Source organism: Saccharopolyspora sp. NPDC002376, from assembly GCF_053593195.1.
On the sequence record NZ_JBSFBZ010000037.1, the window covers coordinates 1 to 54,759 of the forward strand.

Here is a 54,759-nt window from a genome sequence, read left to right on the forward strand (position 1 = left end):
GAGCTGGAACGACAACGTCCGGTGCGCCCGCTGCACGGCCTTCGCGCGCTTGTCACCCACCGCATTGACGTGGGCATCAACAGTGCTGCGCTCCAACGAGGTCAACGAGAACTCGGCAGCCACCGCCAGACCCGTGCCAATGGTGAGCACACCCACGAATGCAAGGCCGAGAACGGCCATCAAGATTTCAATCACCGGCCACCCCGCGGGCAGCCGCGCGCAAGATCAGAAACGCCGGGACAACAACCCGGCTCGGTACTACCCCCGTCGGGGGAATGTGCCGCAGGCACTGAAGCCGTCACTCCTCGAACTGAAATGGAGAAAAGGGACACGCAGTATAGCCGGTGGAGATCGTCCCGCAGTCGGGGGAAGTTGGTCCCCATCACACGTTCGGTCGGTCAACGTCCGATTCCCCGCACTGCGTGCCGGACGACGCTTCGGACATCGGGTGCCATGCTCGTCGGCCCCGAGCCGCTAAGTTGATCAAGTCCTACGTCGATAACAAGCCTTACCAGGAGTTTCGGTGAACACGCGTGAACGCGTCCGCATGCTGGTCGACGCACCGGCGTTCCAGCGGGTGATCATCGCGATCATCCTCGTCAACGCCATCACCCTCGGATGCGAGACCTCACCAGCACTGGTGGACAGCTACGGCTGGCTGCTGCACGCGGTGGACCGGATCGCGCTCGCGGTGTTCACCGTCGAACTCGCCGCCCGGCTCTACGCCCGCGGCTCGCGGTTCTTCCGCGACCCGTGGAACTGCTTCGACTTCGCCATCGTCAGCATCTCGCTGCTGCCCAGCACCGGGAACTTCGGCGTCCTACGAGCCCTGCGCATCCTGCGCGCGCTGCGCCTGATCTCGGCGGTGCCGAACATGCGGCGCGTGGTCGGCGCGCTGCTGACCGCCGTGCCGGGCATGGCCTCGATCGCCGCGCTGCTCGCGCTGATCCTCTACGTGGGTTCGGTGATCGCCACCAAGCTGTTCAGCGGTATCTCCCCGGAGTACTTCGGCGACCTCGGCAGCTCGCTGTTCACCCTGTTCCAGGTGATGACCGGGGAAGCCTGGTCGGAGGTCGCGCGCAGCGTCATGGAGGCCGAACCGCTGGCCTGGATCTTCTTCGTCGCCTACATCGCGATTACCACGTTCACCGTGCTCAACCTGTTCATCGCGGTCGCCGTGTCGGCGATGGAAGCGCAGGTCAGCCACGAGCGCGCGGAGGAGCGGGAGGACAACGGCGACACCGTCCAGCAGCTGCTCGACGAGGTGCGCGGACTGCGGGACGAGCTCCGCGAACTCCGCGCTGATGTCGGGGAAGCATCGACGACGCCTCCCCGAAATCAGGACGCTACGGCACCGCGGTGATCCGGTCGGCCGACGGCGGGGCGATGTCTGGGTGCGCGCCCAGGTAGTCGACGAGCGCGTCGAGGTCGACCGGTCCGCCGGTCACCTCGGTTCCGCCGGTGAACTCCGTGAACCCGTCGCCGCCCGCGGCGAGGAAGTTGTTCACCGATACCCGGTAGTTGGCCTTCGGGTCGACCGGCTGCCCGGCGATGGTGATGTCGGAGACCTTCGACCCGACCGGTGCCGACGCCGAGTAGGTGTAGTGCAGCGCCGAAGACACCTGCAGGATGCGCGTGGCTTCCGGCTGCCACTGCTGTTCCAGGACGTTCTTCAGCTGCTCGCCGGTCAAGGTGATCGTCTGCATGACGTTGCCGAAGGGCTGGACCGCGTAAGCCTCGCCGTAGGTCACCACACCGTCACCCTCACCAGCCGGCGAGGAGACGTGCACGAGGTCGGTCCTGATGCCACCGGGGTTGGTCATCGCGATCTGCGCGCCGTTGGCCTCAGTCGCGGCCAGCTGCGCGTCGGTGAGCACGTCACCGAGCGGTGATTCACCGGACGGGGCGCCTTCGCGGAGCAGGTCGCCGGTGATCGTGCCGACCTTGCGGTTGGCGATCGGTGCTGCCTTCTCGGTGGACTCGTCGATCAGCTTCTGCGCGGCGGGGTCCGGCGGCACGTCGCGGGTGACAATCTGGTTGTGCGCCTTGGTCTCCGGGAGCACCACGTCCTTGGTGCTCCGGTCGATCTTCAAGTCGGCCACCGACAGCAGCCGTCCGAATGACACGCCCTGCAGCACAGTGCGCGGGTTGCCCGCTGGGTCGTTGATCACGCAGTTGTACTGCTGGTGACTGTGGCCGGTGAAGATGACGTCGACCTTCGGCGAGGCGTGCGCGGCGATCTCCGAGGCCGGGCCCGGTGCCACGCGGCAGTCGTCCGGTCCACCGCCCTCGGTGTTGTCGCCCTGGTGCAGCACCACGGCCTGCGTCTTGACGCCGAGCTGGTCCAGCAGGTCGGCGGTGCGGTCGATGGCCTCGACCTCGTCGCCGAACTTCAGGCCCTTGACCGCGTCCGGGGTGACCATCGCGGGCAGGTCTTCCAGCGTCACGCCGATGATGCCGATCGGCATGCCCTGGACGCGCTGGACGCTGAACGGCATCAGCGCGGGCCGGCCATCGTCGAAGGTGACGTTCGCGCCCAGGTACGGGAAGTCCGCGCCGTCGTAGGAGTCGCGGAACTGGCAGCCGTCCTCGGGATGGCAGCCGCCGTCCTGGATGCGCTGCAGCTCGGCGTAGCCCTCGTCGAACTCGTGGTTGCCGACGACGGCCGCGGAAACACCGATTTCGTTGAGGAAGTCGATGGTCGGCTCGTCGTGGAACAGCGCGGAGTTCACCGGCGAGGCGCCGATGTTGTCGCCGGCGGAGAGCACCACCGAGTTGCGCACTTCGCCGCGCAGCTTGGCCAGGTGCGTGGCCAGGTAGGCCGCGCCACCGGCGTCAACGGTGCTGCCGTCGGGCAAGGTCACCCGTCCCGACGAACCCGCGGGCGGGTCCAGGTTGCCGTGCAGATCGTTGAACGCGATCAGCCGGACGTCGACGGTGGCGGGTGCCGCGCTCACCGGTGTTCCCGACAGCGCGGCGGTGGCCAGCACCGCCGTCCCCAACGCCGCTGCGCAGCGGCCGAACCGACCAGGTCTCACTGCTGTCCTCCCCATGATCCCGACCAGCGAACGACAGCAGATCTTGCCCGCTGCGCGCGACCGAAGCGAGCGCTTTGCGTTAATACGTCCCACGAACTGGTTCTTCCGCCAGTACCGTGGGCCCCGCGGGCGAGGACAATTGGGCCGGATTGGCCGACCAGTTCGCCGATGGAGCTTACGGCACGGTGAAGGGGCGCGTGCGCACCTACGTGATGCACCAGCAGCTCCTGGAGCACTTGCCCGCTCCCCAGGCGACGGCCAAGGTCGAGCTCGAAGCCAGCCGACGCGACCCCTACCGCCGGATCAGCCGCGTCTTCCACCTCGTGGGGCGCAAGAACCCGAACTGATCATCCGCCGAAGTAGACCTCCAGCTCGCCGATCGAGGTGAAGAACGCTGAGCCACCCGGCACCCCGGTGATCCGCACCCCGTCGCCGACGATCGGATCGAAAGTCAGGGTGTAGGTCCCGTGCGGTCCCGCGGTGTTGTCGTAGGGGTATGCCGGGGCGGTCCGCAGCCCGCTGACGTCCACCCAGCTGCTCCCCTGGCGCACCTGCACGGCCAGGTCACGGGCGAACCAGCCGCCGTCGGAGAACATGCTGCCGGTGGTGTAGACGACGCGGTCGAGCCAGTACTGGTCGCGCCAGATGTAGCCCCAGAAGTCGAACTGCTTGCGGGTGCCGTCGAAGCTGTCCTCGCTCTCCTCCCGGATCCCGTTGTTGAAGAAGTCGCCGCGTCCGAAGTGGGCGGTCTTCTCGATCGGGAAGACGTCCGCGCCGCGAGCGAGGTTGCGGCGCGGATCGGGCGGGTTGACCGGCGGATCGCCCAGCTGGCGCGGGAAGACCTGGAACTGCCGCAGCGAGAAGGTGTAGTTCGGCAGACCGCACGCCACGCCCAGGAACCAGTTGGACTGCAACCACATCCGCGTTCCGTCGGACGAGACGAACTTGGCCGGGACGGTGCAGGCGTAGCCGCCGTTCTTCGGCCCGGAGCACGCGGGCTGCGGTTCCCCCGCTTCCGGCTTCGGGACGTCGTGACCACCCGGCACCGGGTCGAACCGGATCCGGCCGGGACGGCCGAACCATGGCTGGGCACCGAAGTCCTTGGACATGAACAGCTGCCACGGCCCCCACGGCGTCGGCGCCTCGTAGAACTCGAAGGTGTACTCGGTCCACGAGGTGTAGAGGAACCGCCGCAGCGGGGCGTTGTAGAGCACGCCGCCCTGCGACAGCACGCTGAGGTCGCGGCGGCCGGACACCAGCAGATCGGTGTAGAGCCGCCGTTCGTCGGTGAGCACCGGTACCTTGTCCTCGATCCGGTCCGTCCACTGCGGACCGTTCGCCCCGTTTCCCGCGTAGAACCGCCAGGTTTCGCGTTGCTGGATGCTGTTGCGCGGCACCCTCGCCAGGTAAAGGCTGGTCGGGGACGGCACCGCGCCGCTGTAGGAGTCGCGCCAGTTGTGGTCGAGGCCGTAGGCGTAGACGTACCCGGCGTCCTGCGGGCCGAGCTCGCGCGCGTGCTCCTGACTGCGGCCGAAGTCCAGGAACATGATCGTGGTGAACACGTGGTCGGTGAACATCGGTTCGGCCGGCTGCTGCCAGGTGCGCCCGTAGTCCTCGGACTTGACGATGCTGGCGTTCGGAGCGTCGTCGAACGCCGCCGCAGCCGGTGCGTAGCGCAGGTCCTGCACGGCCAGGTACAGCTCGTCGCGGCCGTCGCCGTTGCCGTCCACGGCGACGATCCCGGTGGGTTTCGGGTTGTACAGCTTGGAATCGGCGTGCGCCTTGGCGATCGCCTCCCCCGCGGCGAGCCGTTCGCCGCGCAGTCCGGTTTCCGGGGTCCCGGCGATCCGGTTCGCGACGATGGGGGCCATCGGCTGGTCGCCGAAACCCTGGCCGTCGCCGTTGGCCGTGTAGACGAAGTCGTCGTCGGCCCAGCACGTCGGCCACAGGTCGCCGGTGCTGTCGGTGCTGATCGTGGCCGCGTAGTCGGTGAACATGGTCACGAAGAAACCGCCGACCGGTTCGGCTGCCCGGACCTCGGCGGCACGCGGCCCATCCCCGAACAGGACCACTCCCGCACCGGCGAGGGCGAGCTTGCCGAACTGGCGCCGGTTCATCGCCCACATCAGCGGCCCCTCTCGCGGAACTGCTGCTCCAGCGATTCCAGGCTGCGCTGCTTGGTTTCCGGCACCGCCCACCAGACGATCGGGAAGATGAGCACCCCGGCCACGGCGTAGGCGAGGAACACCACGCCCGCCCCGACCAGCGCGGTGAACGTGGGGAAGGTCAGCGAGACGAAGAAGTCGGTCAGCCAGTTGAACAGCGTGGCCAGCGCCATCGCGGTGCCGCGGATGGCCAGCGGGAAGATCTCGGCCAGCATCACCCACAGCACCGGCCCCCAGGTGGCCGAGAAGGTGTTGGTGAACACCACGAAGGCCGCCACCGCGATCCCGAACAGCACCGGCGACTCGGGCGGCAGCAGCAGCGCGGCCAGCCCCACCGCGAACAGGCTTGACGACATGCCGACCAAACCGGCCAGCAGCACAGGCTTTCGACCTCGCCGGTCCACGACCTTGGCGCGCACCACGAGCGCGATCGTCACGATGTTCAGCAGCCCGTTCAGGAAGGTGAACAGCAGCGCGGTGACCTCGGAGACCCCGAACCCGGTGAGCACGCTGGGCGCGTAGTAGACGATCGTGTTGATCCCGGTGATCTGCTGGAACACCGCCAGCAGAGCGCCGAGCAGCAGCAACCGCCGCACCCAGCCCGCGGACATCCGGGCACCCAGCTCGGCGTCGCGCTGCTGGCGTTCAAGAGCGGTGATCTCGGCGAGCTCGCGGTCGGCGGCCACCGGGTCGCCGCGCAGCCCGACCAGCAGCGCACGCCCCTGCTCAGGACGTCCGCGCCGGACCAGGGAGCGCGGCGTGTCCGGAGCCGCGAGCAGCCCCAGGACCAGCACCACCGCGGGGACCACGCCGATGAGGATCATCCACCGCCAGGAGCCCGCGAAGGCCAAGGCGTATCCGGTGGCCGCGGCCAGCGCGGTCCCCACGATGATCATGTACTGGTTCAGCGAGGTGACCGCGCCGCGAGCCCCCGCGGGCGCCATCTCGGCCAGGTAGAGCGGGACGACCACCGACGCGATGCCGATCCCCAACCCGATGACGAACCGGAACAGCACCAGCGCGGTGACCGAGGTGGCCAGCCCTGCGCCGAGCGCTCCCACCGTGAACACGACCCCGGCCGCGAGCAGCACCCGTTGCCGGCCCTGCCGGTCGGCCGCGGGCCCGCTACCGACCGCGCCCACCATCGCGCCGACGACCGTCGCGCTGACCACGGTGCCCTTGAGCAGCGGCGTCAACGGCAGCTCGTGCGGGATGAACAGGATCGCGGCCGAGATGATCCCGTTGTCGTAGCCGAACAGGATCGCTGCCAACGAGCCCAGCGCGTAGACGCGCCGCGTGGTAGCCCCCGGCCGCGCAGCAGGCGTTCCCATCGAGCACCCCCGAACGAGCGCCTCCCCCAACGGCGCTCATCCCGCTGAACATACCCCGCCGACGGCCCGGCAATGCCTCCCGCTCACAGGCCGTGCCGACGGTTTCCGGCCACCAGCTCGCAGACCTGCGCTTCGGACTCCGCCGAGAACGGGCCGCGCCGAGCGGCGACCGCCTGGTCGACTTCCTCGGCGACGAGGTCGGCGTTGATCTGCCCTGCCGCGGCCGCACCCGCCGCAGCGGCGTTGCCGACCTGCGCGGTGAGGTCGGTGACGTTGCCCGCCACCCACACGCCGGGGACCTCAGTGCGCCCGGTGGCATTGGCCGGGATGTGCTCCCCTGTTCCGCTGGGGTGCTCTTCCGGCCGCAGCCCGAGTTCCGCCAGGAACCCGGCGCGCGCGACCATCCGGGTCGCCACCGCCAGCGCCTCGCGCGCGACCGCGGTTCCGTCGACTAGCCGCACTCCGGTGATGCGGTCCTCGGCGATCTCCAGTCTGGCGACCTCACCCCGCACCACCCGGATGCCGCGAGCGGCCAGCTTCTCGGCGTCCTCTTCGCTCAGCGGCGCGGCGGTGTGGGCGAAGAACACGACGTCGCTGCTCCACTGGCGGAACAGCAGCGCCTGGTGCACCGACATCGGTCCGCTGGCCAGTACACCGATGGCCCCGTCGCGTACCTCCCAGCCGTGGCAGTACGGGCAGTGCAGCACGTCCCGCCCCCACCTGTCGCGCAGGCCCGGCACGTCCGGCAGCTCGTCGACCAGCCCGGTGGTCACCAGCAGGCGCCGAGCACGTGTCGCGTGCCCGTCGGTCAGCGCCACCGAGAACCCGTCGCCGTCACGGTTCACCGAGCGGACTTCACCGGACACCACGTCGCCGCCGTATCCGCGCACTTCCGCCCGTCCTCGCTCGAGCAGCTCGGTCGGCCGGATCCCGTCGTGCCCCAGCAACCCATGCGCGCCTTCCGCGGGCGCGTTGCGCGGGGAGCCCGCGTCGATCACCGCCACTGAGCGCCGCGCTCGGGCCAGCATCAGCGCTCCGCTCAGCCCGGCGGCGCCACCGCCGACCACCACCACGTCGTAGCCGTTCGCCAACTGATCAGTCACCTTGACCACCTCCGCGACCACCATGCGGACTCGTCGGCAAAACCCGCAAACCTCTTTGCGAAAACCGCAAACTCTCGATCTCGGTCCGACGTCGAGGTCCCCAGTGGACGAACGCTGTGTGCGTAGCGCAACCAGTTGCTACGCAATGCATTCGGGGCAAAAGTCTCTCCTGTACAACCATCTCGTGGGACTATCGTGGTTAGTGCGCACGCAACTAGCGCATCCAGGTAGCTGGATAAGAGGAACACCGTTAACGCATTTCTCCACCAGTCACCACCGGGGAGGTCTGCTGGTGCTGCGAACTCCTACGCAGCGCATCGTTTTCGACGGAATCCGATGACACTGGACTCGTCCAGGATCGATGAGGGATGAAGATGAAAGTCAGCACAGTCTTCAGCAACCTGAGCGGCCACTGGGGTGGCGGCTGGGGTTGGGGTTGGGGCTGGGGCTGGGGCGGCTGGGGCCGCTGGGGCGGCTGGGGCCGCTGGGGCGGCTGGGGTGGCTGGGGCCACCGGGGCCGCTGGTAACCCACCAGATCCTCGAACCTCAACAACCTGTCTAAGGACAGACCATCAACCGGATCACTTCGCGCAGCCCAGATGAGGTGATCCGCAACCCGGATAGCTCTCGCGTTTCGCGCGGGAGCTACCCGCATGTTCGGCCCCGCTCCTGGCCCGCCCAGCCGGCATCGGCCAAGACTGCGGTGACGACTTCGACGTCGTCGAACGGGCGCCGACCGCCGTCGACCGCTTGGTAACGCTCGTGTCCGCGGCCCGCGACGAGCACGACGTCCCCCCGCCCAGCCCGGCCAACAGCAGTGGCGATCGCCGCCCGACGATCGTGCTCCACCACGAACTCCCCACCGCTGACCCCGATCGTCCCGGTCAACACCTGCGCGGTGATCTCCGCCGGGTCCTCCTCGCCCGGGTCGTCGGTGGTGAAGACCGCGGTGTCGGCGGCCAGCGCGGCGCGGCCCACGTCCGGGCGGCTAAACCGGTCGCGGTTCCCGGCGCAACCAACGACGAGGTGCACCCGTCCCCCGCTCGTCCGGCGCGCGGCCGCGATCAGATCGGCCACCGCGGTCGGCGTGTGCGCGAAGTCGACCACGGCCAGGAACGGCTGACCGACGTCTACGCGCTGGAAACGACCGGGCGGCAGCGCAGCGGTCAGCCCGTGCACCGCAGCCGACTTGGACACCCCCAGCGAACGGGCTGCTGCGTAGGCCGCGGCCAGGCCAGCGGCATGCCGCCCACCGATCGACGGGGGCACGGTCAACGCCACCTGATCATCGCCCTCGTGGAAGACCACGCGCAGTCCGTCGGACGTCGAACCGACCTCCTCGACCCGCACGTCCGCACGCGGACTGCGCCCGACGGTCACGGTCGGCACCTCGGTCTGGGCGGCCAGCCGCCGCCCCCACCAGTCGTCAACGTTGATCACGGCCCGGCGGCAGCGGCTCGGCGTGAACAACGCGGCTTTGGCCGCGAAGTACTGCTCGACCGTGCCGTGGTAGTCGAGGTGCTCCGGGCTCAGGTTGGTGAACACCGCGACCTCGGCCCGCACCGGGTCGATGCGGTGCTGGTCGATCGCGTGCGAGGACACCTCCACGACCGCCGCCCGCACCCCTGCCGAGCGCATGCGGCACAGCATCCGCTGCAGCTCCGCGGCATCCGGCGTGGTCAGCGCCGCCGGGCTCCGCCACCCCGGCCAGCGGGCCTCGACCGTGGAGCTCAAGCCGGCGCGCACGCCACCGGCCGCCAGAGCGGCTTCGACCAGGTGCACCGTGGTGGTCTTGCCGTTGGTCCCGGTCACGGCGGCAACCGCGAGCTCATCGGCGGGATGGCCGTGCACTTCCGCGGCGACCGGCCCCACCGCAGGCCGCACCGCGGGCACGCGCACCTGGGGCACCGGCAGGTCGACGAACCGCTCCACCAGCAACGCACCAGCCCCGGCGGCCACCGCATCAGCGGCGAAGCCATGCCCGTCCCGCTGCGTTCCCGGCACTGCGCAGAACAGCCCACCTGGTCGCACCTGCCTGCTATTGGTGCTGACGTCCAGGATCCGCGCTTCGCCTCGCAGCTCGGCATCCGGCAAGCCCCGCACTGCTGCGGACAGGCTGATTGCGCGCTGACAGTCGCATTCCACGATCACCGCGAACGTCCCCCCGGCGACGACGGCTGCCGACACCAATCGGACATACCCAGCGACGGGAACCACCACGCTTCCGCAGCCGGACCGAGAGGCCCAGCATGGCCCAACCCGCCGGATCACACCCGAGAGTCCGCGCGTTCTCCCTGGTCATAGCGTTGTGCGACCCCCGATTTCATAATCATGCAGTCCATCGCATAGTCTTAACCCATGTCCAAGGTTCTGACGAGTCTCCCGGTCGGCCAGCGGGTCGGCGTCGCCTTCTCCGGAGGTCTCGACACCTCCGTCGCGGTTGCGTGGATGCGCGATAAGGGCGCGATCCCCTACACCTACACCGCCGACATCGGGCAGTACGACGAGACCGACATCGCCTCCATCCCCGGTCGCGCCAAGTCCTACGGCGCCGAGCACTCCCGCCTGGTGGACTGCCGGGAGGCGCTGGTCGAGGAAGGCCTGGCCGCGCTGACCTGCGGCGCGTTCCACATCCGATCGGGCGGTCGCACCTACTTCAACACCACCCCGCTGGGCCGCGCCGTGACCGCCACCCTGCTGGTGCGCGCGATGCTCGAGGACGGCGTGGAGATCTGGGGCGACGGCTCCACCTTCAAGGGCAACGACATCGAGCGGTTCTACCGCTACGGCCTGCTGGCCAACCCGCGCCTGCGGATCTACAAGCCGTGGCTGGACACCGACTTCGTCAGCGAACTCGGCGGCCGCCAGGAGATGTCGGAGTGGCTGCAGGAACACGGCCTGCCCTACCGCGACAGCGCGGAGAAGGCCTACTCCACCGACGCCAACATCTGGGGCGCCACCCACGAGGCCAAGGAGCTCGAGCACCTCAACACCGGAGTCGAGATCGTCGACCCGATCATGGGCGTGCGGTTCTGGGACGAGTCGGTCGAGATCCCCACCGAGGACGTCACGATCGCCTTCGCGCAGGGCCGCCCGGTCGCGATCAACGGCAAGGAGTTCACCTCCCCCGTCGACCTGGTGCACGAGGCCAACGCGATCGGCGGCCGGCACGGCCTGGGCATGAGCGACCAGATCGAGAACCGCATCATCGAGGCCAAGAGCCGCGGCATCTACGAGGCGCCGGGCATGGCCCTGCTGTTCATCGCCTACGAGCGGCTGGTCAACGCCATCCACAACGAGGACACCGTCGCCAACTACCACAACGAGGGCCGCAAGCTGGGCCGCCTGATGTACGAGGGCCGCTGGCTGGACCCGCAGTCGCTGATGCTGCGGGAGTCGCTGCAGCGGTGGGTCGGCTCGGCGGTCACCGGTGAGGTCACCCTGCGGCTGCGCCGCGGCGAGGACTACTCGATCCTGGACACCACCGGCCCGGCGTTCTCCTACCACCCGGACAAGCTGTCCATGGAGCGCACCGAGAACGCCGCCTTCGGCCCGGTCGACCGCATCGGCCAGCTGACCATGCGGAACCTGGACATCGCCGACTCCCGCGCCAAGCTGGAGACCTACGCCCAGCTCGGCCTGGTCGGCCCGGCCCACACCGAACTGGTCGGCACCCTGCAGTCCGGCGGCGCCGAGGCGATCGCCTCGGTCGGCGCGGAGGTCGAAACCGAAGCCGGTTCCCTGGACCGCGCCGCGATGGAGTTCGGCACGGACTGACCCGAGCCCAGCTCGAAAGGCCGCCGCGAGGGCATCTCCCCCGCGGCGGCCTTTCGGCATTCCAGGAGGCGTGGTCCGAGCTCGCCGCCGTTGGCGGCTGATCCGGTTCGGCCGCATCCGGCGGTGCGCGGCAGGATGGACGCGTACCGCCGGATGCGCTCGAGGAAGGTTGCACGATGCCTCAGATCGCCACCAACACGAAGGTGGACCTCGCCGGGCTGCTGGACTTCGTCCGACCGCGCCACCGCGCGATCCTGCTGACCACCCGGGCCGACGGCCGCCCGCAGGGCTCACCCCTGACCTGCGGCGTGGACGACTCGGGTCGCCTGGTGATGTCCACCTACCCGGAACGCGCGAAGACCCGCAACGCCAAGCGCGACCCACGGGTGAGCGTGATCGTGCTGTCCGACGACTGGAACGGCGCGTGGGTCCAGATCGACGGCTCTGCCGAGGTGATCGACACACCTGACTCGGTGGAACCGCTGGTCGAGTACTTCCGCACCATCGCCGGTGAACACCCGGACTGGGACGAGTACCGCGAAGCGATGCGCAAGCAGGGCAAGTCCCTGATCCGAGTCACCCCCGAACGCTGGAGCCCGATCGCCACCGGAGGCTTCCCAGCCCATCTCGCCAACGAGGGCTGAGGTCAGCGGCGCGGCGGTGGACCGGCGAGCGCTGCCAGCTGGTCCACCACTTCGGCCAGCGGTTTCTCGGTGTTGATCTCCAGTGTGGCCGAGGACCGCAGCAGCGGCTCGACGTCAGTCGTGTCCGCGATGATCCGATCGCGTTCCTCAGCGCTCTTGCCGAAGGAGTCCGTGTCACGGTTGGCGATGCGTTCGAGCATGACCGGCAAAGACGCGCTGAGCAGGACGACCTGGTCGAACCGGGAATGGAACTCACCCTGGTTCCACACCGCGCCCGCGATGAAAATCGGCTCGCCGGACAGCTCGTGCTCGGCGATCAACGCGTCGATCCGATCCTCGCGCCACTGCCGGAGACGGGGAAGCGCACCCGTAAGGCGTTGCAGGGCCTCGCTTATTCCTGGTTGAAGAGCGATCCGCACCGAATCAGCGGTCGGGTCGAGCAGCTCGCAAACCTGGTTCAACTCGTCCGTCCGGTTGACGAACTCGCCCTTCAGCACCGGTACCGCGTGCGGCACCTTGTTCGGCACCCCACCGGGGTCCGATGGGGCGTTCACCGAACCGTCCCGGGAATCGCTGCGGCCTGGCGTTGGGTGGGTCAGGCCGGTTGGTAGGTCAGGCAGTCGACGATCTCCTGCGCGTGGCCCACCGAGATCCCGGGGGCTTGGCATTCGAGGTGGGAGTTGTAGCGGCAGTCCTGCATCTTGCAGGCGCCGACGTGCGCGACCGCGTTCGGATCTCCCCCAACGACCGAAGTCGTGACGTAGGTGTCGCACTGCGCGTGCCGCGGTTCGCCGATCGTGATCGCCAGTGCGTGGCAGTTCTCCTCGTCGTTGAACGCGCATTCGGTCGCGGTGCAGTTGTTCACCAGCGGCATCTCCATGGTTTCCCCTTCGAGTCGGACGGTGTGGCGCAACCACCGTCCCGCTCGCTGGCGCTGCTCACCAGGCAGCTCACCTGATGGGGTTCTCCGGCGGTATCGGGCGTAATAGCCGCGACTTCCGCACGTAGCAGGCGCGTCACTTCCGAAGGCGGCCGACCAGCAGCCCGATGACGACGCCGATGACCAGCAGCACGGCCAAAGCGGTCCACAGCGGCAGGGTCACCACCGGGACCAGAAGCCGGATCTCGACGAGCCCGCGGTTCTCCACCGCGAGCACCACCCCTAGCGCGACCAGCACAAGTGCGGTCGCAGCCGCCCCCCAGCGCTGGCCCGTCGGCTCCACCGTCGTTCCCTGTCGCTTCACCACGCACACTCCATCGCCGTCCGTCGCCACCAGCGTGCGCAGCGCTGCGGCACGGTTCCAGAGGACAACGGCCCGGCTCGTGATTGAGGACTTTCGTCCCGGTGACAACGCAGTGACCAGTCGCGACCGTCGATGCATTCTCCGCACCCGAACCGCTGGAGGACACGATGAACAACGGCCACGAAATGCGCTGGGGCGGGTTAGCCGGTCTCGCTTCGCTCGTGCTCGCCGTCATCGCGAGCATCCTGCTCCGCGATGCCCCGCGGATCACCGAATCCACCAACGCGATCGCCAGCTACCTGTTCTTCACCCGCGGCGTGATCATGACCGCGGTCGTGCTCGCGGCAGCGGCCGTCGTGCTGTTCATGTGGTTCGGCGCGACCCTGGCCACCGCGTTCCGGCTGGCCGACCCGAACAGCGATGCGCCCGCCGTCGTGCTCAGCGGGTTCGCGATCACCGCCGCCATCGGATTCCTCGCCGTGGCGGCCTTCGGCGGTGTGGTCCAGGCGTTGACCACTCACCCGATGCTGCTCGTGGTGGCCTCAGTTCCCTACTCCGCGCTGGTCGTCGTGCGGGCGATCGCCGGACTGGCGCTGGCACTGCCGTTGGCGGCCTGCGCGGTGGCCATCGCGCGGGCCGACGTGTTCCCCAAGTGGGCCGGTTGGTTCACCGGATTCGTCGCCCTGATCAGGGTTTTGGGCGCGATCACGGTGATCAGCGGGGCCGGGGTGCTCGCGCCGGACAGCGTGCTCACCGCCTACGTCCCCAACGCGCTGACCGCCCTGTGGCTGCTGGCCATGAGCGGGCTGCTGGTCCGCGAGCACCTGCCCAGCATCAGCCCGCAGCGGCGGGGAGCCGTCGGCCCGGCCTGACCGTCAGGCCTTCTTCAGCCTGGCTGCGCGCAGTTCGCTTCGGCGCACCTTGCCCGCGTCGTCGCGGAGCGGTTCGCTGGTGAACTCGAAGGACCTCGGGATCTTGTACGGCGCGAGGCGGGCGCGCAGGTGGTCCAGCAGTTCTTCGTCGGGCACCGAGCGAGTGGTCTGCAGGATCGCGTGGACCACGTTGCCGAGGTCTTCGTCGGGCAGGCCGATCACCGCGCTCGAGGTGACGTGCGGGTGCTCGGCCAGGGCGTTCTCAACCTCCGCCGGGTAGACGTTCGCGCCGCCGACCAGGATGACGTCCGTGCTCCGGTCGGCGAGGTAGAGGTACCCGTCGGTGTCGAAACACCCCATGTCACCGAGCGATTCCCAGCCGTCGCGCGCTCTGGGGTCGGCGCCGACGTAGCGGTAGGGCGGCGAGGTTCCCGGGTTCGGGCGCAGCCACAACTCGCCGACCTCACCCGGCGGCTGCTCTCGGAACTCCTCGTCGCGGGCGGTGATCTCGCCAGCGGCGACCTTGCCGACCGAACCGGGGCGCTGCAGCCACTCGATCCCGTCGATCATCGTGCTGGCCAGCGCCTCGGTACCTGCGTAGACCTCGACGACCTTCTCCGGGCCGACCCAGTCGGTCCAGCCGCGCTTGACGTGCTGCGGGCAGGGCGCACCGATGTGGAAGACCGTCCGCAGCGAGGAGACGTCCACCTCGGCCCGGCGCTCAGCGGGCAGCCGCAGCATCCGCCCCATCATCGTGGGAACCACGTAGAGCCAGGTGACCGCGTGCTGCTCGATCAGCCCGAGCGCGCGGTCGGCGTCGAACCGCGACATCAGGACCACGTGGCTGCCTTGGAGCACCGAGATCAGCGAGAACATGTTGGGCGCGTTGTGGTACAGCGGTGCGGTGGTGAGCATGACGCCGTCGCGTTCCAGGCGGAGGTGGTCGCATCCCGCGAGAACCCCTTCGGCGGTGGCCTCCTGACCGGCCACGATCAGCTTGGGCCGTCCGGTGCTGCCGCCCGAGGTCGGGGCCTTCCACGCCGGTCCGATGACGTCCGGCAGGGCGGCGTCGGATTCGTCCGTGACGTCCTCGTCGCCGCGCAGCCACGGGTGCGAGTCCTGCGGCGGGAGCCCGACCACCAGCGCTGGGTCGGCGACTTCCAGCAGCGCCGACAGCTCGGCGGGCGGCAGGCGGTGCGACAGCGGTTGGGGAATCGCACCGAGCTTCCACGCCGCGATCGAGCACTCCAGGTGCCGCACCTGGTTGACCAGCGCGATCGACACCATCGACCCCCGGGTGACGCCGAGCGAGGCGAACCGGCGCGCGAGCTGGTTGGTGCGCCGGTCGAGCCCGGCCCGCGTCAGCGTCACGTGGTCGTCGGTGACCGCCGGGCGGTCGGGCGCCTGCGCGACGAGTTCTCGCAAGCACGCGGCCAGCGCGGTCGGGCCGGAACCGCCGGTCGAGTCGATGGTCATCTTCGCTCGCTCCTCCATCGGTGATCGGCGTGCGCTGGCGGTGGCCGGAACTCCCAAGTTTGGGAAATCTGGGAACTCCCCGCCGCCGCTCGATCCGGGACCATCTCGGATATGTCCACATCGGACTCTTCAGTCACCGGTCCCGGTGGCCGCGCGTAGATAATGCGGGATCAGCCGAGGCTGACCTTCGAGTCGAAGGTGTTGCAGGCGTTCGGGTTTCCGGTGTGCAGGCCCGTGGTGAACCACTTCTCGCGCTGCGCCGAACTGCCGTGGCTGAACTTGCTCTCGTCCACCCGGCCACCGCCGAGCTCGGCCTGGATGAAGTCGTCGCCGATGTGCTCCGCCGCGTCCAAGGCGCGGTTGACGTCGTCCTTGGTGATCTCCTCGATCAGCGGCTGACCGGACTTGGTGGGCACCGTGGTGGCGTGGTTGGCCCACACCCCCGCGTAGCAGTCGGCCTGCAGCTCCAGCCGCACCGCGCCCGAGGTCGGGCCGGTCTTGCGGGGGTCGACCTTCGAGGAGGTGCCGAGCAGGTTCTGCACGTGGTGGCCGTACTCGTGGGCCAGCACGTAGGCCTCCACGAACTGCCCGCCCTGGGCGCCGAACCGAGTCTGCAGGTCCTTGAAGAAGTCCAGGTCGATGTAGACCTCAGAATCGGCCGGGCAGTAGAACGGGCCGACGTCGGAGGTCGCACCACCGCACGCGGTCTGCACGGAGCCGCGGAAGAAGTTCGTCGGCGCCGTCTCGTAGCGGCCGCCGGAGCGCTTGAACTGGTCGCTCCAGTAACCCTGGATGGAGTTGATCGAAGCCACCAGCGCGCACTCGTCACGGCGGTTGGCGTCGGCCCCGGTGCGGCATTCCTCCGAAAGCCGCTGATTGTCCGCTTGCTGACCGGCCGGCAACTGGTCGAGGCTCAGCGGCAACGAGGACTCGCCGCCGCCGAGGAAGTTGCTGATCAGGAAGAAGATCACGACCCCGACGACGGTCAAACCGCCACCACCGACCGCGATCGTGCCGCCCCGAATCCCACCGCCGGAACCACCGGCTTCCTGGACCTGGGACGTGTCCAGCTCCGCGTCCTCGTTGAACCGCACCGAAATTCCTCCTGGAGAACCCCGCGCCGACCGGCGTGCGGACGTCTTGCTCGTCGGACACGATATCCCGGGGCGACGAACGGCCGATCTTGCGCAGCGCACCGGTGTAGCGCGCGCAACACACCGCTGTCAACAAAGTTCACCTCACAGTCGTCGCCAGTGGACCGGGCCGGCCGCCAAGGTCGGCGGCACCGAGCCCACCCGCTGCGCGCCGAACCGGGGCCGCCGGCCAACGCGCCGAAGCTGGCCGAGATGACCGGCAAGGCCATCGATCTGCTGGACCGCCAGCAGGGCGGCTCACGGCCCCCTACGGAGCCCAGACCAACTGAACTGGATCCCGGCGGGAGAACAGCTCGAACGCGGTCTGCGTCGAGCCGAAGGACCCGCGAACCCCGCCGTCGACCCCGATGACCTCGGCGTGGTCCGGGAACTCGAGGCCCCACGCGACGATCTGCCCGTCCTTCCCGAACTCGTCCTCGATCTCCTCGACGAACGCGAAGACCCGCGGCGCGGTCACCCGGACCAACTCGTCCACCCACTCCGAGAAAGACCGCTCCACCCCGAACCCAGCCATCCGAACCTCCCGTGAACGTCGTTTCGCGTGCTGGGCACCGCCGATCGGAATTCGGGAGTTTCCAAGGAGACCTCCGCAAACTCGCACCGACCAGCACGTCGTGCCCGTATGTAACCTCGTCAGCACTTACCGTTAGCAGTAGTGCTTTCGCCGTTCACAGGGGTTCACAACGAGGTGGGGCTGATGACGACAGGCGAGGACTTGCGGGCTGCCCGCGACACTGCGGGGTTGAGCTTGTCCCGGATGGCACAGCGCACGCACTACGCCAAGTCGTACCTGAGCATGGCCGAAACCGGGAAACGATCAGCAACGCCAGATGTGGTCAACGCCTACGAGCAGGCGCTTGGCGTTCCGCTGCAACCCAACCCGGGCGATCCGCTGCGGATCGCCCATGAATGGCTCGTCTCGGAGTCGCCCATCTCCGTTCAGTTCCGCTCCGGTCGGCAGGTCGGCGAGTCCCTGGCGAAGGAGTTGGAAGCCCGCGTGATCGAGCTTCGCCATCTCGACGACGTGGTGAGCAGCCGGGATCTCCTGCCCGCTGTGTCGAAAGAGCTCGGAGAAGCCGACGAGCTCATGCGGTCGGCACGCTACTCGGAGCGCGTGGGCCGACGCCTGTTCACCGCAGTCGGCGAACTGGCCCAGCTCGCCGGGTGGATCGCCAGCGACGCAGGTCGTCATGCCGAAGCGCAACGCCTGTACATCTCGGGCGTGGGCGCGGCCAGCGAGGCATCCGATCGCATGCTCGGGGCTCAGCTGTTGTCGAGTCTGAGCTATCAGGTCGCGAACATCGGCGATCCGCGCGATGCAGCGCTGCTGGCGCGGACTGCCGTCAAAGGTGCCGATGGAGCAACACCCGTTGTTCACGCACTGCTGCTCGAACGCGTGGCGTGGGCGTCGGTCAAGGCCAAAGACACCGGTGGCACCTGGCGCGCACTCGACGCGGTGAACGACTCCTACGAACGACGAGGTGACGGGTCCGAACCGGAGTGGGTTTACTGGCTCAACCGAGCCGAGATCGACATCATGGCTGGTAGGTGCATGATCGAGCTGGACAGGCCGGGCGATGCTGAACCGCTCCTGTCCAACGCCGTCGCCACCTACCCTTCCGGCCATGCCCGGGAAGTAGCGCTCTACCTCACGTGGCTCGCCGAATCGCATGCCAGAACCGGTGATCTCGACGCCGCGCGGGATGCGGTCGAACAGGCCGAGCGCCACGCCGCAGTCATGCCATCGGCCAGGGCCGACGACCGACTTCGCCAAGTCCGGCAGATGCTCTGATCCCGCTCGACTCGATCGCAGGTCGGGACCCGTGAGTCTTTTGTGTTGCTATGACGACAGAAAAGACTCACGGGTCCTGACCAGCAGTGCAGGTTTGGGGCGGCGACCAGCCCGGTCATGCGCGCAGGCTGACCCTCTGTCCGGCTTTGGTCGGGGGTGGCTGATTGGATGTTCGGTGTGGACATCCTTCTGCTTCATTCGTCGTTCGGGCTGCGGCCCGCCGTGCACGCCGCAGCCGACCGACTGCGCGAGGCCGGCCACGAGGTGCACGTTCCCGACCTGTTCGACGGCCAGACCGCTGAGACCGTCGAGGACGGCCAGCACATCAGTGACGAGATCGGCCGCGACGAGCTGCTGCGCAGGGCGGTGCAGGTCGCCGCTCCGCTCAGCGACCGGGGTCTGGTGTACGCGGGGCTCTCCATGGGCGCGGCCATGGCCCAGACCCTCGCTCTGGCCGACGAGAAGGCTCGCGGCCTGCTGCTCCTGCATGGCACTTCCGACATCGCGGAGAACGCCGAGGTCGACGATCTGCCGGTGCAGCTGCACGTCGCCGAGCCCGACCCGTTCGAGACCGACGACTGGCTGAACTCCTGGTACCTGCAGATGCAGCGGGCCGGGGCGGACGTGGAGATCTACCGCTACCCCGGCGCCGGGCACCTGTTCACCGACCCGGACCTGCCCGATCACGACGCCGAAGCCGCTCGGAAGGCCTGGGCGGCCTCGCTGGCCTTCATCGACTCGCTCTGAACAGCCCGGAGGGACGCGGGATGCGAGTGATCGACGACGCGGAGCGACGGGCTCGGCTGGCCAGGCGTCACGCGCTCGCGCCGCAGCACCGGGTCGAGGACGCGGAAGCGGCGGTCAAGGCCATGACGGTGCTGCACGCGACCGAACCGGCCACCCCGTACCTCTCGATCCTCGCCCGGGTCGACTCGTTCACCCGCGCGGACTTCGAGCACGCACTGTTCGAATCGAGGTCCCTGGTCAAGCAGCTCGCGATGCGTCGCACCCTGTTCGTGTTCCCGCGCGACCTCCTGCCGGCCGCGCTGAGCGCACCGTCCGAGCGGGTCGCTGGGCAGGAGTTCGGCAAGCTCGTCAAAGACCTCCACAACGGCGGGATCACCGACGACGGCACGGCCTGGCTGGACGCCGCCCGCCAGGCCGTGCTGCAGGAGCTGGTCGGTGGGCACGAGTCCAGCGCCAAGGACCTCCGGGAGGGCCTGGCCGAGCTGTCCGGTCAGGTGTCCATGTACGAGCACAAGCCGTACGGCAACGTCCAGCACATCGCACCGAGGGTGCTGACGTGGATGGGCGCGTCCGGTGACCTGGTGCGCGGGCACAACGGCAGCCACTGGCGCGTCAACCGGAACCTGTGGGCGCGGATGGACGAATGGTTCGAGGAGCCCGTGGCCCGGGTCGAGGTGCGGGAGGCATACGCGCAGCTCGTTGAGTCTTACCTGCGCTCCTTCGGCCCGGTGACCGAAACGGACCTCGTGTGGTGGTTCGGCGCGACCAAGAGCGCGATGCGCCAGACGCTGGCGGACGTGAGCGCGGTGCAGGTGCAGCTGGAGCGCGAGCAGGTCGGCTGGCTGCTGCCCGACGACGTGGATCCCGAGCCTCCCGTCGAGCCGTGGGCCGCGGTGCTGCCCGCGCTCGACCCGACGGCGCTCGGCTGGAAGGAACGCGACTTCTACCTCGCCCCGGACTTCCACCCGGCCGTCTTCGACAGGTCCGGCAACTGCGGCACCACCGCGTGGTGGGACGGCCGGATCGTCGGCGCCTACGTGCAGGACGACGCCGGGCGGATCGAGCTGATCGTGCCCGAGAACCCAGGACCGACCGCGCGGGCGGCGCTCCAGGCGGAGGCCGAGCGGCTGGAAGACTGGCTCGACGGCGAGAAGGTCTCCACGTTGTACAAGTCCCCGCTGATCACCTGGGACCGCTGACCAGCGTCTAACGAGTTCAAAGGCAGCCGCTCAGATCGCTTCCAGTTCCATCAGCGAGTAGAGCGAGCGGGTGGGCCTCATGTCGGTGCGCTTCCACCCGGACGAGGCGAAGAGGTCGTCGAACTCATCCAGGTCTCGCTCGAGCCCCTCCGAGACGGCGAGCATGTTCATGTCCATGAGAACGGCCTGATCGGGCTTGCCGATGTCGCCGATCAGCGCCTCGATCACCAGGGCGCAGGCGCCTGGGCGCGCCGCTCGGCGGCAGTTGCTGAGGATGGTGCGGCACTGCTCGTCGGCCCAGTCGTGCAGGATGTTCTTGAGCAGGTAGTAGTCGGCTTCCGGCACATCGCTGAAGAAGTCTCCGCCGACTGCGGAAAAGCGGTCGGACAGCCCGGCTTCATCGGCGGCCCGCTGGGCGTCTTCCACGACGTGCGGGAGGTCGAACACCTGGCCTTCGAGGTCGGGGTGCTTCTGCATCAGCTGCAGGATCAGCGCGCCCTCCGCTCCGCCGACGTCGACCACCCTGCCCACCCCGTCGAGGTCCAGCAGCGAGATCGCGTCCTCGATGACCATGCCCGTCATGTTCGACATGAACTTCGAGAACAGGCCGGCCTCGCGGGGATTCCGGCTGAAGTGCGTGAAGATGTCGGCGCCCAGGGCCTGCTCGACCTGGTTGCCACCAGCGCGCACCGCCTCCGGGAGCAGCCCCCAGCTCTGCCAATGGCCAGGCGCTCCCTGCACCAGAGCGGCCTCCCTCAGCGACCCGGGCACACCCTCGCGCAGCACCTCACCGAGCGAGGTGAGACCGAAGCGGCGCTGGCCCTCGTGGACCAGCAGACCGAGGCTGGCGCAGGCGCGCATCAGCCGGTACGTGGTTTCCGGATCACTCGACTCCTTCTCGGCGATCTCCTGTGCTGTGACAACGCCCGCGGCGACGTGGTCCGCGATCCGCAGATCCGCGGCGGCTCGGGTGATCTGGGCCATCCAGTGCCCTGTCAACATCCCCATGACCGTGTCCACGTTGTGCGTCTGCTCCGCTTCAGCAGCCGAAGGCTGGGCGAGCTCGCTCTTGAACGGCATGTCTTCCCCCGGGTTCCAGGCAACCAAGATCGCATGGCCGAGAGTGCCACAGACCGGCTCCGGGATCCGGGAATCACCCGAGAAACGCGCACGCACGAATCTCGCTACTGCAATTGGCGGATTCAGCATTGGTCGCCTGTCGACCGAACAAGAACATCCACATCGGATTCTCCGACTTACCTGTCAGAATCCTGCATTTCTCGCGCGATGCGGACGAACTCGCGCAATGCCGCGCTCTGGTAAGCGCTCTCGCGACGCAGGAGGCAGGGCGTGCGGGTCGGAAGCTCCGGCGTCAGCGAGATCGGGTGCAGGTCGGGGTGCTCCCGCGTGACGGCGTCAGGCAGGACGGTGGCCAGATCGGTCCGCCGGACGATCTCGACCAGCGCGGTGGCCGAGTTCGCGTCCACCGCGACCTGCACCTGAGCCCGGTGCTCGGCGAAGTAGGTGTCGATGTGAACGCGGGTGGCAAAATTCGTGCTGAGCAGCGCCAGCGGCTGAACGGCCACGTCCGCCACCGGCAGCGGGTTCCGGCGGCGGGCCAACGGATGGCGCCGACCGACGACGAGGCTGAGGGATTCGGTCAGCACCGGGGCGCTGTCGATGCCCGGCAGGTGGTCTCCGCGGAACGCCACGCCCAGGTCCAGTTCGTCGGCGAGCAGGGCGGATTCGATCCGGTCCTGGGTCATCTCCCGCACGTCCAGGCTGATCCTGGGGTACGCCGCCCGGAACGCACCGATCAACGGCCCGACGAGGTAGGCCGTGAAGGTCGGCGTGACCGCCAGCCGCAGGTGCCCGCGGGTCAGGTCCTGCACGTCGAGCACGGCGCGCTGACCGGCCGCGAGATCGCGCAACGCCTGGCGCGCGTGGTCGACGTAGGTCGCACCGGCGTCGGTCAGCCGCACTGACCGCCCGGTCCGGTCGAACAGCTGCGCGCCCAGCGCCTTCTCCAGCTGCTTGATCTGCTGCGACAGCGTCGGCTGCGAGATGTGCAGCTCCTCAGCCGCACGGGTGAAGTTCGCCTGCTCGGCGACGGCCAGCAGGTAGCGGAGGTGGCGCAGTTCCACGGTCACACTCCCACTATAGATGCCAGCAATCGTCTCGATGCCAATTGCGTCTTGGACACTATAGATCCAGCTCATGCATGGTTGTGGTGTCATTCACCGACACCGGCACGAGGAGGGTTCATGCAGCACCTCGCGGACGGCATTCGCCAGTTCCAGCAGGGCGTCTTCCCCACCAAGGCCGAGCTGATCACCCAGCAGGACCCCGGCGAGCTGTTCGTCATCCGCACCGCGGGCAACCTCGTCCCCGCGCACTCGGCCGGTGCCGACGGCATCACCGCGAGCATCGAGTACGCCATCTACGCGCTGGGCGTGACAGACGTGGTCGTCTGCGGGCACTCCGCCTGCGGCGCCATGACCGCCCTCGCCGAGCACCAGGACATGTCCGCGCTGCCCACCACCGCCGGGTGGTTGCGCCACGCGGACGCCTCGCTGGCCCGGGCCGCCGCCGCTGACTGGCACGGTGAGGTCGACGTGCTCGTGCGGCACAACGTGCTCGCGCAGCTGGCGAACCTGATGACCCACCCGTTCGTCACCCGAGCGGCCGCCAGCGGCCAGATCTCGTTGCACGGCTGGGTCTTCGACATCGCCACCGGCAACGTGGTCGAACTCGGCCGCGACGACCTGATCGCTCCTGTCCCGGCCGCATGAGTGCCGTGACGGGATCCCGCAACACACCAACAGAGAGGAACGCGAACGTGGTGCACGCCCAGTTCGACCCCACCGCCCGCCAGCAGCTCGCCATCGCAGCGGTCGAGAGCAAAACCCGCAAAGACCTGACGTGGCAGCAGATCGCCGAAACCGCTGGTTTCTCCGAGGCTTTCGTGACGGCCGCCCTGCTGGGCCAGCACGCGCTGCCCGCCTCCGCCGCCAAGGCGGTCGCTGAGCTCTTGGAGCTCGGCGAAGACGCGGTGCTGCTGCTGCAGACCATCCCGACCCGCGGTTCGATCCCGGGCGGCGTTCCCACCGACCCCACCATCTACCGGTTCTACGAGATGCTCCAAGTCTACGGCACCACGCTCAAGGCCTTGGTGCACGAGAAGTTCGGCGACGGCATCATCAGCGCCATCAACTTCCGCCTGGACGTTCAGAAGGTTGCCGACCCCGAGGGCGGCGAACGAGCCGTGATCACCCTGGACGGCAAGTACCTGCCCACCAAGCCCTTCTGAGAACGGGGAGATGAAGTGGACTTCATCCAGCGCACCATCGACCTGGCCCGTCGCAACGTCGAGGAAGGCGGCCGCCCGTTCGCGACCGTCATCGCCAAGGACGGCGAGATCGTGGCCGAAAGCCCCAACAAGGTGGCGCAGACCGGTGACCCGACCGCGCACGCCGAGGTGCTGGCCATCCGGGACGCGTGCACGAAGCTCGGCACCGAGCACCTCACCGGCACCACCATCTACGTGCTGGCGCACCCCTGCCCGATGTGCCTGGGCTCGCTGTACTACTGCAGCCCCGACGAGGTCGTCTTCCTGACCACCCGCGAGGCCTACGAGCCGCACTACGTGGACGACCGCAAGTACTTCGAGCTCGACACCTTCTACACCGAGTTCGCCAAGGACTGGCGAGAGCGCCGACTGCCGATGCGCCACGAACCCAGTGACGCGGCGGTCGACGTCTACAAGGACTGGCAGAAGCGCAACGGCGGCGAACGCAGGGTCGCCGGCGCGCCCATCGCCTAAGGATCTGCCTCCGATGGCTGGTTTGCGTAGCGGCGCGAGCAGCGAAACCTCAGCGCCCGCCTGGACTGCGGGTGCCCAACTTTATGTGCACCAGCTGGGAATCACCCTCACCCTGTGATCTCCTGGCCTCTGGCGCCGCCACCGGTCCCCCGTCACCGGTGGCGGCGCACCGCAGTTTTCCACCCCAGGAAAGGAACCCCGATGGCCGATCACCAACTTCTCCACGCGGCCACCACCGGCGACCTCGACGACGTCCGCGCCGCACTCGCGACCGGGACCGACGTGGAAGCCCGCGATGCGCACCAGCGCACGCCGCTGCTGCTCGCCGTGCTCAGCGATCACGTCGACGTCGCCCGCGAACTCGTCGCGGCCGGGGCCGATCCCAACGCCCAGGACGACCGCCGGGACAGCCCGTTCCTGGCCACCGGTGTGACCGGCAGCGTCGAGATGCTCCGGGTGCTGCTGCCCGCCGGTCCCGATGTCACCATCACCAACCGGTTCGGCGGCGTCGCACTCATCCCCGCCTGCGAACGCGGCCACGTCGACTACGTCCGGGAGGTCCTGCGCACCGAGATCAACGTCAACCACGTCAACAACCTCGGCTGGACCGGCCTGCTCGAAGCCGTCATCCTCGGCGACGGCAGCCGCCCCTACCAGCAGATCGTGCAGATCCTCCTCGAGGCTGGAGCGGACCCGGCCATCCCGGACGGCGAGGGCGTGACTGCCCTCCGCCACGCCCAGGCCAGTGGCCAGAAGGAGATCGTGAACCTGCTCCGCGAGGCGACCTGAGAAGTGCGGTCAGTCGTCGTAGGGGTCGTCGTTACCGGCTGAGCCGTAATCGGTGGCCTGGGACGGGTCGACGAGCGCGAAGCGCGCGCCCATCGGGTCGCGCAGCACCGCGACCCGTCCGAGGCTGGAGTCGTACGGGTCCACGCGGACCCGGCCGTGGTGGGCGACCGCGGACCGCACCATCTCGTCGGTGCCGATCTCCTCGTCCACACCGAGGTAGACCAGCCAGTGCGGGTGCGCGTCCGGGCTGAGATGATCGCGGATCATGCTGACCCGGGCCAGCACCGAATCGCCGCCCAGATACCAGACCTCGTAGTCGGAGACGTGGTCGGTGCCGAACTGCTCACCGGTGTAGCCGAACAGGCCACCGTAGAAGTGGTCGGCCGACTGCGCCTTGATGGTGACCAGCTCGGCCCACACCAACGTGCCTGGCAAGCCGACGTCGAACTGCCACTGCGCGTCCGGCTCCAGCAGGCCGAACTCGTCGTCCGACGGGCTGGTCAGCACCAACTTCACGCCCAGGCCCGGCACCCGGCTGCGCGGCACGACGATCTGCCCGCCCAGCTTGCCCGCCTCGGCCGCGGTAACCGCGCTGTTCGCGGTCGCCAGGAACAGCCGCCACCTCGAACGGCCGTCCGCGGACTCGCGGATGCTGGCCACCGGGTATCCGTCCCGGTGCGCGATCACGTGCGAGCCCTCGCGCGGATCGTCGTGCTCTTCGAACTCCCAGCCGAGCAGACGGCCGTAGAACCCGCAGGCCATCGGCACGTCGGTGGTCACCAGCTCGATCCAGCAGGGCATCCCGGCAGGGATGTCCCAGCGAGCTCTCTCGACGGACATGTCCAGCCCCCAGCTCGTCAAGATCACTTGTCGGGTTAATTATGCACCGTTTGGAGAACGTGTAAATTCGTCGTCCGAGTCAGCCGGGTTTGCCCAGGGTGTGGTTGACACTCGGGGTTGAGTGTTTCGACGGAACACTCCGACAACGAAGATCACGATCGGGTCAAACACCTGGACAGAGCACCACTTCTGGAGCAACCGCGCCGAATCGTCCGACTATGCCGGTCACAGCGCTGCGATGTCCACACTGGACGCGAACCCGCCACCGCTGATCGGTGCGGCGGTGGCGGGTTGCGGTTGCGGCTCGTGGTGACGTCAGCGGCCAGCGGTCGCCTTGGCCTCCTCCTCGGTCCCGACCGAAGCGGTCGCGCCGGGCAGCGGACGAGCCGCGGACTCCTTGGTGAACCAGACCCCGATCGCGCCGATGACACCCGCGCCGATCAGGTAGTAGGCCGGCCACATCAGGTCGCCGGTGGTCGCGACCAGCGCGGTCATCACGGTGGCGACCGTGCCGCCGAACAGCGACACCGAGATGTTGAACGAGATCGACAGCGCACCCTGCCGGATGTGCGTCGGGAACAGCGCCGGCAGCGTGGACGGCATGGTCGCGCTGAAGATCACCAGCGTCAGACCCATGATCAGCAGCCCGGCGAACACCGTCGAGACCGTGTTCTGCTGGATCAGCAGCACCGACGGCACCGACAGCACCACCAGCGCCACGCACCCGGCCATGATCACCGGCTTGCGGCCGACGCGGTCGCTGATGCTCCCGATGAACGTGATCACGACCAGCATCACCGCCATGACCACGATCTGCAGGATGTAGGACTCGGTCTCGCCGATCACCGGCGGCAGCGCGTCGGTCAGGTAGGTCGGCATGTAGGCGGTGAGCATGTAGTTGGTCACGTTGAACACCAGCACCAGCGCCCCGCACACCAGCATGGGCGGCCAGTACTGGACGAAGATCTCCTTGAACTCCCCCTTCACCGGTTCCTTCTGCTGCGCTTCGTGCTCCTCGACCAGCGCGGCGAACGCCGGGGTCTCCTCGAGCTTCAGCCGCAGGTACATGCCGACGATGCCCAGCGGTCCGGCCACCAGGAACGGGATGCGCCAGCCCCAGGACAGCAGGTCGGGCTCCGGCATCGCCGCGGTCAGCACGGCGACGATCACCGCGCCGAGGATGTAGCCGGTCAGCGTGCCGAACTCCAGCCAGCTGCCCAGGAAACCGCGTCGCCGGTCCGGCGCGTACTCGGCGATGAACGTCATCGCGCCGCCGTACTCACCGCCGGTGGAGAAGCCCTGGACGAGCCGGGCGAGCAGCAGCAGAATCGGCGCGGCCAGCCCGATCGTGTCGTAGCTGGGGATCAGGCCGATGCCGAACGTCCCGGCCGCCATCATGATCATCGTGGTGGCCAGCACTCGGGTGCGCCCGATCCGGTCGCCGAGCGGCCCGAAGTACATCCCGCCGAGCGGGCGGACCAGGAACGCCGCGGCGAAGGTGCCGAAGGTCGCCAGCAGCTGCGAGGTCGGGCTGGACTCCGGGTAGAAGACCTTGCCGATCGTGGTGGCCAGGTAGGCGAAGACGCCGAAGTCGAACCACTCGGTCACGTTGCCCACGGCCGCCGCCGCGACGGCCCGGCGCACCAGGCCCGGGTCGACCACGGTGATGCCGTCGACCGAACGGATGCCGGACTCAGGGTTCGGCGTGCTCTCCCGACCGGTCACCGCGCGCACCGCCCGGCCCGGTCGGCCAGCAGGTCAACGAGCTCCGGTGTTTTCCATCGGAAAGCGAACATGCCGAAGAACGATAGTGCGTGGAATTGTGGATCGCCGATCCGGATGCGAAAAGAAGATATTTCGATCACATTGCAATCGGGCAAATCATGCATACCGAAAGTTCTGGCCAGAACAGAGATCGCCGAAAAATGTGAAGCCAATTCACATAATGGGATGCAGAACAGAAAGACGACGAGCTTCACCTGCGCAATTCAGCCCCACCAGACCAGATTGACACGCCCACAACCAGCGGAAAATCATGATCTCACGACGCGTGAAGCAGGCCGATCACCTTCTGAAAGACCGCCCCCCGAGTCCGCTGACGTTTCAGCATCGAGCTAAATCGAGCGCACGAGAACAGCGACTCAATGCTCAATTCAGAAATTTGTTCGATACGTTTCGAACCGGACGCGGGTGATCAGGTCGCGTCGGCGTCGAACGGAGGTTTGTCGAACGGCTGTTTCTCGCCACCGCTCAGCGCGCGCGGCGGAGGCTGGGCCGGCGTCGAATGCGGATCCGGGCGCTCGTCGAGCAGATAGTTGACGACCGCACGTCGTGGGTCGGCATTGCGCAGCGCGTTGAACTGCTGGAGAGGCTCTCGCAACTGCTCCAGCGGTTCGCGCAGGTCGTCGCCGAACTCCTCCTGGAGCCGCTGCTGAGCGCCCGTGGCGTACTCGCGTGCCTGGCGCAGCGTGCGACCGGCCCACGCGGCGGTCTGCGGCAGCCGCTCCGGCCCCAGGATGAACAGACCTGCGACGAGCAGAACGGCCAGGTGCGGCAAACTCATCCCGACCACCTCCAAAGCCACACGCAGAGTACTCACCAGGCCGGTGGGAGCCGTCGAGCGGGCGCTGGAACGCCACGCGAACGAGCGGCTCCGGACACCGTTTCCGGTCCGGCGACCGCGGATATGGTGACGAGGGGACCGTTCCGCGCGAAACGGTCCGATGAGGACCAGCACGGAGGGTTCGGTGGATCTCGGGGAGTTGCTCTCTTCGTTGGCGCAGCTGCCCCTACCGCTAGTCATCGCGGCGGCAGGCGCGCTCACGCTGGCCGAGTGCACCATCGGCCTCGGCCTGATCGTGCCCGGCGAAACCGGCCTGCTGATCGCCGCCTCGGCTATCACCGACGTGTTCGGGTTCGTGGCGATGGTCCTGGTCGTCACCGTCTGCGCCACCACGGGGGACACCATCGGGTACTGGCTGGGGCACCGCTACGGCTACCGGCTGCGCGAGACGAAGCTGGTCGGCCGCATCGGCCGCCAGCACTGGGACCGGGCCGCCGACCAGCTCCGCAGGCACGGCGCGGGCGCGGTGTTCGTCGGCCGTTTCCTGCCCGTGCTGCGCACCCTGACCCCCGCTGCGTCCGGCGCCTCCGACCTGCGCTTCCGGCGCTTCCTGCCGGCATCGGCCGCCGGGGCGCTGTGCTGGTCGACGCTGCACGTGGGCATCGGCACCGGCGCGGGCGCATCGGCCCGCTACGTCGAGCACGTCCTCGGCGAAGCCAGCTGGTTCGTGCTCATCGCCGTGGTCGTGGTGGTCGTCGGGGTGGTGGTGTGGCGGAAGGTCCGAGCTCGCCGCACGGCGGCGAAGGAAGCAGCTCAGACCCCCCGCGCAGAGCAATAACCGCGATCAGCCGAGTTCCACTACGTGGCCCGCGCGCACGACGTGCACCGGCGACGTCAGGACGGACAGGTCGCGGTGCGGGTCTCCGGACACCACGAGCGCGTCACCCCGGAAGCCCGGCGCCAGCCGACCCGCCTCGCGCTCGATGCCCAGCAGCGTCGCGGCCGAGGTCGTCGCCGTGCGGATGGCGTCCAGCTCCGACAGGCCCGCTTCGTGCATCAGCTGCACCTCGCGACCGATCGGGTCGACCTCACCGCCGGAGGAGTCGCTCCCGGCCGCCAGCGGCACCCCCAGCTCGTGGGCCGCTCGCACCGCGTCCTTCAGGATCGGCAGGTAGGTGCGGCCGCGCTCGGCGAGGATCGGGTTCTCGTCGTCGATCATCCCGGCGATCGGCGTCAGCGTGGGTGTGAAGAAGGTGTTCCGGCGGAGCATCTCGTGCAGGGTCTTCTCGCCGACGAACACGCCGTGCTCCAGCGAGCGGATGCCCGCGGTCACCGCGTCGTGGCAGCCCTTCTCGCTGTAGCTGTGACACAGCACGCCCTTGCCGCCCCGACGTGCCGCGGCAACCACCTCGGAGAGCTGCTCGTAGGAGTACACCTGGGCCTGCGGGTCCTGCTCGGGCAGCCCGGCCCGCTCGTTGACCCGCGTCTTGATCATGTCGGCGCCTCGGGCGAGGTTCACCTCGACAACGCGGCGCAGGGCCTCCGGCGAGCGAACGCCGTCGGAGAGCCGGGCCAGCGGTGTGAGGTCGGGGTCGGCCAGGACTGTGTCGCCGAGGTCCGGGGTGACGAAGATGCCCGCCGCTTTCAGCGCAGGGGCCAGCTCGGGCACCTGGCGGGCCAGCTCGCGCACGGCGATGTCCTGGTAGAAGTTCGTCGACCCACTGCGGGCGCTGGTGGCACCCTGGCGGACCGCGGCGCGCGCCTCGTCCGCGGTGTTGAGGTGGATGTGCGCGTCGACCAGTCCCGGCAGCACCCAGCAGCCCTGAACGTCGAGGCGGGTCGCACCGGCCGGCACCTCGACGCCGCCGCGGGCTCCGGCTGCGCGCACGACGCCGTTGCGGATCACGACCACGCTGTTCTCGACGACCTCACCGGTCGCCGGGTCGAGCAGCGTGCCGCCATCGATGACCAGATCCCCTGCGGACGGACCGGGCTTCGGTGCAGCAGTGGCCGAACGGGGCGTGGCTGCGACAGCGGCGGTCCCCGCCAGAACGGCGGCTGCGGTGAGCACGCCTCGGCGGGTGAGGTGGTTGGCGGGCGGCGGAGCGGGGTCAACGCACATTACGAGCTCCTCGATATCCGAGCACAGGCTGTTCTGTATACCAAATTGAGCGGACAATACCCAAAATTCAGGCAAGCATCGCGACCACTCCAACGAGTCTGATCATTTTGGTATACCACGCGAGAAGAATGCGCAAGATGGCTGGACCGCCTGAGCGTCTCGATCACCAGACTCCGCAGGCAGCCCTGCCTCGCCCCTGTCACGACCGTGGACAGCCCAGACCCGCGAGGACCACCATCTGGACAGGCAGCCGCACTCGAAGCCCCGGATCGACCATCTCGGCGACCACGAATCGTCGCTCGCGGAACCTCTTGACGAGCCCAAAGAAGCGGTCTAGCGTTTTCGAATCACAAACGTATACTTCCGCAATTCGAAATAGAAATTTCGTCGGCCACCCCGACGACTGCACCGCTCCCCCTCTGCGCCGCGGGGTTTCGCGGAAGCCCCGGTCGCATCCGCCACCGGAGAACCCCATGTCCCCATCGAGCAACCCCGGCACAGCTTGAACACCAGGACGCGGGCAGCGCGCTGAGCGAAATTCCGCACCACAGCCCACATCCGATGCCCGGCACAGACAAGGAAGTCGAAAGTTGCGCACAGGACACCTGGGCGGCCAGATGACCGCCATGGGAAAAGGGGCCGATGTGGACCTCTCCGCCACGACGACCAGTTCCCGGCTGTACACCTACGACCTCGCGCCCACCCAGAAGGAAGGGCGCCGGTGGGGTGCTTACAACGTCTTCACCCTCTGGGGAAATGACGTCCACAGCCTCGGCAACTACGCCTTCGCGATCGGGCTCTTCGCGATCGGGTTGAACGTGTGGGGCATCCTGGCCGCCTTCCTCCTCGCCTCGCTGCTGCTCTTCCTGCTGCTGACGCTGTCCGGCTACATGGGGCACAAGACCGGCGTGCCCTTCCCGGTCATGAGCCGCATCGCGTTCGGCACCAAGGGCGCGCAGATCCCAGCCGCCGTACGCGGACTGGTCGCCATCGCCTGGTTCGGCATCCAGACCTACCTCGCCTCCGAGGTGCTGAGCACCTTGCTGGTGGCGATGTTCCCGTTGCTGGAGTCGCTGAAGCCCCAGTCAGTGCTCGGGCTGCCGCTGCTCGGCTGGATCACCTTCCTGTCCCTGTGGGTGATCCAGGTCCTCATCGCCAGCTACGGCATGCACGTGATCCGCAAGTACATGGCGATCGCCGCGCCGACCACGCTCATCACGATGTGCGCGCTGGCGATCTGGATGTTCATCCGCGCCGACGGCTCGATCGCGCTATCCACCGCGCAGCCGCTGGTCGGCACCGACATGTGGTTGCACGTCCTGGAGGGCGCCGCGCTCTGGGTGGTCATCTACGGCACCTTCGTGCTGAACTTCTGCGACTTCACCCGCTCCGCCAAGAGCCGCCAGTCGATCATCCGCGGCAACCTGATCGGCATCCCGGTGAACATGCTGTTCTTCGCCGTCATCGTGGTGGTGCTCAGCGGCGCGCAGTTCAAGCTGGACGGCAAGATCATCACCAGTCCGACCGACATCGTGCAGACCATCCCGAACATGGTGCTGCTGGCTGCCGCGTCGATCGCCCTCATCGTGCTGACCATCGCGGTGAACCTGCTGGCCAACTTCGTGGCACCGATCTACGTGCTGGTGAACCTGTTCCCGCGGCACCTGAACTTCCGCAAGGCCGCGCTGGTCAGCGCCATCATCGGTCTGATCATCCTGCCGTGGAACCTCTACAACAGCCCGGTCGTGGTGAACTACTTCCTGGGTGGTCTCGGCGCACTGCTCGGTCCGCTGTTCGGCGTGATCATGGCCGACTACTGGCTGATCCGAAGGACCCGGGTGAACGTGCCGGAGCTCTACAGCGAGGACGAGCACAGCGAGTACCACTACCGCGGCGGGTACAACCCGAAGGCCGTCGGAGCGTTCATCCCGGCCGCGGCGATCGCCGTCATCGTGGCGCTGGTCCCCGTGTTCGGTGCGGCTTCCGGGTTCTCCTGGTTCATCGGCGCGATCCTGGGCGCGATCATCTACGCCGTGATCGCCAACCGCAAGCCCGATGCGACCGATGTGGACGGTGAATCGATCGCCGTGGCCGCCGAGTGAGCCGCCGACCGGGCCCGCTGCGGGCGGGCCCGGTCCCCCACCGCACCACCACGCAACACGAGTCCGGGGACGGGTTCCCCGAAAGAGGTCGAACAATGCGCATTCTGGTCGCGAACGTCAACACCACCGCGAGCATCACCGAGTCCATCGGTGCGCAAGCAGCCGGTGCAGCGTCTTCCGGCACCGAGATCGTTCCCATCACGCCGGCCTTCGGCGCGGAGTCGGTCGAGGGCAACTACGAGAGCTACCTCGCCGCGATCGCCGTGATGGAGACCGTTCGGGCCTACCCCGAGCCGTTCGACGCGATCATCCAGGCCGGCTACGGAGAGCACGGCCGGGAGGGGCTGCAGGAGCTGTTCGACGTCCCGGTCGTCGACATCACCGAGGCCGCCGCGAGCACGGCCCAGTTCCTCGGCCGCACGTACTCGGTGGTGACCAGCCTGGACCGCACGGTCCCGCTGATCGAGGAGCGCCTGCACGCCGCTGGGCTCAGCGCGCGCTGCGCGTCGGTGCGCGCGAGCGGTATGCCCGTCCTGGCGTTGGAGCGCGATCCTGGTGCCGCGGTGGACGCCATCGCCGAGCAGGCGGCGCGTGCGGTCGAGGACGACCGAGCGGAGGTCATCTGCTTGGGGTGCGGTGGCATGTCCGGGCTGACCGAGCGCGTGGTGGAGCGGACCGGCGTACCCGTCGTGGACGGCGTGACCGCGGCGGTGACCATCGCCGAGTCGCTCGTGCGCCTTGGTTTGACCACGTCCAAGGTCCGGACTTACGCCTCCCCCAGGCCGAAGAAGATGCTCAACTGGCCACCTGCGATGGGCTGACTTCGACAGAAAATGGTATACCAAAGGTGCTACGGTTGAAGCCATGAGTGAACCGCAGAACCTCAGCGCGCAGGACCAGGTGCACCTGCGACGCTGCGTCGACCTCGCCCGCGAAGCACTGGACGACGGCGACGAGCCGTTCGGCTCCCTGCTCGTCGACGCCCATGGCGTGGTGCGCTTCGAGGACCGCAACCGGGTCAAGGGCGGCGACGCCACCCGGCACCCCGAGTTCGAAATCGCGCGCTGGGCGACCGAGAACCTCTCCCCCGCCGAGCGCCGCGAGAGCACCGTCTACACCTCCGGCGAGCACTGCGCGATGTGCAGCGCTGCGCACGCCTGGGTCGGGCTCGACCGCATCGTCTACGCGACGAGCAGTGAGCAGCTGACCTCGTGGCACCGCGAGTGGGGACTGCCCGCCGGTCCGGTCACGCCGCTGGCGATCAACGCGGTCGCGCCGGGCATCCCGGTCGCCGGACCGGACCCGGAGCTGGCTGACGAGGTTCGCGGCCTGCACGCCCGGCTGCACCGCATCGAGCAGAGCTAGGTGTCGTTTCGCGGTCACGCGACCTGGATGATCCCGCAGGTCGCGTGACCGCTGATCGTCAGGAACCCGCCGGGCGCTGGCGTGCTGCGGCCATGCCCTGACCAGCGGCGAGGTGTTCGGCGATCAGCTCCTCCACCCGCGCAACGTCCCGGTCGGCGATGGCCGCGTAGAGGCCCTCGTGCTGCTCGGCGATCGCGGTGAGGTCGTCGTGCTGGCCGAGCAGCCACCGCATCCGGCCGCTCATGACCCGATCCAGCTCGTTGAGCAGCTCGTTCGCCGCCAGCGAGGTCACCACCTCGTGGAAGTCCGCCGCCGCGCGCCGGGCCCGCACCTCGTCGCCCGTGCGCGCCGCCGCGAGCTCGGCGTCCACGACTTCGCGGAGCCGGGCCAAGCCGTCCTTGGTCCGCCGCTGGGCCGCCAGTTTGAAGGTGAGCGCTTCGAACGCCCCGCGCACCTCGTTGAGGTCCGCAACGTCCGAGGCGGTGAACTCGCGGACCACCGCCCAGCTGCGCGGCCGGGGCGTGACCAGCCCTTCGGCCACCAGCGACCGCAGCGCATCGCGCACCGGGAGGCGGCTCACCCCCAGCTCGGCCGCCAGGTCGCGCTCCACCAACCTGCTGCCCGGGGCTCGGACGCCGTCGACGATCTCGTCTCGGAGCTGCCGCATCACGCGCTCCGACTCGGGTTCGAAGCTCCCTGCCTGTGCCATGAGTTCAAATCTCCATCGCGGTCTGGACCGCCATCGTATCGGCGGAACCGCTCCGGCAGTGGTCCACCGTCCCGCGATCCACAGTGGACCGATCCGTCCGCCGCCGCGATGGACGGGCGAGAGCGTCAAGGCAGGCAGGGAGCGCCTCGACGCGAGACGGCTACTGACCGCCCTTCTGCACGTAGGAGCGCACGAAGTCCTCGGCGTTCTCTTCGAGGATGTCGTCGATCTCCTCCAGGGCGGCTTCGGTGTCGTCGTTGAGCTTCTCGCGCCGCTGGCTACCGGTCCGCGCGGGTTCGTCGGCAGGAGCGTCGTCCTCGACCGGCCGCTGGTGGTTCTTCTCCTGTCGCATCGGCGAGCTCCCTGATCGGCGTGTCGTCCTCATCGCAGTACCCGTTGCAGCACAAGGAGAATCCGGGTTATGACTCACGTTTCCGAGGTGTCCGGGGCCGGGTAGTGCTGGAGCGCACCTGTCCGGCTTCGACCCGTTGGGACTGGTCCAAGTGGATCCGAACGAGGAGATCACCCCCGCCGAAGACACCCCGCGGACTCCGCAACCGGAGGCCGACGAGGGCGTCGACGAAGTGATCGCCCTGGGCTACGACTGATCGCGCGTTCCCACGACCGGCCGCCGGGCACTGCGCACCCGGCGGCCGGTGCAGTCACGAATCAGCTCCAGCCTGGCCTCGGTGAGTTCCTCAGCGGTTACCTGCAAGAAGACGAAAGCCCCGGTCAGGCGGTCGCGGTGATGGTCACCGAGCGACTGCCCGCCGGGGCGCGGACCTGCGGGTCGTGGGTCAAGCCCGCTCGCGGGCGTTCCCGCGGCCGATGAGGAACCACAGGATGCTGCCGAGGAACGGCGCGAGGAACACGAACACGATCCAGACCACCTTCATCCCGAAGCTCTGGGGCGAGCCGAGGACGCTGATCAGCGCACCGATGACCAGCACCACGTAGAGCAGCACCGGAATGGCGATCAGAAAGAGGACCAGGCCGCCCGTGAGCGCCTCGTTGTCGAGGGCCAATGAAGCCTGCTGGACGACTGCGTGCATGCTGCGCGCTCTCCTGTCCGCGCCGGTGGCGCGTCTCGTACCCCGTCGCGGGTTTTCCGTTCCCACGATCAACTTCGAGGATGAAGGTATTTCGGCAGCGCGTGCGCTCACATCCTCCCGAGCACTGGTTCCGCAGTGGTCCGCGAGTCGTACCCCGGGTAGCACTCCAGTCGTAGCCGGTCCCCAATGTCCAATGTGGTCAGGACGATCGGTGGATTGAAATCGCGCCCGCGCGGGCAGCCAGTTGGCGAACACCTCCGGCCTGACGCGGAAGGGAGGCGTTCAGCGTGACGCAGGATGCCTGGGACCGGATCGGCGAAGTCGTGTTCGCCGTCGCGCGGATCGTCGTGTCGTTCCTCTTCGTGCTGCACGGCGCAGCGACGCTGTTCGGAGTGCTCGGCGCTGGCGCCCCCACGCCCGTCGGGCTCTGGCCGGGGTGGTGGGCAGGCCTGATCCAGTTCGTCTGCGGCGGGCTGGTCCTGATCGGTCTGGGCACCAGGCCGGCAGCGCTGATCTCCTCCGGAGCGATGGCGTTCGCGTACTTCACCGTGCACCAACCGCGCGGGCTGTTCCCCATGCAGAACTACGGCGAGCTGGCTGCGCTGTACAGCTGGTTCTTCCTGCTCTTCGCAGCGCTCGGCGCGGGCCCGTTCTCGATCGACGCCCTCCTGCACCGCGCGCGGCAGTCCCGCGCGCGGTGATCCGGATCAGGCGTTGACGCCGGTGAGGGCGAAGAACTCCTGCCGCGAACGGGCGTCCTGGCGCAACGTGCCCAGCAGGGTCGAGGTCACCGTGTTCGATCCGGTGGCCTGCACTCCGCGCAACGTCATGCAGGTGTGCTCGGCTTCGATGACCACGCCGACGCCCTTGGGCTGCAGCTGCTCGGACAGCCGAACGCACCCGCCCCGGCCGACTCGGCGCGGAACGGGCGTTGACCAAGGCCCGGGAGGCGCTCGCCGGGTACGGCTTCGAACCGGATCGGGAGGTGCCTGACTGCGTGCGGCTGCGCAACTGCGTCCCTGAACTGGTGTGCGGCCTCAACCACGCCTTCCTGAGCGGCTTCCTCGCCGGACTCCAGGCGCGCTCCGTCGAAGCCGTGCTCGAACCGCGCCCCGGCGAGTGCTGCGTCTCGCTGCACAGCACGTGACGATCTATGTACAGCACGTAACGATGGTTCGGGACGAAAGCCCTGAATTCGGCCGCTGACCTGCCCATACCGGCGCCGCACGGGTTACTGGAACACTGCTTGCGGAGCTATGCTGCACCTGCGATGGCCCGGCACTTCGGGGAGCTTTTCCCTCACAAGCCCCGAGCCGTCACGGAGTCGATGGAAGAGGTGTCAACCGTGGAATCCGAAACCGCCCGCCCCGCTCTCCGGTGGGAGCCGCCGGAGTTCGAGGAAACCGTGTGGGAGCACCCAGACTTCGAAGAAGTCCTGTGCACTTCCGAAGTGACGATGTACATCGGCCGGATGGAGGACTAGCAGCGGTCGGGAGATCGGGACCGATCTCCCGCCGGGCGGACTGAGGTGAGCGCGGATGACCACGGCGGTGCGATCGTCGAGCCGACCAGCTCTGGCCTCGCACGTGCGGCTGGCCTTCGACCGGTCGCGCAGCCAGTACGTCCTGCTGGGGCCGGAGTCCGTGCTGGTCCTGAACCCGCCGGGAGCGTCGATCCTCGATCTGTGCGACGGGCAGCGCACGGTCGCCGACATCGTGGCGAACCTGCGCGGCCGGTACGACCGGGTGGCCGACGAGGAGGTGACCGGGTTCCTCGACCGGCTCGTTCTCAGGCGGTACGTGGAGGTCGGCGATGACTAGCCCCTACGGAATGCTGGCCGAGCTCACCTACGACTGCCCGCTGCACTGCCCGTACTGCTCCAACCCGCTGCGGATGGGCGACTACCGCGACGAGCTGACCACCGAGGAATGGCAGCGGGTGATCGGCGAGGGCCAGGAGCTGGGCGTCCTGCAACTGCACCTGTCCGGCGGCGAACCCCTGCAGCGCCGGGACGTGGTGAACATCGTGCGCTTCGGCAGCGGACTCGGCCTCTACACCAACCTCATCACCAGCGGACTCGGCCTGTCCCAGCGACGGGCCGAACAACTGCGCGAGGCCGGCCTCGACCACGTGCAGCTCAGCATTCAGGCGCACGAGGCCACCGCGTCCGACCGGATCGCGGGCACCCACAGCTTCGACCGCAAGGTGGCGGCAGCCCACCTCATCAAGGAACTCGGCTGGCCGCTGACGATGAACACCGTGCTGCACCGGCTGAACATCGACCGGATCACCGAAATCCTCGCGCTGGCCGAAGAGCTCGGCGCCGACCGCGTCGAACTGGCCAACACCCAGTACTACGGCTGGGCCTTGCGCAACCGCGCCGCGCTGCTGCCCAGCCGAGCCCAGCTCGACCACGCCGAGGAGGTCGTGCGCGCCGCCCGCACGCGACTGAAGGGCCAGGTGGAGATCATCTACGTGCTCCCCGACTACTACAGCCGCTACCCCAAACCCTGCATGGGCGGCTGGGGCTCGCACCAGCTCACCGTGGTGCCCAACGGCGACGTCCTCCCCTGCCCCGCCGCACACGTCCTGCCGCTCCCACACCCCAACGTCCGCACCGACGCGCTGGGCCGGATCTGGTCGGATTCACCGATGTTCCAGGCCTTCCGGGGAACCGACTGGATGCCCGAACCCTGCCACAGCTGCCCCCGCCGAGAAGTCGACTTCGGCGGCTGCCGCTGCCAGGCCTACCTCCTCACCGGGGACCCAGCCCGCACAGACCCGGTCTGCATCCTCTCCCCAGACCACAACATCGTCACCGAAGCAGTCCAAGCAGCCAACGAAGAACACCGCGAAAAAGTCCTCACCCCACGCCCCCACCCCCGCGACATCCCGTAGGTCGTGAGTGCACAGCAGTGCTAGAACACCGCTACGCACTCACGACCTACGACTGTGCACTGTGGATTCGCTGGTGGTCGCATTGGCAGGCGGGCAGTTTTTCCCAAAATTCGGGCTCTTCTGCCGTATCCGTGGGCCGATGGGACGGCACCATCGTGTCAGCAGCGGTGTTACAGGGCGGACGAACGCGCGCAGAGGTGGCGTTGAGAGCAAGATTTCTTTGGGGTTCAAAGCGGTAGGTGGCCACCCTGGCAGGCGAGCCAGTTTTTTCCTGAAATTGGCAACGTTTTAGACGAAACGTGCAGTGGGCACCGACGCCAATTTCAAGAAAAACTGCCACCGTCACCACCTATCGCTCCGCCATGGACCGACGTCCCGGAGGGACGGAGCTCACGCGCGTCGCCCTATATCGCCACTGTTCGCAGGGTGGTGACGTCCGTCGACACAGCAGGAGGGCCCCAGTTCCGCCAAAATCGCTTCTCAGGTCAGGTGACCCCCCTCGGCTTTGAACCCGAAGGGACCCCTCCAGAAGCGCACTCCCCATGGATCCGGCGGGAGGGCCCAGGGCTCAACGAATCCACTGATCGCTACGCCCGGCAGTTGACCCACTGCGGACAGTTTCGTCCGCCGCCAGCACCACTCCCCCGGACGGAGTCGGTGTTGAGAGCGTTGATGCGGGAGGTAGTGTGTGGGGCTGATGACAGGGGAGCGCCGTTGTGAAGGGCGCTGAGAGTGCGGGTGAGCCGCAGACCCTCCGAACCTGCTCCGGTTAGCACCGGCGAAGGGAGTTCAAGTGGTGCGCGGTGCCGCTTTCCGCTATCGGACGATCGATTTCGTGACCGTGGCCATGCTCGGTGTCGCGATCGGCGTCGCTTTCTGGGGCTGGTCCCAGCTCTACCAGGTGTTGAGCACCTTCTCCGTATTCGCCTTTCCGCCCAGCGCCGGCCTCTTCGGGGGTCCGTGGCTGCTCGGTGGCGTGATCGGCGGTCTGATTGTTCGCAAGCCCGGGGCCGCGCTGCTGACCGAGGTCATCGGCGCTTCCGTCGAGGCATTGCTCGGCAACAGCTGGGGCCTGTCGACCGTGGTCTCCGGGTGCGTCCAGGGGCTGGGGGTTGAGCTGGTCCTGGGCGTGTTCCTGTGGACCCGGTTCGGTCCCCTGGTCGCCGCGCTGGGTGCTGCGCTCGCTGCGGCGTTCGAGTCGTTCTACGAGTGGCAGGTCTACTACGTGGACTGGGCGCTGCCCTACCAGCTGGCTCACCTCGGGTTCTTCGTGATCTCCGGAGTCGTCATCGCCGGTCTGGGCGGCTGGGCACTGGTTCGCGGTCTGGCCGCGACCGGGGCTTTGGACGCCTTCGGGCCCGGCCGGGAGCACCACGAGCGGACAGCGGTGTGACGATCTCAACGGGGCTGCGCGCTGAGCTGCGGGGCTTCAGCTGGAAGCCGCTGGGACGGCGCGCTCCCACGATCCACGAGCTCGACCTGCGCATCCGGCCCGGCGAGCGGGTTCTGCTGGCCGGGCCGAGCGGGGCGGGGAAGTCAACGGTCATCCACGCCCTGGCCGGTGTGCTCGGCGGCGCGCTGCCCGGTGAGGCCAGCGGGGACGTCCAGGTCGACGGCCAGATCGGGCTGGTGCTGCAGAACCCCGGGTCCGCGGTGGTGGCTGATCGGATCGGCCGCGATGTGGCGTTCGGGCCGGAGAACAACGGGATCCCTCGGGAGGAGATCTGGCGGCGGGTCGCCGAGGCCCTCGAGCTGGTCGGCTTGGACTACCCGCTCGACCGGCCGACGTCGGCGCTGTCCGGCGGCGAGCTGCAGCGCCTCGCTCTCGCCGGGGTTCTGGCGATGCAGCCCTCGATGCTGCTGCTCGACGAGCCGACTTCGATGCTCGATCCCGACAACGCCGACCGGGTGCGCAACGCCGTGGCGAACGTCGTGACGAGCACGGGTGCCTCCCTGGTGGTCGTCGACCACCAGATCGGACCGTGGTTGGAGCTCATCGACCGTGTCGTCGTCCTCGACTCCCACGGCCAGGTCGTGCACGACGTCGACCCCGAAACCTGCCGGGCCCGGCTCACCCAGGAGCTCGGCCGTGCCGGGGTGTGGATGTCCGATCTGCCCGTGCCCGAGCCGATCGACGTACCGGAAGCCGTGGTGGCTCCGGACGGCCCCGGCCCGCAGCTCGACGCCCACGATCTAGGCGTGGACCTCGTGACCCGGCGGATGCGCTCATCCGCTGCGGTCACAGCGCTCGACGGCGTCTCGGTCTCCGTACCGCCAGGGCAGGTCTCGGCGTTCACCGGCGCATCGGGAGCGGGCAAATCCACGCTCCTCGCCGCGCTGGCCGGCCTGGTCCGCCCCAATCGCGGCAGCATCAGCGGCACGCCTATCCCGTTGCACCGGATGAATTCGATCGAGCTGGCACGGATCGTCGGGTGGGTTCCGCAGAACCCGGAGCACGGTTTCCTCACCACCAGCGTCCGGCAGGAGATCGCGCACACCGGGGCACGGCTGGGCACCACCGTCCAGGTCGAGCCGATCCTGGACGTGCTCGGCCTGAGCGCTCTCGCCGACGCCAACCCCTACCGGCTCTCCGGCGGCGAACAGCGACGCGTCGCGCTCGCCGCCGCGCTCGCGCACCGGCCAGGCGCGCTGATGCTCGACGAACCCACCGTCGGGCAGGACCGCCACACCTGGGCTGCCATCGCCGGGTGGATGCGCGCGGCCGCGCGCTCCGGCACCACTGCGGGCGTGTCCACCCACGACCCGATCCTGATCGACATCTCCGATCGCGAAACGCGGCTGCACCGCGGGCAGGTGTTGGCGCGATGAACGGTGTGCTGGCCAGGGTGAATCCCCTGGTGCTGGTCGCGGTGGGATTGCTGGCGCTGATCGCTTCGCTGGGCGTGCGTTCGCTGACCTCCGCGATGATCACCACGTGCGTCTACGTGCTCGCCGGGCTGCTGATGCTGCCCGCGCGCTCCGGGCGTCCGATCCGGTTCGCGACCGTCCTGCTGGGCAGCGCGTCTGTCGCCTACTCGACGTGGCTGCTTGGCGGCGGTCAGCTCGACGTCGCTGCCACGGCAGGTCTGCGCATCGCTGTGCTGGCGTTGCCCGGGGTGGCCGTCGCGCCCCTGATCGAGCCGATGGCGCTGGCCGATCAGCTCGGGCAACGCCTCCGACTCCCCCACCGGTTCGTCGTCTCGTTCGCCGCCGCGCTCCAGCGGTTCGAGCAGCTCGGTCAGACCTGGCAGCACCTGTCGCGGGCGCGCCGTTCGCGCGGGTTCGGCCCCGGCCGCGGGCCGGTTTCCCGGACCCGGCACGCCGGCTCGGTCACCTTCGGGCTGCTGGTCACCACCATGCGCGAAGCCACCAGCGCCTCGATCGCCATGGACGCCCGCGGCTTCGCCCACGCCCACCGCCGCACCTGGGCGGAACCGGCGCCCTGGACCCGAACGGACACTGCTGTGCTCCTGTTCGGAGCCCTGCTCGCCGCCGTCCCGTACGCGGTCGGGGCCCTGGTCAGCTGAAGTAGACGCCGATGCGCTGACCGGCGATGTCGTGGACGTCGATCTCGAGGTCGAAGATCTCGTGCAGGACCTGCGGGGTCATCGTCTCCGCGACGGGACCTTGAGCCACCACCGCGCCGTCCTTCATCGCCACCACATTGTCGGAGTGGCAGGAGGCGAAGTTGATGTCGTGCACCACCAGGACCACCGTCTTGCCGAAGTCGTCGGCCATCCGGCGCAGGCGGCGCATCATCAGCACCGCATGGCGCATGTCCAGGTTGTTCAGCGGTTCGTCGAGCAGGACGTAGTCGGTGTCCTGGCACAGCACCATCGCGACGTAGGCGCGTTGGCGCTGGCCGCCGGAGAGATGGTCCAGCTGGCGGTCCGCCAGCTGGACCAGTCCGAAGTAGCCGATCGCCTCATCGATCGCCGCCAGGTCCTCCGGGGTGAGCTTGCCGCGGGAGTGCGGAAACCGGCCGAAGGACACCAGCTCGCGCACGGTGAGCCGCGCGGTGAGGTGGTTCTCCTGGCGTAGCACGGCCATCGTGCGGGCCAGCCGGTCGCTCGGGGTGCGCGCGACGTCCAGGCCGTCGACCGTCATGGTGCCGCTGTCTGCGGGCATCAGGCGGCTCACGATGCCCAGCAGCGTCGACTTCCCGGCACCGTTGGGGCCGATGATCGAGGTCACGCCGCCGCGCGGGATGGTCAGCGACACGTCGTCGACGACGGTCGTGCGGCCGTAGGACTTGGTGATGTTGCGGATCTCGATCAACGCCGCGACTCCCGGATGAGCAGGGCGATGAAGTAGGCACCGCCGACGAAGTTGATGACCACGCTCAGCGTGGTGTCCAGGTCGAACAGCTGCTCCAGCAGCAGCTGCCCGCCGACCAGGGCGATCACCGAGATCAGCGCCGCGGCGGGCACCAGCACGCGGTGCCGGATCGACCCGGTGAGCTGCCGGGCCAGGTTGGCCACCAGCAGCCCGAGGAAGGTGATCGGCCCGACCAGCGCCGTCGACACGGAGACCAGGATCGCGATGACGATCAGCGCGCGGTTGACCACGGCCCGGTGGTCGACGCCGAGGTTCACCGCGTAGTCGCGCCCCAGGGACACGACGTCGAGCTGCCGGAACAGCCGCACGCCGTACCCCGAGACCACGACGACGAGCAGCGCGCTCAGGGCCAGCAGGTCGGTGTCCACTGCGTTGAAGCTGGCGAAGTAGGTGTCCTGCAGCACCACGAACTCGTTCGGATCGATCAGCCGGGACACGAACGAGGCCAGGCTGGCGAACAGGGTGCCGAAGATGATGCCGACCAGCACCAGGACGTAGAGATCGCGGCTGCGCCGCCCGAACAGCCAGCGGTAGAGCACGCCGGCGAACAGCACCATCACGCCGACCTCGACGGCGAACATCAGCCGCGTGTCGACGCCGGTGAGCACCAGCGACCCGAACAGGAAGACGATCAGGGTCTGGATCAGCACGAACAGCGAGTCGAAGCCCATGATGCTGGGCGTGAGAATCCGGTTGTTCGTGACGGTCTGGAACAGCACGCTGGAGAAGGCGATCGCGTAGCCGACCACGACCATCGCCGCGATCTTGCGGGTCCGGATGCCCAGCGCGTACTCCCAGTTGCCCTTCAACCCGAGCACGCAGAACCCGACCACGGCCAGCACCGCGACCGCGAACAGCAGCCCGAGCACCCGGCGCTCGTCGCGGCGTCCGGCGCGCAGGGCGGTGGCGGAGTCCGGGTGCGGCATCACGCCACCTTCTTCCGGGTTTTGAGCACCAGCGCGATGAACACTGCGCTGCCGATCACCCCGGCGACCGTCTCGACCGGGATCTCGTACGGGAAGCGGATCGTGCGGCCCAGCACGTCGCACAGCAGCACGAAGAACGCGCCGGCCAGCGCCGTCACCGGCAGCACCTTGCGCAGGTTGTCGCCGAGCGCCATGGTCACCAGGTTCGGCACGATCAGACCGAGGAACGGGATGTTGCCGACCGTGACCACCACGACCGACGTGGTCACCGAGACCAGCACCAGCCCGACGTTGACCACCCGGTTGAAGTCGACGCCCAGGTTGATCGCGAAGCTCTCGCCGAGCCCGACGACCGTGAACCGGTTGGCATAGAGGTAGCTGATCAGGGTGATCGCCCCTGCCACCCACAGCAGTTCGTAGCGACCGCGCAGCACGCCGGAGAAGTCGCCGCTGGTCCACACCGACAGCGTCTGCAGCAGGTCGGACTGGTAGGCGACGAACGTGGTGATCGAGCTGATCACGCCGCCGAGCATGATGCCCAGCAGCGGGACGACGATCATGTCGCGGTAGGTGATGCGCTTGAGCAGGGCCAGGAACAGGAACGTCCCGGCCAGCGCGAAGACGGCGGCCACGGCCATCTTCGCCAGCAGCGAGGCCGAGCCGAACAGCATCGTGGCGACCAGAACGCCCAGCGAGGCCGATTCGGTGGTGCCCGCGGTGGACGGGGAGACGAACCGGTTGCGGGAGACGTGGATCATGATCAGTCCCGCGACGCTCATCGCCGCGCCGGCCAGCAGGATCGCCAGCAGCCGGGGCAGGCGGGACTCGAACAGCAGCAGCAGTTCTTCCGGGTCCCCGGCGAGCAGGCCCTGCGGGGTCAGGCTGCCGACCCCGACGAACAGCGACCCGCACGCGAGGGCGAGCAGCACTGGCGCTGCGACGAGCAGCTGCCAGGTGCGCACCCCCGCGCGGGTTCGCCGCATTCCTCCGGCGTCGGCAACCGACCGCTCTCCGGTCGATTGCCGTGTCACGACAGGCTGTCCCGAACCGCACCGACCATCTGCTCGACCGAGGCCAGGCCGGTGGGCGCGATGTACCAGGTGAACGGGTCGAGGTAGACGATCTTGCCGTTGCGAGCGGCCTCGGTCTGCTTGACCAGTGCGTTGTCCAGGACCTGGCTGGCCGCCTTGCCCTCTTCGCCGATCGCGGCGTCGCGGTCGACCACGTACAGGATGTCGGGGTTGACCTCGGAGATGAACTCCGGCGAGATCGCGTCGCCGTGCTTCTCGGTGGACAGGCCCTCATACGCCGGGGCGACGCCGAGCGAGTCGTGCACGATGCCGAAGCGCGAGCCCGGCCCGAAACCGCTGATCTTGCCGCCGGTGGTGAGCACCACGAGGCCGGAGAGCTTCTTCTCGGTGGCCATCTCGTTGACCTGGCGCACCGACTCGTCGAGCTCGGCGAACCGCTTGTCGATCTCGGCCTGCTTGCCGAAGATGGTGCCCAGCGCCCGGGTCCGCTCCTTCACGCTGTCCAGGAAGTTCGCGTTGTCGACGGTGAGGTCGACGGTCGGGGCGATCTTCGACAGCTCCGCGTACTGCGGGGCCGAGCGGTTGGCCACGATGATCAGGTCGGGGGCCAGCTCGTTGACCTTCTCGAAGTCGGGCTCCTTGAGGCTGCCGACCTTCGGGTACTCGTCGGTGCCGTACTTCGCCAGCGAGTCCGGCAGCGAGGCCACGGTCGGCACCCCGGCCACCGGCACGCCCAGCTCGTCGAGGGTGACCAGCACGCCGATGTCGAAGACGACGACGTTCTTCGGGTCGGCGGGCACCTGGGTCGAGCCCTGAGCGTGGTTGACGGTGATCTGCGCGCCCGCACCGTCCCCACCGGCGGAACTGCCGCAAGCCGACAGGGTGAACAGCGCGATGATGGCGACGAGCGCCACCCATCCGCGCCGCAACATGCTGGTGAGCACGCTAAGTCTCCTCACGTTCGTTCGATCTTCGAGAACAAAACTTAGCCTAAGCTAAGACAGCCCGAAGTCCACACAAAGGTCAGCTTCGCCACAATTCGGACAAAAGCGTGTTCAGGTGCTCACACAACGCGCCTACCAGCGGCAAGCGATCCGATAGATCCATAGTGGACTTCCGCTGACGCGCCGTGGTCGGGTGAGCACTCCGCGAGTCGGTTGGTGGACGTGCATCGCGGTCTGGTCGAATGTGGGCATGCGGCTGGAAACGGGCAGAGGTTGGTGGCGCTGGTTCGCCGCGTGCGCGCTCGTCGCCGCGGTCACGGGATGCACCGCGGTGCGCGACGCCCCCACCGAACCGGCCGCGCCGAGCGCTCCGGCCTTCGGCTCGCCGAGCTCCGACGATCAGGATCCGGGGCGGTTCGCCGCGCAGGTGATCAACCGCGCGCGGGAAGCCGGCGTCGATCCGCAGCTGGTGATGGCGATCTTGTACAACGAGTCCTACAAGCCGCACGACCCGGGCACCGAACGTGTCTGGCTCCAGTTCAAACCGGACGCCGCGCTGGGCGTCGCCAACATGCACCGCGCCACCTTCGACGAGGTCAAGGCCAACCACGGCTTCACGGACCGCGATTGGCTGCAGCTCCCCGACGACCCGGACCTGGCCATCCAGGCCGCGTCCTGGTACCTGCACGACCTCTCCGCCTCGCTCCCCGATCAGCGGTCGGGCGCGCACACCACCGAAGAGCTGCTGGCACTCGGCTACAACGCGGGCCCCGGCAACATGCGAGCCGTCGCGAAGGGCACTTCCCCAGGTCCGCAGGCGCAGAACTACCTCGACAGGCTGCACGACAACTGGGACAAGGCAGGAAGCGCCGTCACGAACCGCTAACCGCGCAACCCCCGCGCGGTTTCCGATTCCTCGCAGGCCAAGAGCTGCTGCGGTGTTCCCGAGCAGATGACACGCCCACCGCGGCGGCCCGGCCCTGGGCCGAGGTCGATCACCCAGTCCGCGCTGCGGATCACCTCGAGGTTGTGCTCGATCACGAGCACCGTGTTGCCGTGCTCGACCAGCCGGTCCAGTACCTGGAGCAGGACTTCGGTGTCGGACAGGTGCAGGCCGGTGGTCGGCTCGTCGAGCACGTAGCAGGTGGGGCCGTCCGCTTTGGAGAGCTCCTTGGCGATCTTCAGGCGCTGGCACTCGCCGCCGGACAGGTCGGTCAGCGGCTGTCCGAGGCGCAGGTAGCCCAACCCCACGTCCACCAGATCGCGCAGAGCTCGGCCGATCGCCGGTTCCGGCAACCTGTGCACGGCCTCCTCGATGGTCAGGTCGTCCACATCCGCAATGGACAGTCCGTCGACGGTGTGGGCCAGGACTTCAGCCGTGAAGCGGCGACCGGCGCAGGCTTCGCAGACCGTCTCCTGCCCGTCCATGAACGCCAGGTCCGTGTAGATCACCCCGGTGCCCTGGCACGCCGGGCACGCGCCCTCGGAGTTCGCGCTGAACAGCTTCGGGCTCACGCCGTTGCGCCGCGCGAACAGCTTCCGGATCGCCGGAGCGATACCGCAGTAGGTCAGCGGTGACGAGCGGCGGTTGGCGGTCACCGGGCGCTGATCGACCACAGTCGTCGGGTGCTGCGCGGCGAACTCCGCCGCCAGGCTGGACTTCCCGGATCCGGCGACACCGGTCAGCACCGTCAGCACTCCGGTCGGCACGTCGACGGTCAGGTCGCGCAGGTTGTTGCGACTGGCGTTCTCGATGCGCAGCTTGCCCATCGGGACTCGTGGCGTTCGCTCCCGGATCCGGGTTCGCAGGCCGTGCCCGGTCGGGGTGTCCGCGGTCGTCAGCTCATCGAAAGTGCCCTCGAACACGATCCGCCCGCCGGCTCCGCCGGCGCCGGGGCCGAGCTCGACGATCCGGTCGGCGGCGCGCATCACGTCCGGGTCGTGCTCGACGACGAGCAGCGTGTTCCCCTTGTCCCGCAACGACTTCAGCAGTTCGATCATGGATCGCACGTCGTGCTGGTGCAGGCCGACGGTCGGTTCGTCGAAGACGTACAGCATCTCGATCAGGCTGCTGCCCAGGTGCCGGACCGTTTTGATGCGCTGCGACTCGCCGCCCGACAGCGTGGTCGTCGGCCGCGCCAGCGACAGATAGCCCAGGCCGATCTCGGTCAGCGCGCCGAGCTTGTCCGACAACGCCGCGACCACCGGCGCGACGCGCGGATCCTTTGTTTCACCGATGATTTCGGCCAGCTCACCGATCTCCATCCGGCTCATCTCGCCGATGGTGCGGCCGAGCACCCGTGCCGTGCGAGCCGCTTCGCGCAATCGCTCGCCGGCGCAGTCCGGGCAGCGCGCCGAGCGGGTGAACCGGCGCAGCACCGCCTGCTTGCGCTCGGACATGTTGTCGGCGGTGTGCAGGTAGATGCGCTCGAAGCGGTCGACCACACCTTCGTAGTCCTTCGGCACGCGCAGCGATGACCGCTGTGCCGCCTCGCTGTGGAGGAGCGCTTCCCGATCGGCCGCAGGCCAGTCGCGCAACGGTTTCGCCATGTCGAAGACGCCGATCTCCGAGTACTGCCGGTACCAGTACTGGTCGTTGCCGAAGCCGGGCAGCACGATCGCGCCCTGCTCCGGCGATCGGTCCAGGTCCAGGATGCGGTCGACGTCGGTGGTCAGCGTCTCCCCCAGCCCCGCGCAGGTGGGGCACATCCCGGCAGGGTCGTTGAACGAGAAGTGGTTGGACTCGCCGACGTGCGGTTCGCTCACCCGCGAGAACAGCAGCCGCAGGTAGGTGAACGCGTCGGTGATGGTGCCGACCGTCGACCGCGCGTTGCCGCCCAGCCGCTTCTGGTCGATCAGCACCGGCGAGAGCCCGTGCAGCGCATCCGCCTCCGGACGGCTCCACCTCGGCAGGCGGTTGCGCACGAACGGCGGGTAGTTCTCGTTCACCTGGTACCCGGCTTCGGCCGCGATCGTGTCGAAGACCAGCGAGGACTTGCCCGAGCCGGACACCCCGGCGAACACCACCAGCTCGCCGCGCGGCAGGTCCAGGTCGACGGCCTTGAGGTTGTGCGTGCGCGCGCCGCGGATGCGAATCATTGAGCTCATACAGCGACGCTACGAACAGATGTGGCCGGATCCTGACCTCGATTCGGGGATGATGGGGTCATGAGCGATGTGACCCGGCGCTTGCTCGAACTGCTCGCCCACCTGCAGACCGGCCGCTGCTTCAGCGGTCCGGAGCTGGCCTCGCGGCTGCAGACCAGTCCCCGCACGGTGCGACGCGACGTGGAGCGGCTACGCGACTACGGCTACCCGGTCACGACCCAGCCGGGGCCGGGTGGCTTCTACCAGCTCGCCGCGGGTCGGGCCTTGCCGCCGATGGTGTTCGACGACGAGGAAGCCGTCGCGACCGTGGTCGGCCTCGGCGTGCTGGCCGCCAGCGCACCACCCGACACCGACGCAGGAGGTATCGGCTCAGCGGCCGACCGCGCGTTCGGCAAGATCGACCAGTTCCTGCCGAAGCGGCTGCGGGCCCGGGCCACCGCCGTGCGCGCCACCCTCGAAGCCGCCGCGCAGACCGCCCCACCGGTCAACGCCGACGCGCTCGCCACGCTGGCAGCCGCAGCGGACCGGCACGAGTACGTCACCTTCAACTACACCACCCGCGACGGCACAACGTCGCAGCGCCGCATCGAGCCCTACCGCCAGGTGCACCTTCACCTGCGCTGGTACCTGCTGGCCTGGGACCGCGACCGGGCGGACTGGCGCACCTTCCGGCTCGACCGGATCAGCGACATCACCGTCCCCGGCACCCGGTTCACGCCACGCCCGCTGCCGGCCGAATCCGCTGCCGAGTACCTGCGCGGGAAGCTCGCCGAGCCCCGCCACCGCGCCGTCGTCACCGTCCACTCCCCCGCGTCCAAGATCGCCGACGTGCTGAAGTTCTCCGACTGCGCCATCGAAGCGCTGGCCGAGGACCGCTGCCGGATCACGACCTGGGTCGACTCCTTCGAATGGCTGGTGCTCAACCTCGCCTTCCTCGACGCCTACTTCACCATCAAACAGCCCGCGGAGTTCCGGAACCGCTGCCGCCGACTGGCCCACCGCCTCGACCTCGCCGCGCACGACCCGGAATAACCCAGCCCGCCAACGACTTTCCCGCTCCACATCACGGCGAGCGGCGGTTTTGCCCACAACTGACCGAACGTTCCGGGCACGGAAAGTGCCAGTTATAGGGCCTGGTCTCAAACTGCCCGGGTGCGCTGATCAACAGGCCTAGGTGAGGACGGTTGTGATCATCGCGATCAGGACGATCGCCAGGAGGGCCAGGTAGGCGATCGCGTGCACTCGGTCGGGGATCTTGCCGACGAGGCGCTTGGTCAGCGCGATGGTGGGCAGGGAGCCGCAGAGCAGGATCGCTCCGACCACGACGTTGACGTGGCCGATCTGGCCCGGATAGGTCGCCGTCGGCGTGGCCAGGGCGTACACCGCGGTCCCGGCCACCGCGACCGGGATGCTGAGCGGATTGGCCATCGCGGCAGCGTCGGCCATGGGCAGGCCCCGGCGCCGCAGCAGCGGCACGGTCAGGACGCTCCCGCCGACGCCGAGGAAGCTGGCGACCGCACCGATGCCGACACCGCCGGCCGTCGAGGCGACCTTGCCCAGCGGTCTTGCGCCCGCGACATCGCGGGAGTTGTCCAGGAAGCCGCGCCGGACGAGGCTGTCGACGATGGTGACTGCGAGGTAGGCGATGAACAGCAGGTGCAGCACGGTCTCCGAAGCCCAGTTCGCCGCAACCGCACCGAGAACGGCACCGAGCGCGATGAACTCGAGCAGCGGGTGGAGGTGTTCCTTGTGCAGGCGACCGGAACGGGCCTGCGCGATGGTGGCCATGGAGGCGTTGACGATCATCACGGCGGTCGAGGTGGCCACGGCGGTGTGCATCGCGTCGGCCCCGGTCGCCGCGGAGACGACCGCGAACACGACCGGCACGATGATGAAACCGCCGCCGAATCCGAACAGGACCGTGGTCACACCGGTCAGGCATCCGAAACCGAACAGCACGAGGGAGGAGACGAGCACCCGGCCACGGTAGGACTGGTCGTGACTGGCGCACAATCGATGTTGCGCCACACCCATTCGAATTCACGCCACCAGTCGGTTAGCGTGGTCCGGTGCGCAACGTGCCGGTGGACGAGGTGGATGGGATCGACCGCGCCGTCCTGGCCATCGGCACCGACTACCCGCCCGGCCACCTGCTGCCCTTCCACCGGCACCGCCGCGCTCAGCTGCTCTACGGCGCGACCGGGGTCATGCAGGTCGAGACGGCGGACGGGAGCTGGACCGTGCCGCCGCGCCGGGCGGTGCTCATCCCGCCCGACACCGACCACCAGGTGCTGATGGACGGCGTCAGCACCCGCAGCCTCTACTTCGAGTCCTCAGCCGTCCCGTGGTTCCCGACGCGCTGCCGGGTCGTGGACGTATCGCCGCTGCTGCGCGAACTCCTGCTCGCCGCGGTGGACATCGCGCCGGAGTACGACCGGCACAGCCGCGACGGGGCGCTGGTCGAGCTCGTTCTGCACGAGATCCGGAACCTGGCGCCGCTGCCGTTCGGCCTGCCGCTGCCCGCTCGAGCGGACCTCCGGGAGCTCTGCGAGGCGTTCCAGGCGGCCCCGAACATCCGCGAAGCACCATCCGGGTGGGCCGCCCGTCTCGGCGTCAGCGGCCGCACGTTCAACAGGCTGTTCCTCGCCGGGACCGGTCTCAGCTTCCAGCACTGGCGCCAGCGCGCCTGCGTCCTGCACGCCATCCGTCTGCTCTCCGCCGGACTGACGGTCACCCGGACTGCGGCGGAACTCGCCTACGACACGCCGGCGGCCTTCTCCACGATGTTCCGCAAGCAGACCGGAACGGCACCGAGCTCTTTCCAGCCGCACTGACTCCACAGTGGAAGCGCGCCCCTGCAGCACCGACCGCAGAGGCGCGCGTTCGGCTCAGTTGCCTTCCGGCACGGCCATTTCGCCCAGCGGCGACCAGTCGTTCTGCGGGACCTCCATGTTGATGACCCGCGGGGTCTCCACCAGGTGCGGCGGCAGTTCCTGCTGCGCGGCCTTGAAGTGCGCCGAGTTGACGTGCGCGCCGCCGGCGTCGCCGTCGCGGAAGGCCTCGACCAGCACGTACTCGTTCGGGTCCTCGAGGCTGCGGGACCAGTCGAACCACAGGCAGCCCGGCTCGGCGCGGGTGGCCTCGGTGAACGAACGGGCGATCTCGGGCCACTGCTCCGCGTGCTCGGGCTTGACGCGGAACTTCGCGGTGATGAAGATCATCGACTTCCTCCTCCTACTACTACTGCCTTCCGGCCCGTTCTACCCCGGCGGCGATCCCCCCGCGCGCGGGCGGGGTGCGACTTGCGATTCCGATCACGGGTCTCTGATCAACAGCAGCACCAGTCGACGTCCACAAGAGACGGTCGCGGGGCCGATCGCAGCGAGAACCGATCCGGCCCCGACCGACGTCAGACCCGTTCGAGACAGGTCATGATCACGTAGCGTAGCTGGCCGAAGTGGTCGACCGGGTACCACCGGTTGCTCGGCTGGCTGCCGCACGCCGGACCGTATTCACCACCCGTCACTGGCAGCGCAGTGACCAGGATCCGGTCATCCGTCTGCATCTGGCCGACCGACGTGGCGCCGGGATCGGGTCGGGTCCGGATGTTCACGCCATCCCCGTAAGCCCGGTACCACGCGGGAAAACCATCAGCCATCTCGAGTTCCTCCCCAGTTGGACTGTCGATGCGGCGCCAGTCTCCCGAGCCGCCACCGCGACCGGGCCGGTTTCGACCAGCGTCACCCGCACGGAGCAAACGGCCTCCAGCGCCAGCTGAAGAAGAACGACCTCCTCGCGCATTTTCCGAAATGAATGCCGAAAGCGCGAGGATCCTGGTCTCCCACCTCCTCGACCGTCTCGCCGAACTCGGCTACGACCAGGTCGAAGCCCAGAGCGGTGTCACCGAACCACAAGGCTTCGGCCTCCCGCTCCCCCTGCGCACCAAAGTCGCGGGCTGATCAGAGGAGGTCGATCGTGTCGCCGACCTGCACCTGACCTGGGACTGCGACCGTTGCCAGCGCGTCCAGACGGGTGTCGTGCGCGTTGGCGATGGCTCGCAACACCAGAGGTGAGTGCGGCAGGTCTTGCTGGGCCTCGTTGGTCATCACGCATCGCTCGCTGGACCGCACGAACTCGACGGACAAGGCGTCACCGATCCGCGCCTTGGATCCGAACCACTGGTCCTCGACGAAAGGAGGAGTGCTGGGTGGCGTGCGGACCAGCAGGTTCGGGCGGAAGCGCCGCTCGTCGACGGCGACTCCGGGGACCGCCGAACGCACCCATTCCAGGGTGGCGGTGGTCAGAACGCTCAGCGGGAGCTGGTCGAAGTGCGAGATCTCTCCCTCTCGCGCCACTTCGGCGTCATCGCGGCCGAGGTAGTCGCGAACGTAGGCCGTGGGATCGGGAACGACGTTGCCTTGCGGGTCCAGCAGTTCCGGCTGGCCGGTGTCGTTGACGTAGCAGGAACGCAGCTGCAACAGGCCGGGCATTCTGCGGAAGCGACGGGTGTTCTTGCCCGAGCCGAACTTGCCTTCGGCGTCGCGGACCGCGAACAGGCGGTCCCCGACCAGGCCCCGCGCGTCAACGTCCACCTGTTGCAGCAGCTCACCGCCGGTCGACTTGATCGGATACCGCCAGATCCGCTCCACCACACCCGCAATCGCCACCACCCGAGACTACTGATCCCACATCTCACGAACATCCCTGCAGTTCAGGACGCTTTCGGCCAAACTGATGAGGCGTCGAGCGACGAGTTTTGAATGCTGCTGAAGTCGGTACGGACGACACACCGAGTGCACGTGGAGGACGGCATGCCCCTGGACCTCTTCGCCGGGATCCCCGTCACCGACTACGCCGCGGCGCTGCCGTGGTACGAGCGGTTCTTCGGCCGCCAGCCGTCGTTCTTGCCGAACGACGTCGAGGCGGTGTGGGAGGTGGCCGAGCATCGCTACATCTACATCGTGGAGGCCCCGGAACGGGCGGGGAACGCCCTGGTGCTGTCGTTCGTCGACGACCTCGACGAACGAGTCGCCGAGGTCGCCCAGCGGGGCATCGAACCCGCGAAGCGCGAGACGTACGAAGGTGGCGTGACCAAGGTGGTCTACCGAGACGCGGATGGCAATGAGATCAGCTTCGGCGGCGGCCCGGGCTGACGCCGCCGAACTGTTCCGGGCTGGCTTCGTGCGGATGCCCCCGACGGATCCGCGAACCTGCACCGTCTCAGCGCGAAACGCTACGTACGCATCGGCGAACCGCGCAGCGGAGTAGTCAACCGCCACCGCTAAGCGTGGAACCTTGTCGTCTCGCTGAGCTCTGCTCGGCCGACCTCGATCTGGTTGACGGGCGCCGACTCCTGCGCATAACCGAAGGAGACGCCGAAAAGCATCTTGCGGTCCCGGATTCCCAAGCAATCGCGACCACATCGCCGTAGAAGCCGAGCAGACCTTGCGGACTGAGCGCCGTGCGGAAGGCAACCCCGCACCGCCTGTTTCACCAGCCTGTTCCCCGCGCAGAACCCACAGCCGTTCAACACGGTAGAAATACCGGCAATCCGTCACACCACGCAGTTCCTGCCAGCGGCCACTTTTCGGCAACCATCCGGAGAAC

General features: G+C 68.4%; 60 protein-coding genes, 2 pseudogenes and 1 riboswitch. Of the genes and pseudogenes, 30 read left to right on the plus strand and 32 right to left on the minus strand.

The features are described 5' to 3' along the window. A pseudogene (locus tag ACWCO2_RS23130) lies at window positions 1–192 on the minus strand (hypothetical protein); the annotation flags it as partial. Between the two features lie 331 nt (window positions 193–523). Here ACWCO2_RS23130 and ACWCO2_RS23135 point away from each other — a divergent pair. Continuing rightward, window positions 524–1,363: an ion transporter gene (locus ACWCO2_RS23135; RefSeq protein WP_450129835.1), complete on the plus strand. Its 840-nt coding sequence runs from the start codon at window positions 524–526 to the stop codon at window positions 1,361–1,363. Here ACWCO2_RS23135 and ACWCO2_RS23140 read toward each other — a convergent pair. After that, the gene (locus ACWCO2_RS23140) at window positions 1,347–3,002 is read right to left on the minus strand and encodes a bifunctional metallophosphatase/5'-nucleotidase (protein WP_450129910.1); all 1,656 of its coding nucleotides are present in this window, start codon (window positions 3,000–3,002) and stop codon (window positions 1,347–1,349) included. The two genes, ACWCO2_RS23135 and ACWCO2_RS23140, sit on opposite strands and share 17 nt — an antisense overlap. 152 nt (window positions 3,003–3,154) lie before the next feature. Between ACWCO2_RS23140 and ACWCO2_RS23145 the strand changes: the two genes are divergently transcribed. Continuing rightward, a complete protein-coding gene (locus tag ACWCO2_RS23145; protein ID WP_450129836.1) occupies window positions 3,155–3,385 on the plus strand; it encodes a hypothetical protein in 231 nt (76 codons plus the stop codon). Here ACWCO2_RS23145 and ACWCO2_RS23150 read toward each other — a convergent pair whose 3' ends face one another. The 3 genes from ACWCO2_RS23150 to ACWCO2_RS23160 all read right to left on the minus strand — a co-directional run bounded on the left by ACWCO2_RS23150 (window position 3,386) and on the right by ACWCO2_RS23160 (window position 7,661). Further along, window positions 3,386–5,155: a hypothetical protein gene (locus tag ACWCO2_RS23150; RefSeq protein ID WP_450129837.1), complete on the minus strand. Its 1,770-nt coding sequence runs from the start codon at window positions 5,153–5,155 to the stop codon at window positions 3,386–3,388. An 8-nt stretch (window positions 5,156–5,163) separates the two neighbouring features. Further along, a complete protein-coding gene (locus ACWCO2_RS23155; protein WP_450129838.1) occupies window positions 5,164–6,534 on the minus strand; it encodes a sugar porter family MFS transporter in 1,371 nt (456 codons plus the stop codon). 83 nt (window positions 6,535–6,617) lie between these two features. Beyond that, window positions 6,618–7,661 (minus strand): NAD(P)/FAD-dependent oxidoreductase, encoded by a 1,044-nt coding sequence (locus ACWCO2_RS23160; protein ID WP_450129839.1) that lies wholly within the window; start codon window positions 7,659–7,661, stop codon window positions 6,618–6,620. Window positions 7,662–8,011: 350 nt separating this feature from the next. Here ACWCO2_RS23160 and ACWCO2_RS23165 point away from each other — a divergent pair, with 350 nt between their 5' ends. Next, window positions 8,012–8,164: a hypothetical protein gene (locus tag ACWCO2_RS23165; protein ID WP_450129840.1), complete on the plus strand. Its 153-nt coding sequence runs from the start codon at window positions 8,012–8,014 to the stop codon at window positions 8,162–8,164. Window positions 8,165–8,282: 118 nt separating this feature from the next. Here the strand turns inward: ACWCO2_RS23165 and ACWCO2_RS23170 are convergent, their stop codons facing one another. Beyond that, entirely contained in the window at window positions 8,283–9,824 is a 1,542-nt protein-coding gene (locus tag ACWCO2_RS23170; protein WP_450129841.1) for a UDP-N-acetylmuramoyl-L-alanyl-D-glutamate--2,6-diaminopimelate ligase, read from the minus strand. Window positions 9,825–9,995: 171 nt separating this feature from the next. Here ACWCO2_RS23170 and argG point away from each other — a divergent pair, with 171 nt between their 5' ends. Further along, window positions 9,996–11,414, plus strand: coding sequence for an argininosuccinate synthase (argG, locus tag ACWCO2_RS23175; RefSeq protein WP_450129842.1), 1,419 nt, complete (start codon window positions 9,996–9,998; stop codon window positions 11,412–11,414). A gap of 176 nt (window positions 11,415–11,590) precedes the next feature. Further along, window positions 11,591–12,058, plus strand: a complete 468-nt coding sequence (locus tag ACWCO2_RS23180; protein ID WP_450129843.1) for a PPOX class F420-dependent oxidoreductase — start codon at window positions 11,591–11,593, stop codon at window positions 12,056–12,058. Between the two features lie 2 nt (window positions 12,059–12,060). On the opposite strand, the gene ACWCO2_RS23185 is transcribed toward ACWCO2_RS23180, so the two are convergent. The 3 genes from ACWCO2_RS23185 to ACWCO2_RS23195 all read right to left on the minus strand — a co-directional run bounded on the left by ACWCO2_RS23185 (window position 12,061) and on the right by ACWCO2_RS23195 (window position 13,305). Continuing rightward, on the minus strand, window positions 12,061–12,612 hold the full coding sequence (locus ACWCO2_RS23185) for a hypothetical protein (protein ID WP_450129844.1): 552 nt from the start codon (window positions 12,610–12,612) through the stop codon (window positions 12,061–12,063). A gap of 41 nt (window positions 12,613–12,653) precedes the next feature. Then, window positions 12,654–12,938: a DUF1540 domain-containing protein gene (locus ACWCO2_RS23190; RefSeq protein ID WP_450129845.1), complete on the minus strand. Its 285-nt coding sequence runs from the start codon at window positions 12,936–12,938 to the stop codon at window positions 12,654–12,656. A gap of 136 nt (window positions 12,939–13,074) precedes the next feature. Beyond that, the gene (locus ACWCO2_RS23195; RefSeq protein ID WP_450129846.1) at window positions 13,075–13,305 is read right to left on the minus strand and encodes a LapA family protein; all 231 of its coding nucleotides are present in this window, start codon (window positions 13,303–13,305) and stop codon (window positions 13,075–13,077) included. Window positions 13,306–13,469: 164 nt separating this feature from the next. Here ACWCO2_RS23195 and ACWCO2_RS23200 point away from each other — a divergent pair, with 164 nt between their 5' ends. Next, window positions 13,470–14,174: a hypothetical protein gene (locus ACWCO2_RS23200; RefSeq protein WP_450129847.1), complete on the plus strand. Its 705-nt coding sequence runs from the start codon at window positions 13,470–13,472 to the stop codon at window positions 14,172–14,174. Window positions 14,175–14,177: 3 nt separating this feature from the next. Here the strand turns inward: ACWCO2_RS23200 and ACWCO2_RS23205 are convergent, their stop codons facing one another. From ACWCO2_RS23205 to ACWCO2_RS23215, 3 genes are all read right to left on the minus strand, one after another. Continuing rightward, window positions 14,178–15,650, minus strand: a complete 1,473-nt coding sequence (locus tag ACWCO2_RS23205; protein WP_450129848.1) for an AMP-binding protein — start codon at window positions 15,648–15,650, stop codon at window positions 14,178–14,180. A gap of 170 nt (window positions 15,651–15,820) precedes the next feature. Further along, on the minus strand, window positions 15,821–16,744 hold the full coding sequence (ypfJ, locus tag ACWCO2_RS23210) for a KPN_02809 family neutral zinc metallopeptidase (RefSeq protein WP_450129849.1): 924 nt from the start codon (window positions 16,742–16,744) through the stop codon (window positions 15,821–15,823). A gap of 307 nt (window positions 16,745–17,051) precedes the next feature. Further along, window positions 17,052–17,318, minus strand: a complete 267-nt coding sequence (locus ACWCO2_RS23215) for a hypothetical protein (protein ID WP_450129850.1) — start codon at window positions 17,316–17,318, stop codon at window positions 17,052–17,054. A 183-nt stretch (window positions 17,319–17,501) separates the two neighbouring features. Between ACWCO2_RS23215 and ACWCO2_RS23220 the strand changes: the two genes are divergently transcribed. From ACWCO2_RS23220 to ACWCO2_RS23230, 3 genes are all read left to right on the plus strand, one after another. Continuing rightward, window positions 17,502–18,596, plus strand: coding sequence for a helix-turn-helix domain-containing protein (locus ACWCO2_RS23220; protein ID WP_450129851.1), 1,095 nt, complete (start codon window positions 17,502–17,504; stop codon window positions 18,594–18,596). Window positions 18,597–18,764: 168 nt separating this feature from the next. Continuing rightward, a complete protein-coding gene (locus ACWCO2_RS23225; protein WP_450129852.1) occupies window positions 18,765–19,343 on the plus strand; it encodes a dienelactone hydrolase family protein in 579 nt (192 codons plus the stop codon). Between the two features lie 20 nt (window positions 19,344–19,363). Further along, window positions 19,364–20,542, plus strand: a complete 1,179-nt coding sequence (locus ACWCO2_RS23230; RefSeq protein ID WP_450129853.1) for a winged helix DNA-binding domain-containing protein — start codon at window positions 19,364–19,366, stop codon at window positions 20,540–20,542. A 30-nt stretch (window positions 20,543–20,572) separates the two neighbouring features. Here the strand turns inward: ACWCO2_RS23230 and ACWCO2_RS23235 are convergent, their stop codons facing one another. Together ACWCO2_RS23235 and cynR are read right to left on the minus strand one after the other, a co-directional pair. Then, entirely contained in the window at window positions 20,573–21,622 is a 1,050-nt protein-coding gene (locus ACWCO2_RS23235) for a methyltransferase (protein WP_450129854.1), read from the minus strand. A 176-nt stretch (window positions 21,623–21,798) separates the two neighbouring features. Next, window positions 21,799–22,692, minus strand: a complete 894-nt coding sequence (gene cynR / locus ACWCO2_RS23240) for a transcriptional regulator CynR (protein ID WP_450129855.1) — start codon at window positions 22,690–22,692, stop codon at window positions 21,799–21,801. Window positions 22,693–22,806: 114 nt separating this feature from the next. Between cynR and ACWCO2_RS23245 the strand changes: the two genes are divergently transcribed. From ACWCO2_RS23245 to ACWCO2_RS23260, 4 genes are all read left to right on the plus strand, one after another. Then, a complete protein-coding gene (locus ACWCO2_RS23245; protein ID WP_450129856.1) occupies window positions 22,807–23,334 on the plus strand; it encodes a carbonic anhydrase in 528 nt (175 codons plus the stop codon). 47 nt (window positions 23,335–23,381) lie between these two features. Further along, entirely contained in the window at window positions 23,382–23,852 is a 471-nt protein-coding gene (gene cynS / locus ACWCO2_RS23250; protein ID WP_450129857.1) for a cyanase, read from the plus strand. Window positions 23,853–23,867: 15 nt separating this feature from the next. Beyond that, the gene (locus ACWCO2_RS23255; RefSeq protein ID WP_450129858.1) at window positions 23,868–24,365 is read left to right on the plus strand and encodes a nucleoside deaminase; all 498 of its coding nucleotides are present in this window, start codon (window positions 23,868–23,870) and stop codon (window positions 24,363–24,365) included. A gap of 201 nt (window positions 24,366–24,566) precedes the next feature. Beyond that, a complete protein-coding gene (locus tag ACWCO2_RS23260) occupies window positions 24,567–25,154 on the plus strand; it encodes an ankyrin repeat domain-containing protein (RefSeq protein ID WP_450129859.1) in 588 nt (195 codons plus the stop codon). A gap of 9 nt (window positions 25,155–25,163) precedes the next feature. On the opposite strand, the gene ACWCO2_RS23265 is transcribed toward ACWCO2_RS23260, so the two are convergent. The 4 genes from ACWCO2_RS23265 to ACWCO2_RS23280 all read right to left on the minus strand — a co-directional run bounded on the left by ACWCO2_RS23265 (window position 25,164) and on the right by ACWCO2_RS23280 (window position 28,557). After that, window positions 25,164–25,994 carry a VOC family protein gene (locus ACWCO2_RS23265; RefSeq protein WP_450129860.1) on the minus strand — a complete coding sequence of 277 codons (831 nt, stop codon included), beginning with the start codon at window positions 25,992–25,994 and terminating at the stop codon, window positions 25,164–25,166. A 315-nt stretch (window positions 25,995–26,309) separates the two neighbouring features. Then, complete coding sequence (locus ACWCO2_RS23270) at window positions 26,310–27,719, minus strand: MFS transporter (protein WP_450129861.1); 1,410 nt, start codon at window positions 27,717–27,719, stop codon at window positions 26,310–26,312. Further along, window positions 27,716–27,973 (minus strand): hypothetical protein, encoded by a 258-nt coding sequence (locus ACWCO2_RS23275; RefSeq protein ID WP_450129862.1) that lies wholly within the window; start codon window positions 27,971–27,973, stop codon window positions 27,716–27,718. Before ACWCO2_RS23275 ends, ACWCO2_RS23270 begins: the two co-directional genes overlap by 4 nt. A gap of 215 nt (window positions 27,974–28,188) precedes the next feature. Beyond that, complete coding sequence (locus ACWCO2_RS23280; RefSeq protein WP_450129863.1) at window positions 28,189–28,557, minus strand: twin-arginine translocase TatA/TatE family subunit; 369 nt, start codon at window positions 28,555–28,557, stop codon at window positions 28,189–28,191. Between the two features lie 184 nt (window positions 28,558–28,741). On the opposite strand from ACWCO2_RS23280, the gene ACWCO2_RS23285 reads away from it, so the two are divergent. Next, the gene (locus ACWCO2_RS23285) at window positions 28,742–29,395 is read left to right on the plus strand and encodes a DedA family protein (RefSeq protein WP_450129864.1); all 654 of its coding nucleotides are present in this window, start codon (window positions 28,742–28,744) and stop codon (window positions 29,393–29,395) included. 6 nt (window positions 29,396–29,401) lie between these two features. On the opposite strand, the gene ACWCO2_RS23290 is transcribed toward ACWCO2_RS23285, so the two are convergent. Continuing rightward, window positions 29,402–30,679: an amidohydrolase family protein gene (locus ACWCO2_RS23290; protein WP_450129865.1), complete on the minus strand. Its 1,278-nt coding sequence runs from the start codon at window positions 30,677–30,679 to the stop codon at window positions 29,402–29,404. Window positions 30,680–31,269: 590 nt separating this feature from the next. Here ACWCO2_RS23290 and ACWCO2_RS23295 point away from each other — a divergent pair. The 3 genes from ACWCO2_RS23295 (at window position 31,270) to ACWCO2_RS23305 (ending at window position 34,146) form a co-directional block, all read left to right on the plus strand. After that, on the plus strand, window positions 31,270–32,781 hold the full coding sequence (locus ACWCO2_RS23295) for an NCS1 family nucleobase:cation symporter-1 (RefSeq protein ID WP_450129866.1): 1,512 nt from the start codon (window positions 31,270–31,272) through the stop codon (window positions 32,779–32,781). Between the two features lie 95 nt (window positions 32,782–32,876). Then, entirely contained in the window at window positions 32,877–33,602 is a 726-nt protein-coding gene (locus ACWCO2_RS23300) for an aspartate/glutamate racemase family protein (RefSeq protein WP_450129867.1), read from the plus strand. 43 nt (window positions 33,603–33,645) lie between these two features. Continuing rightward, window positions 33,646–34,146 (plus strand): nucleoside deaminase, encoded by a 501-nt coding sequence (locus ACWCO2_RS23305; RefSeq protein WP_450129868.1) that lies wholly within the window; start codon window positions 33,646–33,648, stop codon window positions 34,144–34,146. Window positions 34,147–34,204: 58 nt separating this feature from the next. Here ACWCO2_RS23305 and ACWCO2_RS23310 read toward each other — a convergent pair whose 3' ends face one another. The 3 genes from ACWCO2_RS23310 to ACWCO2_RS23320 form a co-directional block, all read right to left on the minus strand. Continuing rightward, window positions 34,205–34,855: a GntR family transcriptional regulator gene (locus ACWCO2_RS23310; RefSeq protein WP_450129869.1), complete on the minus strand. Its 651-nt coding sequence runs from the start codon at window positions 34,853–34,855 to the stop codon at window positions 34,205–34,207. Between the two features lie 160 nt (window positions 34,856–35,015). Further along, a complete protein-coding gene (locus ACWCO2_RS23315; protein ID WP_450129870.1) occupies window positions 35,016–35,207 on the minus strand; it encodes a ubiquitin-like protein Pup in 192 nt (63 codons plus the stop codon). Between the two features lie 445 nt (window positions 35,208–35,652). Beyond that, window positions 35,653–35,907, minus strand: a complete 255-nt coding sequence (locus ACWCO2_RS23320) for a PLD nuclease N-terminal domain-containing protein (protein WP_450129871.1) — start codon at window positions 35,905–35,907, stop codon at window positions 35,653–35,655. A 287-nt stretch (window positions 35,908–36,194) separates the two neighbouring features. Here ACWCO2_RS23320 and ACWCO2_RS23325 point away from each other — a divergent pair, with 287 nt between their 5' ends. Then, the gene (locus tag ACWCO2_RS23325; protein WP_450129872.1) at window positions 36,195–36,608 is read left to right on the plus strand and encodes a DoxX family protein; all 414 of its coding nucleotides are present in this window, start codon (window positions 36,195–36,197) and stop codon (window positions 36,606–36,608) included. Window positions 36,609–36,614: 6 nt separating this feature from the next. On the opposite strand, the pseudogene ACWCO2_RS23330 reads toward ACWCO2_RS23325, so the two are convergent. Beyond that, a pseudogene (locus ACWCO2_RS23330) lies at window positions 36,615–36,797 on the minus strand (GTP cyclohydrolase I); the annotation flags it as partial. Between the two features lie 41 nt (window positions 36,798–36,838). Here ACWCO2_RS23330 and ACWCO2_RS23335 point away from each other — a divergent pair. The 7 genes from ACWCO2_RS23335 (at window position 36,839) to ACWCO2_RS23365 (ending at window position 42,332) form a co-directional block, all read left to right on the plus strand. After that, window positions 36,839–37,054 carry a hypothetical protein gene (locus tag ACWCO2_RS23335; protein WP_450129873.1) on the plus strand — a complete coding sequence of 72 codons (216 nt, stop codon included), beginning with the start codon at window positions 36,839–36,841 and terminating at the stop codon, window positions 37,052–37,054. Between the two features lie 198 nt (window positions 37,055–37,252). Continuing rightward, window positions 37,253–37,390: a pyrroloquinoline quinone precursor peptide PqqA gene (pqqA, locus tag ACWCO2_RS23340; protein WP_450129874.1), complete on the plus strand. Its 138-nt coding sequence runs from the start codon at window positions 37,253–37,255 to the stop codon at window positions 37,388–37,390. 55 nt (window positions 37,391–37,445) lie between these two features. Next, window positions 37,446–37,727 carry a pyrroloquinoline quinone biosynthesis peptide chaperone PqqD gene (gene pqqD, locus ACWCO2_RS23345; RefSeq protein ID WP_450129875.1) on the plus strand — a complete coding sequence of 94 codons (282 nt, stop codon included), beginning with the start codon at window positions 37,446–37,448 and terminating at the stop codon, window positions 37,725–37,727. Further along, window positions 37,720–38,805: a pyrroloquinoline quinone biosynthesis protein PqqE gene (pqqE, locus tag ACWCO2_RS23350; RefSeq protein WP_450129876.1), complete on the plus strand. Its 1,086-nt coding sequence runs from the start codon at window positions 37,720–37,722 to the stop codon at window positions 38,803–38,805. The genes pqqD and pqqE overlap by 8 nt, the downstream gene beginning before the upstream one ends. A 692-nt stretch (window positions 38,806–39,497) precedes the next feature. Beyond that, window positions 39,498–39,609: riboswitch (TPP riboswitch) on the plus strand. A 31-nt stretch (window positions 39,610–39,640) separates the two neighbouring features. Further along, window positions 39,641–40,198: an ECF transporter S component gene (locus tag ACWCO2_RS23355; protein WP_450129877.1), complete on the plus strand. Its 558-nt coding sequence runs from the start codon at window positions 39,641–39,643 to the stop codon at window positions 40,196–40,198. Then, window positions 40,195–41,634 (plus strand): ABC transporter ATP-binding protein, encoded by a 1,440-nt coding sequence (locus tag ACWCO2_RS23360; protein ID WP_450129878.1) that lies wholly within the window; start codon window positions 40,195–40,197, stop codon window positions 41,632–41,634. The genes ACWCO2_RS23355 and ACWCO2_RS23360 overlap by 4 nt, the downstream gene beginning before the upstream one ends. Continuing rightward, window positions 41,631–42,332 (plus strand): energy-coupling factor transporter transmembrane component T, encoded by a 702-nt coding sequence (locus tag ACWCO2_RS23365; protein ID WP_450129879.1) that lies wholly within the window; start codon window positions 41,631–41,633, stop codon window positions 42,330–42,332. The genes ACWCO2_RS23360 and ACWCO2_RS23365 overlap by 4 nt, the downstream gene beginning before the upstream one ends. Here ACWCO2_RS23365 and ACWCO2_RS23370 read toward each other — a convergent pair. From ACWCO2_RS23370 to ACWCO2_RS23385, 4 genes are read right to left on the minus strand one after another with little or no spacing between them, the layout of a single operon-like run. After that, on the minus strand, window positions 42,325–43,083 hold the full coding sequence (locus tag ACWCO2_RS23370) for an iron ABC transporter ATP-binding protein (RefSeq protein ID WP_450129880.1): 759 nt from the start codon (window positions 43,081–43,083) through the stop codon (window positions 42,325–42,327). The two genes, ACWCO2_RS23365 and ACWCO2_RS23370, sit on opposite strands and share 8 nt — an antisense overlap. Next, window positions 43,080–44,069 carry an iron chelate uptake ABC transporter family permease subunit gene (locus ACWCO2_RS23375; RefSeq protein ID WP_450129881.1) on the minus strand — a complete coding sequence of 330 codons (990 nt, stop codon included), beginning with the start codon at window positions 44,067–44,069 and terminating at the stop codon, window positions 43,080–43,082. The genes ACWCO2_RS23370 and ACWCO2_RS23375 overlap by 4 nt, the downstream gene beginning before the upstream one ends. Next, complete coding sequence (locus ACWCO2_RS23380; RefSeq protein WP_450129882.1) at window positions 44,069–45,100, minus strand: ABC transporter permease; 1,032 nt, start codon at window positions 45,098–45,100, stop codon at window positions 44,069–44,071. The genes ACWCO2_RS23375 and ACWCO2_RS23380 overlap by 1 nt, the downstream gene beginning before the upstream one ends. Further along, a complete protein-coding gene (locus tag ACWCO2_RS23385; protein WP_450129883.1) occupies window positions 45,097–46,044 on the minus strand; it encodes a siderophore ABC transporter substrate-binding protein in 948 nt (315 codons plus the stop codon). The genes ACWCO2_RS23380 and ACWCO2_RS23385 overlap by 4 nt, the downstream gene beginning before the upstream one ends. Before the next feature lie 193 nt (window positions 46,045–46,237). Between ACWCO2_RS23385 and ACWCO2_RS23390 the strand changes: the two genes are divergently transcribed. Beyond that, complete coding sequence (locus tag ACWCO2_RS23390) at window positions 46,238–46,930, plus strand: transglycosylase SLT domain-containing protein (protein ID WP_450129884.1); 693 nt, start codon at window positions 46,238–46,240, stop codon at window positions 46,928–46,930. On the opposite strand, the gene ACWCO2_RS23395 is transcribed toward ACWCO2_RS23390, so the two are convergent. Then, entirely contained in the window at window positions 46,927–49,152 is a 2,226-nt protein-coding gene (locus ACWCO2_RS23395; RefSeq protein ID WP_450129885.1) for an ATP-binding cassette domain-containing protein, read from the minus strand. The genes ACWCO2_RS23390 and ACWCO2_RS23395 overlap by 4 nt on opposite strands. A gap of 60 nt (window positions 49,153–49,212) precedes the next feature. On the opposite strand from ACWCO2_RS23395, the gene ACWCO2_RS23400 reads away from it, so the two are divergent. After that, window positions 49,213–50,184 carry a helix-turn-helix transcriptional regulator gene (locus tag ACWCO2_RS23400; RefSeq protein ID WP_450129886.1) on the plus strand — a complete coding sequence of 324 codons (972 nt, stop codon included), beginning with the start codon at window positions 49,213–49,215 and terminating at the stop codon, window positions 50,182–50,184. Window positions 50,185–50,322: 138 nt separating this feature from the next. On the opposite strand, the gene ACWCO2_RS23405 is transcribed toward ACWCO2_RS23400, so the two are convergent. Then, window positions 50,323–51,129, minus strand: coding sequence for a sulfite exporter TauE/SafE family protein (locus tag ACWCO2_RS23405; RefSeq protein ID WP_450129887.1), 807 nt, complete (start codon window positions 51,127–51,129; stop codon window positions 50,323–50,325). Window positions 51,130–51,221: 92 nt separating this feature from the next. On the opposite strand from ACWCO2_RS23405, the gene ACWCO2_RS23410 reads away from it, so the two are divergent. Continuing rightward, the gene (locus tag ACWCO2_RS23410; RefSeq protein WP_450129888.1) at window positions 51,222–51,986 is read left to right on the plus strand and encodes an AraC family transcriptional regulator; all 765 of its coding nucleotides are present in this window, start codon (window positions 51,222–51,224) and stop codon (window positions 51,984–51,986) included. A gap of 54 nt (window positions 51,987–52,040) precedes the next feature. Here ACWCO2_RS23410 and ACWCO2_RS23415 read toward each other — a convergent pair whose 3' ends face one another. Both ACWCO2_RS23415 and ACWCO2_RS23420 read right to left on the minus strand, forming a co-directional pair. Then, window positions 52,041–52,373: a putative quinol monooxygenase gene (locus tag ACWCO2_RS23415; RefSeq protein WP_450129889.1), complete on the minus strand. Its 333-nt coding sequence runs from the start codon at window positions 52,371–52,373 to the stop codon at window positions 52,041–52,043. A 188-nt stretch (window positions 52,374–52,561) separates the two neighbouring features. Then, window positions 52,562–52,810, minus strand: a complete 249-nt coding sequence (locus ACWCO2_RS23420; protein WP_351051310.1) for a hypothetical protein — start codon at window positions 52,808–52,810, stop codon at window positions 52,562–52,564. A 151-nt stretch (window positions 52,811–52,961) separates the two neighbouring features. On the opposite strand from ACWCO2_RS23420, the gene ACWCO2_RS23425 reads away from it, so the two are divergent. After that, the gene (locus tag ACWCO2_RS23425) at window positions 52,962–53,111 is read left to right on the plus strand and encodes a hypothetical protein (RefSeq protein ID WP_450129890.1); all 150 of its coding nucleotides are present in this window, start codon (window positions 52,962–52,964) and stop codon (window positions 53,109–53,111) included. On the opposite strand, the gene ACWCO2_RS23430 is transcribed toward ACWCO2_RS23425, so the two are convergent. Then, the gene (locus tag ACWCO2_RS23430) at window positions 53,112–53,819 is read right to left on the minus strand and encodes an MOSC domain-containing protein (RefSeq protein WP_450129891.1); all 708 of its coding nucleotides are present in this window, start codon (window positions 53,817–53,819) and stop codon (window positions 53,112–53,114) included. It lies immediately after the preceding gene. 144 nt (window positions 53,820–53,963) lie between these two features. On the opposite strand from ACWCO2_RS23430, the gene ACWCO2_RS23435 reads away from it, so the two are divergent. Next, window positions 53,964–54,305 (plus strand): VOC family protein, encoded by a 342-nt coding sequence (locus ACWCO2_RS23435; RefSeq protein ID WP_450129892.1) that lies wholly within the window; start codon window positions 53,964–53,966, stop codon window positions 54,303–54,305. Window positions 54,306–54,759 lie beyond the last annotated feature (454 nt).

Bases quoted from the DNA above. Each gene is read 5' to 3' on its own strand.
- ACWCO2_RS23150 (WP_450129837.1), bottom strand. From the start codon at position 5,155: ATGAACCGGCGCCAGTTCGGCAAGCTCGCCCTCGCCGGTGCGGGAGTG.
- ACWCO2_RS23155 (WP_450129838.1), bottom strand. From the start codon at position 6,534: ATGGGAACGCCTGCTGCGCGGCCGGGGGCTACCACGCGGCGCGTCTAC.
- ACWCO2_RS23160 (WP_450129839.1), bottom strand. From the start codon at position 7,661: ATGGTGGTCGCGGAGGTGGTCAAGGTGACTGATCAGTTGGCGAACGGC.
- ACWCO2_RS23165 (WP_450129840.1), top strand. From the start codon at position 8,012: ATGAAAGTCAGCACAGTCTTCAGCAACCTGAGCGGCCACTGGGGTGGC.
- argG (WP_450129842.1), top strand. From the start codon at position 9,996: ATGTCCAAGGTTCTGACGAGTCTCCCGGTCGGCCAGCGGGTCGGCGTC.
- ACWCO2_RS23180 (WP_450129843.1), top strand. From the start codon at position 11,591: ATGCCTCAGATCGCCACCAACACGAAGGTGGACCTCGCCGGGCTGCTG.
- ACWCO2_RS23190 (WP_450129845.1), bottom strand. From the start codon at position 12,938: ATGGAGATGCCGCTGGTGAACAACTGCACCGCGACCGAATGCGCGTTC.
- ACWCO2_RS23200 (WP_450129847.1), top strand. From the start codon at position 13,470: ATGAACAACGGCCACGAAATGCGCTGGGGCGGGTTAGCCGGTCTCGCT.
- ACWCO2_RS23205 (WP_450129848.1), bottom strand. From the start codon at position 15,650: ATGACCATCGACTCGACCGGCGGTTCCGGCCCGACCGCGCTGGCCGCG.
- ACWCO2_RS23215 (WP_450129850.1), bottom strand. From the start codon at position 17,318: ATGGCTGGGTTCGGGGTGGAGCGGTCTTTCTCGGAGTGGGTGGACGAG.
- ACWCO2_RS23220 (WP_450129851.1), top strand. From the start codon at position 17,502: ATGACGACAGGCGAGGACTTGCGGGCTGCCCGCGACACTGCGGGGTTG.
- ACWCO2_RS23225 (WP_450129852.1), top strand. From the start codon at position 18,765: ATGTTCGGTGTGGACATCCTTCTGCTTCATTCGTCGTTCGGGCTGCGG.
- ACWCO2_RS23230 (WP_450129853.1), top strand. From the start codon at position 19,364: ATGCGAGTGATCGACGACGCGGAGCGACGGGCTCGGCTGGCCAGGCGT.
- ACWCO2_RS23235 (WP_450129854.1), bottom strand. From the start codon at position 21,622: ATGCCGTTCAAGAGCGAGCTCGCCCAGCCTTCGGCTGCTGAAGCGGAG.
- ACWCO2_RS23245 (WP_450129856.1), top strand. From the start codon at position 22,807: ATGCAGCACCTCGCGGACGGCATTCGCCAGTTCCAGCAGGGCGTCTTC.
- ACWCO2_RS23260 (WP_450129859.1), top strand. From the start codon at position 24,567: ATGGCCGATCACCAACTTCTCCACGCGGCCACCACCGGCGACCTCGAC.
- ACWCO2_RS23265 (WP_450129860.1), bottom strand. From the start codon at position 25,994: ATGTCCGTCGAGAGAGCTCGCTGGGACATCCCTGCCGGGATGCCCTGC.
- ACWCO2_RS23280 (WP_450129863.1), bottom strand. From the start codon at position 28,557: ATGAGTTTGCCGCACCTGGCCGTTCTGCTCGTCGCAGGTCTGTTCATC.
- ACWCO2_RS23290 (WP_450129865.1), bottom strand. From the start codon at position 30,679: ATGTGCGTTGACCCCGCTCCGCCGCCCGCCAACCACCTCACCCGCCGA.
- ACWCO2_RS23300 (WP_450129867.1), top strand. From the start codon at position 32,877: ATGCGCATTCTGGTCGCGAACGTCAACACCACCGCGAGCATCACCGAG.
- ACWCO2_RS23305 (WP_450129868.1), top strand. From the start codon at position 33,646: ATGAGTGAACCGCAGAACCTCAGCGCGCAGGACCAGGTGCACCTGCGA.
- ACWCO2_RS23310 (WP_450129869.1), bottom strand. From the start codon at position 34,855: ATGGCACAGGCAGGGAGCTTCGAACCCGAGTCGGAGCGCGTGATGCGG.
- ACWCO2_RS23315 (WP_450129870.1), bottom strand. From the start codon at position 35,207: ATGCGACAGGAGAAGAACCACCAGCGGCCGGTCGAGGACGACGCTCCT.
- ACWCO2_RS23320 (WP_450129871.1), bottom strand. From the start codon at position 35,907: ATGCACGCAGTCGTCCAGCAGGCTTCATTGGCCCTCGACAACGAGGCG.
- pqqD (WP_450129875.1), top strand. From the start codon at position 37,446: ATGACCACGGCGGTGCGATCGTCGAGCCGACCAGCTCTGGCCTCGCAC.
- pqqE (WP_450129876.1), top strand. From the start codon at position 37,720: ATGACTAGCCCCTACGGAATGCTGGCCGAGCTCACCTACGACTGCCCG.
- ACWCO2_RS23365 (WP_450129879.1), top strand. From the start codon at position 41,631: ATGAACGGTGTGCTGGCCAGGGTGAATCCCCTGGTGCTGGTCGCGGTG.
- ACWCO2_RS23375 (WP_450129881.1), bottom strand. From the start codon at position 44,069: ATGCCGCACCCGGACTCCGCCACCGCCCTGCGCGCCGGACGCCGCGAC.
- ACWCO2_RS23395 (WP_450129885.1), bottom strand. From the start codon at position 49,152: ATGAGCTCAATGATTCGCATCCGCGGCGCGCGCACGCACAACCTCAAG.
- ACWCO2_RS23400 (WP_450129886.1), top strand. From the start codon at position 49,213: ATGAGCGATGTGACCCGGCGCTTGCTCGAACTGCTCGCCCACCTGCAG.
- ACWCO2_RS23415 (WP_450129889.1), bottom strand. From the start codon at position 52,373: ATGATCTTCATCACCGCGAAGTTCCGCGTCAAGCCCGAGCACGCGGAG.
- ACWCO2_RS23420 (WP_351051310.1), bottom strand. From the start codon at position 52,810: ATGGCTGATGGTTTTCCCGCGTGGTACCGGGCTTACGGGGATGGCGTG.
- ACWCO2_RS23425 (WP_450129890.1), top strand. From the start codon at position 52,962: ATGAATGCCGAAAGCGCGAGGATCCTGGTCTCCCACCTCCTCGACCGT.
- ACWCO2_RS23435 (WP_450129892.1), top strand. From the start codon at position 53,964: ATGCCCCTGGACCTCTTCGCCGGGATCCCCGTCACCGACTACGCCGCG.